Annotated in this window: 58 protein-coding genes and 2 tRNA genes (1 of these 60 cut by a window edge); 31 read left to right on the forward strand and 29 right to left on the reverse strand. The window is 71.0% G+C overall.

Going from position 1 to position 53245, the window contains the following annotated elements; translation table 11 throughout:
* The coding region (locus HNQ09_RS08920) for an ATP-dependent metallopeptidase FtsH/Yme1/Tma family protein (protein WP_184028137.1) at positions 1 to 706 on the reverse strand (706 nt) is incomplete at its 3' end.
* A gap of 255 nt (positions 707 to 961) precedes the next feature.
* Here HNQ09_RS08920 and dnaK point away from each other — a divergent pair.
* From dnaK to HNQ09_RS08935, 3 genes are all read left to right on the forward strand, one after another.
* A complete protein-coding gene (dnaK, locus tag HNQ09_RS08925; RefSeq protein ID WP_184028139.1) occupies positions 962 to 2851 on the forward strand; it encodes a molecular chaperone DnaK in 1890 nt (629 codons plus the stop codon).
* A gap of 116 nt (positions 2852 to 2967) precedes the next feature.
* Positions 2968 to 3645 carry a nucleotide exchange factor GrpE gene (locus HNQ09_RS08930; RefSeq protein WP_184028677.1) on the forward strand — a complete coding sequence of 226 codons (678 nt, stop codon included), beginning with the start codon at positions 2968 to 2970 and terminating at the stop codon, positions 3643 to 3645.
* Between the two features lie 38 nt (positions 3646 to 3683).
* Positions 3684 to 4607 carry a DnaJ C-terminal domain-containing protein gene (locus HNQ09_RS08935; protein WP_184028679.1) on the forward strand — a complete coding sequence of 308 codons (924 nt, stop codon included), beginning with the start codon at positions 3684 to 3686 and terminating at the stop codon, positions 4605 to 4607.
* Positions 4608 to 4669: 62 nt separating this feature from the next.
* Here HNQ09_RS08935 and HNQ09_RS08940 read toward each other — a convergent pair whose 3' ends face one another.
* The 4 genes from HNQ09_RS08940 to fba form a co-directional block, all read right to left on the reverse strand.
* Positions 4670 to 5095 carry a CBS domain-containing protein gene (locus HNQ09_RS08940; protein ID WP_184028141.1) on the reverse strand — a complete coding sequence of 142 codons (426 nt, stop codon included), beginning with the start codon at positions 5093 to 5095 and terminating at the stop codon, positions 4670 to 4672.
* Between the two features lie 116 nt (positions 5096 to 5211).
* A complete protein-coding gene (locus HNQ09_RS08945) occupies positions 5212 to 7722 on the reverse strand; it encodes a S8 family peptidase (protein ID WP_184028143.1) in 2511 nt (836 codons plus the stop codon).
* A 112-nt stretch (positions 7723 to 7834) separates the two neighbouring features.
* The gene (locus tag HNQ09_RS08950; RefSeq protein WP_184028145.1) at positions 7835 to 8560 is read right to left on the reverse strand and encodes a hypothetical protein; all 726 of its coding nucleotides are present in this window, start codon (positions 8558 to 8560) and stop codon (positions 7835 to 7837) included.
* 164 nt (positions 8561 to 8724) lie between these two features.
* Positions 8725 to 9642: a class II fructose-1,6-bisphosphate aldolase gene (fba, locus tag HNQ09_RS08955; RefSeq protein ID WP_184028147.1), complete on the reverse strand. Its 918-nt coding sequence runs from the start codon at positions 9640 to 9642 to the stop codon at positions 8725 to 8727.
* A 129-nt stretch (positions 9643 to 9771) separates the two neighbouring features.
* On the opposite strand from fba, the gene HNQ09_RS08960 reads away from it, so the two are divergent.
* The 4 genes from HNQ09_RS08960 (at position 9772) to HNQ09_RS08975 (ending at position 13090) form a co-directional block, all read left to right on the forward strand.
* Complete coding sequence (locus tag HNQ09_RS08960; protein ID WP_184028149.1) at positions 9772 to 10998, forward strand: aminotransferase-like domain-containing protein; 1227 nt, start codon at positions 9772 to 9774, stop codon at positions 10996 to 10998.
* Positions 10999 to 11085: 87 nt separating this feature from the next.
* Positions 11086 to 11916 (forward strand): glutamate racemase, encoded by an 831-nt coding sequence (murI, locus tag HNQ09_RS08965; protein WP_184028151.1) that lies wholly within the window; start codon positions 11086 to 11088, stop codon positions 11914 to 11916.
* Entirely contained in the window at positions 11913 to 12647 is a 735-nt protein-coding gene (gene rph / locus HNQ09_RS08970; RefSeq protein WP_184028153.1) for a ribonuclease PH, read from the forward strand. Before murI ends, rph begins: the two co-directional genes overlap by 4 nt.
* Positions 12648 to 12730: 83 nt before the next feature.
* Complete coding sequence (locus HNQ09_RS08975) at positions 12731 to 13090, forward strand: DoxX family protein (protein WP_184028155.1); 360 nt, start codon at positions 12731 to 12733, stop codon at positions 13088 to 13090.
* A 91-nt stretch (positions 13091 to 13181) separates the two neighbouring features.
* Here the strand turns inward: HNQ09_RS08975 and HNQ09_RS08980 are convergent, their stop codons facing one another.
* On the reverse strand, positions 13182 to 14126 hold the full coding sequence (locus HNQ09_RS08980; RefSeq protein WP_343057697.1) for a methyltransferase: 945 nt from the start codon (positions 14124 to 14126) through the stop codon (positions 13182 to 13184).
* A gap of 169 nt (positions 14127 to 14295) precedes the next feature.
* Entirely contained in the window at positions 14296 to 14592 is a 297-nt protein-coding gene (locus tag HNQ09_RS08985; RefSeq protein WP_184028157.1) for a hypothetical protein, read from the reverse strand.
* A 148-nt stretch (positions 14593 to 14740) separates the two neighbouring features.
* Between HNQ09_RS08985 and HNQ09_RS08990 the strand changes: the two genes are divergently transcribed.
* On the forward strand, positions 14741 to 15157 hold the full coding sequence (locus HNQ09_RS08990) for an SCP2 sterol-binding domain-containing protein (protein WP_184028160.1): 417 nt from the start codon (positions 14741 to 14743) through the stop codon (positions 15155 to 15157).
* A gap of 44 nt (positions 15158 to 15201) precedes the next feature.
* Here HNQ09_RS08990 and trmB read toward each other — a convergent pair whose 3' ends face one another.
* Together trmB and HNQ09_RS09000 are read right to left on the reverse strand one after the other, a co-directional pair.
* Positions 15202 to 16197, reverse strand: a complete 996-nt coding sequence (gene trmB, locus HNQ09_RS08995) for a tRNA (guanine(46)-N(7))-methyltransferase TrmB (protein WP_184028163.1) — start codon at positions 16195 to 16197, stop codon at positions 15202 to 15204.
* A complete protein-coding gene (locus tag HNQ09_RS09000) occupies positions 16194 to 16985 on the reverse strand; it encodes an FAD-dependent oxidoreductase (protein ID WP_184028166.1) in 792 nt (263 codons plus the stop codon). Before HNQ09_RS09000 ends, trmB begins: the two co-directional genes overlap by 4 nt.
* 133 nt (positions 16986 to 17118) lie before the next feature.
* On the opposite strand from HNQ09_RS09000, the gene HNQ09_RS09005 reads away from it, so the two are divergent.
* Positions 17119 to 17628, forward strand: a complete 510-nt coding sequence (locus HNQ09_RS09005) for an Ohr family peroxiredoxin (RefSeq protein ID WP_184028169.1) — start codon at positions 17119 to 17121, stop codon at positions 17626 to 17628.
* Here the strand turns inward: HNQ09_RS09005 and HNQ09_RS09010 are convergent.
* Both HNQ09_RS09010 and HNQ09_RS09015 read right to left on the reverse strand, forming a co-directional pair.
* On the reverse strand, positions 17612 to 18637 hold the full coding sequence (locus HNQ09_RS09010; protein ID WP_184028172.1) for an MBL fold metallo-hydrolase: 1026 nt from the start codon (positions 18635 to 18637) through the stop codon (positions 17612 to 17614). The two genes, HNQ09_RS09005 and HNQ09_RS09010, sit on opposite strands and share 17 nt — an antisense overlap.
* Entirely contained in the window at positions 18634 to 18918 is a 285-nt protein-coding gene (locus tag HNQ09_RS09015) for a DUF3006 domain-containing protein (RefSeq protein WP_343057698.1), read from the reverse strand. Before HNQ09_RS09015 ends, HNQ09_RS09010 begins: the two co-directional genes overlap by 4 nt.
* A gap of 53 nt (positions 18919 to 18971) precedes the next feature.
* Here HNQ09_RS09015 and HNQ09_RS09020 point away from each other — a divergent pair, with 53 nt between their 5' ends.
* The 11 genes from HNQ09_RS09020 (at position 18972) to der (ending at position 29513) form a co-directional block, all read left to right on the forward strand.
* Positions 18972 to 19523, forward strand: a complete 552-nt coding sequence (locus HNQ09_RS09020; protein WP_184028173.1) for a GNAT family N-acetyltransferase — start codon at positions 18972 to 18974, stop codon at positions 19521 to 19523.
* A gap of 124 nt (positions 19524 to 19647) precedes the next feature.
* Entirely contained in the window at positions 19648 to 21042 is a 1395-nt protein-coding gene (locus HNQ09_RS09025) for a TldD/PmbA family protein (RefSeq protein ID WP_184028175.1), read from the forward strand.
* Positions 21039 to 22397, forward strand: a complete 1359-nt coding sequence (locus HNQ09_RS09030; protein WP_184028177.1) for a TldD/PmbA family protein — start codon at positions 21039 to 21041, stop codon at positions 22395 to 22397. The genes HNQ09_RS09025 and HNQ09_RS09030 overlap by 4 nt, the downstream gene beginning before the upstream one ends.
* Positions 22398 to 22518: 121 nt before the next feature.
* Entirely contained in the window at positions 22519 to 23649 is a 1131-nt protein-coding gene (gene mqnE / locus HNQ09_RS09035; protein ID WP_184028179.1) for an aminofutalosine synthase MqnE, read from the forward strand.
* A gap of 4 nt (positions 23650 to 23653) precedes the next feature.
* Positions 23654 to 24019 carry a nuclear transport factor 2 family protein gene (locus HNQ09_RS09040; RefSeq protein WP_343057699.1) on the forward strand — a complete coding sequence of 122 codons (366 nt, stop codon included), beginning with the start codon at positions 23654 to 23656 and terminating at the stop codon, positions 24017 to 24019.
* A gap of 8 nt (positions 24020 to 24027) precedes the next feature.
* Positions 24028 to 24213, forward strand: a complete 186-nt coding sequence (locus HNQ09_RS09045) for a hypothetical protein (protein ID WP_184028181.1) — start codon at positions 24028 to 24030, stop codon at positions 24211 to 24213.
* Positions 24210 to 25085: a menaquinone biosynthetic enzyme MqnA/MqnD family protein gene (locus HNQ09_RS09050; RefSeq protein ID WP_184028183.1), complete on the forward strand. Its 876-nt coding sequence runs from the start codon at positions 24210 to 24212 to the stop codon at positions 25083 to 25085. Before HNQ09_RS09045 ends, HNQ09_RS09050 begins: the two co-directional genes overlap by 4 nt.
* Positions 25086 to 25137: 52 nt before the next feature.
* The gene (locus tag HNQ09_RS09055; protein WP_184028186.1) at positions 25138 to 26373 is read left to right on the forward strand and encodes a NupC/NupG family nucleoside CNT transporter; all 1236 of its coding nucleotides are present in this window, start codon (positions 25138 to 25140) and stop codon (positions 26371 to 26373) included.
* A gap of 100 nt (positions 26374 to 26473) precedes the next feature.
* On the forward strand, positions 26474 to 26875 hold the full coding sequence (locus HNQ09_RS09060) for an MGMT family protein (RefSeq protein WP_343057700.1): 402 nt from the start codon (positions 26474 to 26476) through the stop codon (positions 26873 to 26875).
* Positions 26876 to 26972: 97 nt separating this feature from the next.
* Entirely contained in the window at positions 26973 to 27818 is an 846-nt protein-coding gene (locus HNQ09_RS09065) for a c-type cytochrome (RefSeq protein ID WP_184028189.1), read from the forward strand.
* A gap of 369 nt (positions 27819 to 28187) precedes the next feature.
* The gene (gene der, locus HNQ09_RS09070; protein ID WP_184028192.1) at positions 28188 to 29513 is read left to right on the forward strand and encodes a ribosome biogenesis GTPase Der; all 1326 of its coding nucleotides are present in this window, start codon (positions 28188 to 28190) and stop codon (positions 29511 to 29513) included.
* Positions 29514 to 29588: 75 nt separating this feature from the next.
* Here the strand turns inward: der and HNQ09_RS09075 are convergent, their stop codons facing one another.
* Together HNQ09_RS09075 and HNQ09_RS09080 are read right to left on the reverse strand one after the other, a co-directional pair.
* Positions 29589 to 30044 carry a hypothetical protein gene (locus tag HNQ09_RS09075; protein ID WP_184028195.1) on the reverse strand — a complete coding sequence of 152 codons (456 nt, stop codon included), beginning with the start codon at positions 30042 to 30044 and terminating at the stop codon, positions 29589 to 29591.
* Positions 30041 to 30391, reverse strand: coding sequence for a hypothetical protein (locus tag HNQ09_RS09080; RefSeq protein WP_184028197.1), 351 nt, complete (start codon positions 30389 to 30391; stop codon positions 30041 to 30043). The genes HNQ09_RS09075 and HNQ09_RS09080 overlap by 4 nt, the downstream gene beginning before the upstream one ends.
* Before the next feature lie 80 nt (positions 30392 to 30471).
* Here HNQ09_RS09080 and HNQ09_RS09085 point away from each other — a divergent pair, with 80 nt between their 5' ends.
* From HNQ09_RS09085 to HNQ09_RS09095, 3 genes are all read left to right on the forward strand, one after another.
* Positions 30472 to 30612 carry a hypothetical protein gene (locus HNQ09_RS09085; RefSeq protein WP_184028199.1) on the forward strand — a complete coding sequence of 47 codons (141 nt, stop codon included), beginning with the start codon at positions 30472 to 30474 and terminating at the stop codon, positions 30610 to 30612.
* A 192-nt stretch (positions 30613 to 30804) separates the two neighbouring features.
* Positions 30805 to 32199, forward strand: a complete 1395-nt coding sequence (locus HNQ09_RS09090; protein WP_184028201.1) for a S8 family peptidase — start codon at positions 30805 to 30807, stop codon at positions 32197 to 32199.
* 134 nt (positions 32200 to 32333) lie between these two features.
* Positions 32334 to 33467, forward strand: coding sequence for a PQQ-dependent sugar dehydrogenase (locus HNQ09_RS09095; RefSeq protein ID WP_184028203.1), 1134 nt, complete (start codon positions 32334 to 32336; stop codon positions 33465 to 33467).
* Here HNQ09_RS09095 and HNQ09_RS09100 read toward each other — a convergent pair.
* Entirely contained in the window at positions 33451 to 33930 is a 480-nt protein-coding gene (locus tag HNQ09_RS09100) for a GreA/GreB family elongation factor (protein WP_184028206.1), read from the reverse strand. The two genes, HNQ09_RS09095 and HNQ09_RS09100, sit on opposite strands and share 17 nt — an antisense overlap.
* Before the next feature lie 119 nt (positions 33931 to 34049).
* Here HNQ09_RS09100 and HNQ09_RS09105 point away from each other — a divergent pair, with 119 nt between their 5' ends.
* On the forward strand, positions 34050 to 34529 hold the full coding sequence (locus HNQ09_RS09105; protein WP_184028208.1) for a hypothetical protein: 480 nt from the start codon (positions 34050 to 34052) through the stop codon (positions 34527 to 34529).
* Positions 34530 to 34932: 403 nt separating this feature from the next.
* Here the strand turns inward: HNQ09_RS09105 and HNQ09_RS09110 are convergent, their stop codons facing one another.
* The 4 genes from HNQ09_RS09110 to nth form a co-directional block, all read right to left on the reverse strand.
* Positions 34933 to 37983 (reverse strand): adenosylcobalamin-dependent ribonucleoside-diphosphate reductase, encoded by a 3051-nt coding sequence (locus tag HNQ09_RS09110; RefSeq protein ID WP_184028210.1) that lies wholly within the window; start codon positions 37981 to 37983, stop codon positions 34933 to 34935.
* 223 nt (positions 37984 to 38206) lie between these two features.
* Complete coding sequence (locus HNQ09_RS09115; RefSeq protein ID WP_184028212.1) at positions 38207 to 38923, reverse strand: zinc ribbon domain-containing protein; 717 nt, start codon at positions 38921 to 38923, stop codon at positions 38207 to 38209.
* A 56-nt stretch (positions 38924 to 38979) separates the two neighbouring features.
* A complete protein-coding gene (locus HNQ09_RS09120; RefSeq protein ID WP_184028214.1) occupies positions 38980 to 40224 on the reverse strand; it encodes an MFS transporter in 1245 nt (414 codons plus the stop codon).
* A gap of 136 nt (positions 40225 to 40360) precedes the next feature.
* The gene (gene nth, locus HNQ09_RS09125) at positions 40361 to 41023 is read right to left on the reverse strand and encodes an endonuclease III (RefSeq protein ID WP_184028216.1); all 663 of its coding nucleotides are present in this window, start codon (positions 41021 to 41023) and stop codon (positions 40361 to 40363) included.
* Positions 41024 to 41230: 207 nt separating this feature from the next.
* Here nth and HNQ09_RS09130 point away from each other — a divergent pair.
* Positions 41231 to 41306 (forward strand) — tRNA-Trp (locus HNQ09_RS09130).
* Between the two features lie 56 nt (positions 41307 to 41362).
* On the opposite strand, the gene HNQ09_RS09135 is transcribed toward HNQ09_RS09130, so the two are convergent.
* A complete protein-coding gene (locus HNQ09_RS09135) occupies positions 41363 to 42202 on the reverse strand; it encodes a ribonuclease H family protein (RefSeq protein WP_184028219.1) in 840 nt (279 codons plus the stop codon).
* The gene (locus HNQ09_RS19155) at positions 42195 to 42329 is read right to left on the reverse strand and encodes a hypothetical protein (protein WP_281378309.1); all 135 of its coding nucleotides are present in this window, start codon (positions 42327 to 42329) and stop codon (positions 42195 to 42197) included. Before HNQ09_RS19155 ends, HNQ09_RS09135 begins: the two co-directional genes overlap by 8 nt.
* 80 nt (positions 42330 to 42409) lie before the next feature.
* On the opposite strand from HNQ09_RS19155, the gene HNQ09_RS09140 reads away from it, so the two are divergent.
* A complete protein-coding gene (locus HNQ09_RS09140) occupies positions 42410 to 43729 on the forward strand; it encodes an MFS transporter (RefSeq protein ID WP_184028221.1) in 1320 nt (439 codons plus the stop codon).
* 23 nt (positions 43730 to 43752) lie between these two features.
* Here HNQ09_RS09140 and HNQ09_RS09145 read toward each other — a convergent pair whose 3' ends face one another.
* The 4 genes from HNQ09_RS09145 to HNQ09_RS09160 all read right to left on the reverse strand — a co-directional run bounded on the left by HNQ09_RS09145 (position 43753) and on the right by HNQ09_RS09160 (position 46834).
* The gene (locus HNQ09_RS09145; protein WP_184028223.1) at positions 43753 to 44865 is read right to left on the reverse strand and encodes a M42 family metallopeptidase; all 1113 of its coding nucleotides are present in this window, start codon (positions 44863 to 44865) and stop codon (positions 43753 to 43755) included.
* Between the two features lie 99 nt (positions 44866 to 44964).
* A complete protein-coding gene (locus tag HNQ09_RS09150; protein ID WP_184028224.1) occupies positions 44965 to 45984 on the reverse strand; it encodes an aldo/keto reductase in 1020 nt (339 codons plus the stop codon).
* A gap of 42 nt (positions 45985 to 46026) precedes the next feature.
* Positions 46027 to 46347 (reverse strand): divalent-cation tolerance protein CutA, encoded by a 321-nt coding sequence (gene cutA, locus HNQ09_RS09155; protein ID WP_184028226.1) that lies wholly within the window; start codon positions 46345 to 46347, stop codon positions 46027 to 46029.
* A 97-nt stretch (positions 46348 to 46444) separates the two neighbouring features.
* Complete coding sequence (locus HNQ09_RS09160) at positions 46445 to 46834, reverse strand: cell division protein FtsB (RefSeq protein ID WP_246363262.1); 390 nt, start codon at positions 46832 to 46834, stop codon at positions 46445 to 46447.
* Positions 46835 to 46923: 89 nt separating this feature from the next.
* On the opposite strand from HNQ09_RS09160, the gene HNQ09_RS09165 reads away from it, so the two are divergent.
* The 4 genes from HNQ09_RS09165 to HNQ09_RS09180 all read left to right on the forward strand — a co-directional run bounded on the left by HNQ09_RS09165 (position 46924) and on the right by HNQ09_RS09180 (position 49141).
* Positions 46924 to 47409 (forward strand): acyl-CoA thioesterase, encoded by a 486-nt coding sequence (locus tag HNQ09_RS09165; protein ID WP_380002856.1) that lies wholly within the window; start codon positions 46924 to 46926, stop codon positions 47407 to 47409.
* The gene (locus HNQ09_RS09170; RefSeq protein ID WP_184028232.1) at positions 47406 to 47696 is read left to right on the forward strand and encodes a hypothetical protein; all 291 of its coding nucleotides are present in this window, start codon (positions 47406 to 47408) and stop codon (positions 47694 to 47696) included. The genes HNQ09_RS09165 and HNQ09_RS09170 overlap by 4 nt, the downstream gene beginning before the upstream one ends.
* Before the next feature lie 120 nt (positions 47697 to 47816).
* On the forward strand, positions 47817 to 48746 hold the full coding sequence (locus HNQ09_RS09175; RefSeq protein ID WP_343057704.1) for an ROK family protein: 930 nt from the start codon (positions 47817 to 47819) through the stop codon (positions 48744 to 48746).
* The gene (locus HNQ09_RS09180; protein WP_343057705.1) at positions 48743 to 49141 is read left to right on the forward strand and encodes a methylglyoxal synthase; all 399 of its coding nucleotides are present in this window, start codon (positions 48743 to 48745) and stop codon (positions 49139 to 49141) included. The genes HNQ09_RS09175 and HNQ09_RS09180 overlap by 4 nt, the downstream gene beginning before the upstream one ends.
* Positions 49142 to 49212: 71 nt before the next feature.
* Here HNQ09_RS09180 and HNQ09_RS09185 read toward each other — a convergent pair whose 3' ends face one another.
* Positions 49213 to 50466, reverse strand: coding sequence for an aminopeptidase (locus HNQ09_RS09185; protein WP_184028234.1), 1254 nt, complete (start codon positions 50464 to 50466; stop codon positions 49213 to 49215).
* Between the two features lie 63 nt (positions 50467 to 50529).
* Here HNQ09_RS09185 and HNQ09_RS09190 point away from each other — a divergent pair.
* Positions 50530 to 50606 (forward strand) — tRNA-Pro (locus tag HNQ09_RS09190).
* A gap of 105 nt (positions 50607 to 50711) precedes the next feature.
* Here the strand turns inward: HNQ09_RS09190 and HNQ09_RS09195 are convergent.
* The 4 genes in view from HNQ09_RS09195 to HNQ09_RS09210 are tightly spaced (at most 13 nt apart) and all read right to left on the reverse strand, a layout consistent with a single transcriptional unit that may run on beyond the window.
* Complete coding sequence (locus HNQ09_RS09195; RefSeq protein WP_184028236.1) at positions 50712 to 51920, reverse strand: tyrosine-type recombinase/integrase; 1209 nt, start codon at positions 51918 to 51920, stop codon at positions 50712 to 50714.
* 2 nt (positions 51921 to 51922) lie between these two features.
* Positions 51923 to 52528 (reverse strand): hypothetical protein, encoded by a 606-nt coding sequence (locus HNQ09_RS09200; protein WP_184028238.1) that lies wholly within the window; start codon positions 52526 to 52528, stop codon positions 51923 to 51925.
* A complete protein-coding gene (locus HNQ09_RS09205; RefSeq protein ID WP_184028240.1) occupies positions 52528 to 52989 on the reverse strand; it encodes a S24 family peptidase in 462 nt (153 codons plus the stop codon). The genes HNQ09_RS09200 and HNQ09_RS09205 overlap by 1 nt, the downstream gene beginning before the upstream one ends.
* A 13-nt stretch (positions 52990 to 53002) precedes the next feature.
* Positions 53003 to 53245 carry the 3' end of a S24 family peptidase gene (locus HNQ09_RS09210; RefSeq protein ID WP_184028242.1) on the reverse strand. It continues 447 nt past the right edge of the window, so only the last 243 of its 690 coding nucleotides appear in the window; its start codon lies off the right edge, out of view; the stop codon is at positions 53003 to 53005.

Consider the following 53245-nt stretch of genomic DNA (forward strand, 5'->3'; position numbering starts at 1 on the left):
CGCCCACGAACATCTCGACGAAGTCGCTGCCACTGATGGAGAAGTAGGGCACCTTGGCCTCTCCAGCGACGGCTTTGGCGAGCAGGGTTTTGCCGCTGCCGGGGGGGCCGACGAGGAGGACACCGTGGGGGATGCGGGCGCCGAGGAGGTGGTAGCGCTCGGGGTGGCGCAGGAAGTCGACGACTTCCTGCAAGTCTGCCTTGGCCTCGTCGCAGCCGGCCACGTCCTGAAAGGTCAGCTTGATCTGCCCCTCCGAGACCACCGCCGCCTTCGACTTCCCGAACTGCCCGGCGGCGTCACCTCCCCCGCCGCCCCGGTTGCGAAACAGCAGCAGCAGCAAGCCGACGATCAAGAGGCCGGTGAGCAGGCCGCTGAACAGCGCCAGCAGGCTCAGGCGCGAGGTGGGCGCGTAGGTGACCTCGACCCCGGCCTGTTGCAGGCGCGAGAGGGTGATCGCCGGATCGTTCGCCAGGGTGCGGGTGCGGTACGGGGTGCCGCCGGGCCGACCGTCTTCGAGGAGCACGGTCAGCAGCGCGGTGTTGCCCTGGTACTGAATCTGCGCGCTTTGCACCTGCCCGGCCCGCAGCGCCGCCGTGAAATCGGTCAGGCTGAGTTCGTCCGCGCGGCTGCGTGGACTCAGGGTCACGACCAGCAGCAGCACGGCCACGACCGCCGCCAGCCCCCAGCCCCAGGCCCCGCGCTTCATCGGCGGCTCCCCAGTGGCCCCGACACGGCCAGCTCCCGCACTCCAGGCGTCATGCCCCAGTGTAGGCCGCCCCCGGCGGGAAACTTTGGAAGAAGAGTCGGCATGTGACGGACCAAGCGCGGCCTTGAGTCTCCCTTCAACCTGAGTGCATGGCGCTCAAGTCTATTGACTGTTGAGAACTGTAGGCTTATGCTGTCAGGAGTTCAGAACTGCTGTCCTCCGGGCGGCAGAATCCCATGCATTCTAGGAGTCAACATGCCCAAAGCCGTCGGAATCGACCTCGGAACCACCAACAGCGTCATCGCCGTGATGGAAGGCGGACGTCCGGAAGTCATCGTGAACGCCGAAGGCGCGCGCACCACCCCCTCGGTCGTGGCCTTTAAGGGCGACGAGCGCCTGGTCGGGCAGATCGCCCGCCGTCAGGCCGCGCTCAACCCGCAGGCCACCCTCTTCGAGGTCAAGCGCTTTATCGGCCGCCGCTGGGACGAGGTCAAGGAGGAAGCCGCCCGCAGCCCCTTCCACGTCAAGGAAGGCCCCGGCGGCTCGGTGCGCCTGGAGGTGAACGGCAAGGACCTCGCCCCCGAGCAGGTCAGCGCCGAGGTGCTGCGCAAGCTGGTCAACGACGCCTCGGCCAAGCTGGGCGAGAAGATCCGCGACGTGGTGGTCACCGTGCCCGCGTACTTCGACAACTCGCAGCGCGAGGCCACCAAGCAGGCGGGCGAGATCGCGGGCCTGAACGTGCTGCGCGTGATCAACGAGCCGACTGCCGCTGCGCTGGCCTACGGCCTGGAGCGCAAAGGCAACGAGACCGTGCTGGTCTTCGACCTGGGCGGCGGCACCTTCGACGTGACCATCCTGGAGCTGGGGGACGGCGTCTTTGAGGTCAAGTCCACCTCCGGCGACACCCACCTGGGCGGCGCGGACTTCGACCAGCGCATCGTGGACTGGCTGGCGGCCGAGTTTGAGCGGGAAAGCAACTTCGACCTCCGCAAGGACAAGCAGGCCCTCCAGCGACTCATCGAGGCGGCCGAAAAGGCCAAGATCGAGCTGTCCAATGCGTCGGAGACCACGATCAGCCTGCCCTTCATCACCTTCGACCCGGACACCCGCACCCCCATGCACCTCGAGCGCACGCTGACCCGCGCCAAGTTCGAGGAGCTGACGGCCGACCTGCTGCGGCGGGTCCGGCACCCCATCGAGCAGGCCCTGGCGGACGCCAAGCTGAGCGCGTCGGGTATCGACGAGGTGATCCTGGTGGGCGGCTCGACCCGCATCCCGGCGGTCAAGCGCATCGTCAAGGAGCTGACCGGCAAGGAACCCAACGAGTCGGTCAACCCCGACGAGGCCGTGGCGCTGGGCGCCGCCGTGCAGGCAGGCATCATCCAGGGCGACTCGTCCCTCGGCGACATCGTGCTGGTCGACGTGACCCCGCTGACGATGGGCGTGGAGGTCAAGGGCGGCATGATCGCCCCGATGATCACCCGCAACACCACCGTGCCCGCCAAGAAGACCGAGATCTACACCACCGCCGAGAACAACCAGCCCGGCGTGGAGATCAACGTGCTGCAAGGCGAGCGCCCCATGGCCGCCGACAACAAGAGCCTGGGCCGCTTCAAGCTCGAGGGCATCCCGCCCATGCCCGCCGGTCGCCCGCAGATCGAAGTGACCTTCGACATCGACGCCAACGGCATCCTGCACGTCACCGCCAAGGAAAAGACCAGCGGCAAGGAAGCCAGCATCCGCATCGAGAACACCACGACCCTCGACAAGAGCGACGTGGAGAAGATGGTGCGCGAGGCCGAGCAGAACGCCGAGGCCGACCGCCAGCGCCGCGAACGGGTCGAAAAGCGCAACAACCTCGATTCGCTGCGGGTGCAGGCCCTGGCCCAGATCGAGGAGAACGCGGGGGCCAGCCAGGACGCCAAGGACAAGCTCAAGGCCGCCGCCGACGAGGCCGAGGAAGCCGTGCGCCTCGACGACGACGCCCGCATCGAGAGCGCCCAGAAGCGGCTGGAAGAGGAACTGCGCACCTTCATGACCGCCGCGCAGCAGGGCGGCCAGGGGGGCGGACAAGGCGGCCCCGAGGGCGGCGCGCCGAAGCAGGACGACGACGTGATCGACGCCGACTTCAAGCCCGCCGGGTAAGGCTGGCCGTGCGGTAAAGCATCTTCCGGGGGAGAGGACGGCTCGCGTGGCCCCCTCTCCCCCCCTCTTCTCCACACCCCTATCCTCAAGACATGTTCAGAAGGCGAGGCCCCCCCATGACCCACGACAACGACCTGAAAAACGAGACGACCCCCCAGACCCCCGACGCGGCCACCCCCAGCGCTGGCCCGCGCGCCGAGAAAAAGACCATCGACGCGGAAAGCGGCCTGGACCTGCCCGACGCTGAGACCGACAACATGGACGAGGACGCCGAGCTGGAAGCCGGTCTGGAGGGCTTCCCGGGCATGGACGAGGGCATGTTCGCCCAGGTCCAGGAGATGATGGGCAAGCTGGGCCGGGCCGACGAGCTGGAAAAGGAGAACGCCGACCTCAAGGGCCGCCTGGGCCGCCTGGCCGCCGACTTCGAGAGCTACCGCCGCCGGATGCAGGACGAGGTCGCGGAAGCCGAGAGCCGGGGCGTGGCAAAGGCCGCCGGGGAACTGATGCCCGTCTACGACGACCTCGACCGCGCGGTGACGATGGGCAGCGCCGACCCGGCGGGGCTGATCCCCGGCGTGCAGGCCGTGCAGGCGACCGTGCTGCGCGTCTTTGCCGGGCTGGGCCTGGAACCCACCGGCCGGGAGGGCGAGGCGTTCGATCCGCAGTGGCACGAGGCGCTTCAGGTCGTGCCCGGCGACGAGGACGACCAGATCGTGCAGGTCTACCAGCTGGGCTTCCGTCAGGGAGGGCGCCTGGTGCGGCCCGCCCGGGTGGTGGTCAGCAAGAAGGGGTAGGGGTTCGCGGCCCAGCGGCCTGGAGAGGAGGTGTGATGGTGGCCTACAAGGATTATTACGACGTGCTGGGCGTGCCCCGCAGCGCTTCCGACGGCGACGTCAAAAGCGCGTACCGCAAGCTCGCCAAAACCTATCACCCCGACAAGAACGCGGGAGACGAGAAGGCGTCCGAGCGCTTCAAGGAGATCGGAGAGGCCTACGCGGTGCTTTCCGACCCCGAGAAACGCAAGCTGTACGACCAGTTCGGCCACACCGGGCAGGTGCCGCCGGGCGCGTACCCGGGCGGGGCCGGGGGCGGCGGTTTTCAGGGCGACTTCGCGGGCTTCGACCCCAGCCAGTTCAGCGACTTTTTCCAGGGCCTCTTCGGCATGGGGGGGCGCCGGGGGGGAGCGCCGGGCGCGTACGGAGGCGGCGCGGGCGGGCAGGTCAACATCGAGGACCTGCTGTCGGGCATGGGCGGCTCCCAGGGACGGCGCTTCGTGCAGAACGTGGAGGGTGAACTCCAGGTGACCTTGCAGGAAGCCTTCGCCGGGTCCGACGAGGTCATCAACGTGGACGGCAAGCGCCTGAGCCTGCGCGTTCCGGCCGGCACCCGCGACGGCTCCCGCCTGCGCCTCGCCGGGCAGGGACCGGGCGGCGGGGACGTGCTGCTCACCATCCGGGTACTGGAAGACACGCGCTTTGACCTGAGCGGCGACGACGTGACGACTACGGTGGACGTGCCCGCCCCGGTCGCGGCGCTGGGCGGGGACGTGGCGGTGCAGACGCTGAGCGGCACCGGCCACCTCAATATTCCGCCCGGCAGCAGCGGGGGCCGCCGGATGCGGCTGCGCGGGCAGGGCTGGCCCCGCCGGGACGGCACGCGCGGCGACCTCTACGTGCGGTTGAACCTGACGGTCCCCAAGCAGCCCAGCGACGAGGAAAAGGAACTGTACCGCCGGCTGCGCGAGTTGCAGAAGTAAGCACGCTCAGCACGGGGCCGCCGGTTTGACTCGGCGGCCCCTTTTTCGCTGCTCCCGGAGGCTTACTGGGGGTCGGCGCTGGGCTGGCTGACCCCTTGCAGGGCCGTCTCGTCGGCGCTTCCACCCGTGCGCACGGCGAGGTCGCCCAGGCTGACCATGCCCACGACCCGGCCGCCCTCGGTGACGGGCAAGCGGCGCAGCTGGCGGTCGGCCATCTCGCGGGCGGCCTGCTGCACGTCGGTGTCGGCCTCCATGGTAAAGACGCTGCCGGTCGTGTAGTCGGTCACGGCGGTGCCGTAGTCGTGCCCGTAGGCCACCGCCCGGACCACGATGTCGCGGTCGGTGATGATCCCGCTGGGGTGCTCCCCGTCCATCACCAGCACGGCGCCGATGTCCTGTTCCAGCATCAGGGTGGCGACTTCCTTGAGGGTGGCCTGGGGGTCCACGGTCACGAGGCCGGGGGTCATGATGTCGCGAAGGGTCGGCATGCGGTGACGTTACTCCGCCGCGCCGCCGCCCTCGGTGGGAGGCAGCTAAAGAAGGCGGGGGAAAAGGAGGCGCGCTGGCCCCCTCTCCCCCCCCCTCCCCCAAAGCTGCTGAACGCTCAGCGCATCAGCCAGTCGAAGCTGGTCTTGATCAGCACGTTGCGGCTCTGCGGGGTCAGGCCTTCAAGTCCGAAGCCCATGTTGACCGTGCGGTAGCGGCCCGCGTCGTTGATCACGATGGCCCCGGCATTCTCGCCCGCGTTCTGCGCCGTGACGCGCGGCCGCTGGGTCTGCGGCTGACCGCCGAACACCTGGTTCAGGATCGAGCCGATCACGCCCGCCGCGAGGCGCTCGACCAGACCGCGCGGGTCTTGCACCTTCTGCTGAGCGCGGTTCCTGTTCTGGTCCACCCGGATGCTCTGGGCGCTGATGGTGCCTGCCGTGGCGTTGGCGCTGCCCCAGGAGGCGGCGACCTGCGAGCCGCCGAGGTCCGCGATCACGTCGGGGTAGTACTGGTTTTTCGCGCTGCCGTCGGCATTGAGGGTAAAGGCCGTGTTGCCAAAGGCGCCGCGCGTGACGAACTTGGCGTTGCCCGAGCTGTCGGCCACGAAGCGGGTCTTGAGGGTGCCGGTGTAAAAGCTGCTGCCGCCGATGTCATACCCGATGTCCTGCCCAGCCACCAGCAGCCTGCCCCCACCGTTGAGGTACTGGGTCAGGGTGTTCTGATCGGCCGCCGTGAGGGTGTTCTGGTACTGCTCGCCCGTCGCCCAGACCACGATGTCGGCCTTTTGCAGCTCGCTCAGCGGCACCGCGCCCTGGCTCTGCACGTTCCAGACGAAGGCCCCGCCGGAAGCCGCGTTGGCCTTGAGGGCGTCGCGCAGCGCGTTCGTCACGTCGGCGCCCTGACCCATGTCGTCATCGACCAGCAGGACGCGGGGTTTGGCCCCACTGGTGGGGGGCTGGGGGGCAGGCGCGGGCGCCGGGGCCGGAGCAGGCGCCGGGGCGGACCCGCTCTTGATGAAGCAGCCCTTGCGGACGCCCACGTAGGGATCCTGGCCCCACTCGGCCACCGTGCAGTTGAAGCTGTCGTCGGTGCTGGTGCCCAGCACGTAGCGCCCGTCGGTGCCGAAGGCCACCTGCTTGTTCAGTGCGCCCGTGCATTTGCCGCCCTCGACCGCGCAGAGGGTATATCCGGCCGGCCCGGTGGGCTGGGCGGCGGGAGGAGCGGGCGTGGGAGCAGGGGCGGGTGCTGGGGCCGGAGCGGGCGCCGGGGCTGGGGCCGGAGCGGGTGCCGGAGCCGGCTGGCTGCCGCCCGCGTTCACACCCAGCTTGCCCAGGGCGCCGGGCACGCTGATCAGGCCGTAGCCCACGTTGTTGTTCTTGCTGCCCGCGTTGCTGGCGCTGGTGTACAGGGCGTTCTTGACCGCGTCCACGCTGGTCCCGGGTTTGGCACTCAGCATCAGGGCCACCGCGCCCGCCGCGATGGGGCTGGCCTGACTGCTGCCGCTCAGGGCACCGAACTGCCCGTTCGGAAAGGAACTGGTGATCGCCACGCCGGGCGCCGCGATATCGGGCTTGACGAAGACGCCGTTGATCTGCCCCTGCCACGCGACCGGACCGCGGCTGCTGAACGACGCCACCTGCCCGTTCTGATCCACCGCGCCCACGCCGACCGCGTCGGGCAGGTTGCCGGGGCTGCCGGTGCTGCCCGCCGCCGGGCCGAAGTTGCCGATGGCGAACACCGGGACCACCCCGGCCTTGAGCATGTTCTGCACCGGGGTGATGAACTCGTCGTAGGTGCCGGGAATGCCCAGGCTCATGTTCACCACGTCGGCGCCGTCGTCGGTGTCCGCGTTGTTGTCGGGGTCCAGCACGTACTGCATCCCGGCAATCACCTGCGCGAAGGTGCCCTCGTTGTTGGGCAAGACCAGCGCGCTGATGAGCTTCGCCTCGGGCGCCACGCCCACCGTCTTGCCGACCAGCAGGCCCGCCGTGTGGGTGCCGTGGTTGGTGGTGTCGCGCGCCGCGCCGTTCGTGCGGTCGCCCTCGGCGTTGAACTCGGCAAAGGCCGCGATCCGGCCCGCGTACTCGGGGTGATTCGGGTCCAGGCCGCTGTCGAGGTGCCCGATGCGGATGTTCTGCCCCCGGAAGCCCGCCGCCCAGGCCTGGGGGGCGCCGATCTTCTGGAGGTGCCACGGGGTGCCCGTGGGCGCCGAGGCCGCGCTGAGGGCCGCCGCGCGGGGAATCTGCACCCGGAAGTTCTCGAAGACCGCGTCCACGAAGGGCAGCGCCGCCAGCGCCCGCGCCTGCACCGGGGTCATGGGCAGGTAGATGCTCTGGTCGAGCCACAGCTGGGTCGCGCGGCCCGAGTTCAGCGCCTGACCGATAAAGCCCGCGCTGGGGCCAAGCTGGGCCAGCCGCCCGGAGAGCTGCTGGCGGGCGGTCTTGAACAGCGCCCGCCCGCGCGAGGTGTTGGTGAACTTGAAGCGCACGATCACGCCGACGTTGGTCTGGTCCCCACGTTTGGCGCGCTCGAGCAGCGTCGGCGAGATGGATCCCGCGCCCGCCGTGGAAACGCCCCCCAGCGTGAGCGCCGCGCCGAGCAGCAAGGTGGCCCTGGTCTTGATCATGAGGCCCACCCTAGCGGCCCGCCCGTGACGCCCCCTGAAGCCCAGGTGAGGACGCCTTGAGCTGAGGTCAGGGCCGCGTCAGCCTGATGGGGGGGGGCGCAGGCGGGTGCCGTCAGCGGGTGTACTGCAAGATCACGCGGCCCTGGCTGGTCGCGCCGCGCAACATGCTGAAGCGGTCGTAGTCCAGCACGAACTGTCCGCTGGCCAGGTGCAGCAGGCGCAGGGTGGCCTTCACGCCGTTCTGGGTGTAGGGATTGTTGCCCCGGATGTTCCATTCCAGGCCACTGCGCACAGCCAGGCGGCGCTCCTGATCGGTCAGGGGAGTAAAGGGCTGCGGGCGACCGCCGAAGCCCTCGGGCGTGCGCAGTTCGCCGGTCGTCAGGTCGAGGACCAGGCCGCGCAGCACGCCGCCCAGCCCGGAGGCGTCCCCGAACTTCAGCCGGTTGCCCTCACGGGTCAGCGGCAGCTTGAGCCGCTTGCCGACTGGCGCCAGCGACGACTGGAACACCAGGTAGCTGTCGAATTCCGCCCGGCTGATGCCCAGCCGCTGGTCGTACTCGGGCAGCTCGCCGCGCGCGACTTTGGTGAGCGCCGCGCGCAGGGCCTCGCGGTCGCCCCCGAGTTGCGCCACCCGCTGCGGCAGCTCCACGGTCAGGCCGCTGGAGCGCCATTCCATCGGCTGCACGCTCTGACCCGGCTGCGGCAGCATCGCGGCCATGCGCGAGGGCCACCCGGCGGGCAGGGCAGGAATGCTGGGCGCCGCCCGCACGCTGGCCGACATCAGCGCCGCCCCACTGAGGGCAGCCACGGTCAGGAGAGAAAAACGGACGGCCCACATGCCGAGCGGAGCATACGGCGGCCCGGTGAGAATTCCGCCCGCCTCTGGCCTCACCTGCCCTGAGGCGGGCGTCAGGGACCCGTCATCTGTGAGGGGGGGTCGCGGGGGGGCAGAGGCGGGGGAGCTGGGCTGCTGGCAGAGGTTGGCCCTGGGACGCGCCGCGCTCAGGCCTTGCCGACGCTCCCGAGCACGCCCAGCTTGTGCTCGACGATGGTGCTCATGACCTCGCGGGCGGGGCCGAAGAGCTTGCGGGGGTCGAACTCCTTGGGGCTGGCCTTGAGGACCTCGCGCACGCCGACCGTCATGGCGAGGCGCAGGTCGGTGTCCACGTTGACCTTGGCGATGCCGTGCTGGCAGGCGAGTTGCAGGTCCTCGTCCGCGATCCCGGCGGCCTCCCCGATCTCGCCGCCGGACTCCCGGAAGCGCAGGATAATGTCGGCGGGCACGCCGGAGGAGCCGTGCGCGACCAGCGGGATGGAGGTCAGCTCCCCGATCTTCTGGATGCGCGCCTGGTCGATGAAGGGGCGGCCCTTGCCCTTGTAGGCGCCGTGACTGGTCCCGATGGCGATGGCGAGGTAATCGGTGCCGGTCTGCTCGATAAACTGCACCGCTTCTTCGGGGTCGGTCAGGAAGGCGTCTTTCTCGTCCACGACGATGTGCTCCTCGATACCGCCCAGGCGCCCGAGTTCGGCCTCCACGGAGATGCCCATCGCGTGCGCGGCCTCGACCACCCGGCGGGTTTCGCGGACGTTGTCCTCGAAGCCGTGGTGCGAGGCGTCGATCATGACCGAGGTAAAGCCCATCCGGATCGCCCTGAGCGCCGACTCGTAGGACGAGCCGTGGTCCAGGTGCAGCGCGACGGGCACGGTGGCCCGGGTGGCGAGGTCGATGACGATGTTGGCGAGGTCCTGCCCGCCGTACTTGATCGCGCCCTCACTCATCTGCACCATCACGGGCGAACGCAGACGCTCGGCGGTGTGGATGATCGCCTGGGTGATCTCCATGTTGTTGGTGTTGAACGAGCCGACACCGTACTTGCCTGCGCGGGCGGGAACCAGAATGTCATTGCCGGTCACGAGCATGGGGGGGGCCTCCTTTGGCGGGCTTCACTCTAACGGGATTGCCCCGTGTCCTGCCTGCGCGCGGCTATGCGGGACGCGGCCCGCCCGCCCGGACCCGCCGCCGTCAGAAGGGGGAGGTAGGATAACCCCATGACCACGACCACTCCCACGCTGCCCCCCGTGGACTTCGCGGCGCGGCTCTCGGGCCGGGCGCAGCGCATGACCGTGAGCGCGATTCGCGAACTGCTCAAGCTGACCCAGCGCCCCGACATCATCTCCTTTGCGGGGGGCCTGCCCGCGCCCGAGCTGTTCCCGCTGGCGGACATCCGCACGGCGGCAAATGCGGTGCTCGACCGCTACGGCCCGGCGGCGGTGCAGTACGGCACCACCGAGGGGCACCTGCCGCTGCGCGAGTGGATCGCCGCCCGCACCCCCGGCCTGACGCCCGCGCACGTGCAGATCGTGACGGGCAGCCAGCAGGGGCTGGACCTGCTGGGCAAGATCTTGATCGACGAGGGCGACGTGGTGCTGGTGGAGGCGCCGACCTACCTGGGCGCGCTGCAATCCTTCCAGCCCTACGGCCCACGCTACGTGGACCTGCCCACCGACGAGCACGGCATCGACGTGGACGCGCTGGAAACCGTGCTGAAGGCCACGCCCGCCAAGCTGCTGTACGCCATTCCCAACTTCCAGAACCCCACCGGGCGCACCCTGAGCCTGGAGCGCCGCCGCCGCCTGGTCGAGCTGACCGCCCAGTACGGCGTGCTGGTGCTCGAAGACGACCCCTACGGCAAGCTGAGGTTCCGGGGCGAGGACCTGCCCAGCCTCTACGAGATCGCGCTGGAGCTGGCCGGGGGCGATCCCGAGGGCAGCCACGTGATCTACTCGGGGTCCTTTTCCAAGACGCTGGTGCCGGGCCTGCGCGACGCCTGGGTGCAGGCGGCCCACCCGGTCATCGAGAAGCTGGTGCAGGCCAAGCAGGGCGCCGACCTGCACACGCCGATTTTCAACCAGATGATCATCACCGAGCTGGTGGGCGAGGTGCTGCCCCGGCAGGTCGAACTGGTGAAGAAGGCCTACGGCGAGCGCGCCCGCGACATGGTCGCCCGCATCGAGCAGCACTTTCCGGCGGGTGTGGACTTCACCACCCCGGAAGGCGGCATGTTCCTGTGGGTCACGCTGCCGGAAGGCCTGGACACCACCGAACTCTTTCCGCGTGCGCTGGAGCGCGGCGTGGCCTACGTGCCGGGGCGCCCCTTCTACGCGCGGGGCGGCGGGGCCAACACCATGCGCCTGAGCTACTCCAACGCCACGCCCGCGCAGATCGACTCCGGCATCCGGGCGCTGGGCGAGACCATCCGGGGCGCGCTGGACTGAGGGAAGCGCGAGACGGGCCAGCGGGACGCGGGAGAGGGCCTGGTCTCTCCCGCGTCCCGCTGGCCCCGCGTACTATCATCGGCCCCGATGACTGCCTCCTCGCCGCTGGCCGAAGCTCCGCTGGGCGTGTTCGACTCGGGCGTGGGCGGCCTGAGCGTCCTGGCCGAGCTGCGCCGGGCGATGCCGCAGGAGGACTTCCTGTACCTGGCGGACACCGCGCACGTGCCTATCGGCGGGCGGCCCGACGCGGAGATCCGCGACCTGACCGCGCGGGCGGTGGCGGCGCTGCACGCGCGGGGGGCCAAGGGCGTGGTCGTGGCCTGCAACACGGCCTCGGCCTTCAGCCTGTCGCACCTGCGCGAGCGCTACGGCCCGGCCTTTCCGGTGATCGGGCTGGTGCCTGCGGTCAAGCCCGCCGTGGCGGCCACCCGCTCGGGCGTGGTGGGCGTGCTGGCGACGCCCGGCACCCTGCGCGGCACCCTGCTGCGCGACGTGATCGAGCAGTTCGCCGTCCCCGCCGGGGTGCGGGTCCTGACGGCCGTGAGCGCCGAACTGGTGCCGCTGGTGGAGGCCGGGCAGGCTGGGAGCGAGCGGGCGCGGAGGGTGCTGCGCGAGGTCTTGACACCGCTGGCGCAGGCGGGCGCCGATCAGCTGGTGCTGGGCTGCACCCACTACCCCTTTTTGGCTGAGAGCATCCGCGCGGAGTTCGGGGACACCTTCGCGCTGGTGGACAGCGGCGCGGCGGTCGCGCGGCATACCCGGGGCGTGCTGTGCGGGGCCGGGCTATGCCGGGAAGGCGGGGAAAGGGGGGGGGTCCGCTACCTCGTGACCGGGAACCCGGCGGCGGCGCGGCCCGTGATCGAGACATTGGTGGGCCGGGGCAGGCACAATGTCACGGTGCAGCAGGTGACCACTTGACTTCCCTCCCCCCCCGCCCGGGTCTTCCCCTCCGCGAGGGCCGCGACCTTCTGACGCCCCGGCCCCTCTTCGTGGAGCGCGGCATCAACCCGCACGCCCCCGGCAGCGCCCACCTGAAGCTGGGCCGCACCGAGATCCTGGCGACCGTCAGCATCGAGGACAAGCCCGCGCCCCACATGCGCGGCAAGAAAGAAGGCTGGCTGACCGCCGAATACGCCATGCTGCCGCGCGCCACCACCGACCGCCAGGCCCGCGACCGCAACCTGCAAAACGGCCGCCGCCACGAGATCCAGCGTCTGCTGGGGCGCGCGCTGCGCTCCTGCATCGACCTGCGCCACTTCCGCAACCAGACCCTGTACGTGGACTGCGACGTGCTGGTCGCCGACGGCGGCACCCGGGTCGCCAGCGTGCTGGCCGGGTACGCGGCGCTGCACGACCTCTCCGACCGCCTGATCCACGCGGGCACCCTGACCGAGTGGCCGCTGATTCACGCGGTCGGCGCCGCCAGCATCGGCCTGATCGGGGACGAACTGCGGGTGGACCTCGACTACGCCGAGGACAAGGTCGCGCGCGCCGACCTGAACGTGGTCGCCACCGCCGACGGCCTCCTGATCGAGGCCCAGGGCGGCGCCGAGGAAGGCCCCATCACCCAGGCCGAGTACGTGCGCCTGCTCACGGCAGGCGTGGAAGCGGTCGGCGGGCTGCTGAAAGACGTTCAGCGGCAACTGTGAGCAGGCCCGGCCGGGCGCCGCAGCGGCTTTTCCGGCTCCCGCGCCCCCCGTATACTTGCCGCATTCACCAGGAGGCACCAAGCATGAGCGTGACGGGATTTATCGGGCGGGCGCTGCTCGCGAGCATCTTTATCAAAAACGGCCTCGACCACCTGCGGCAGCCGGAACCGATCGTGCGGGCCGCGCGCGGAGCCGAGATTCCCGAACCCGAACTCGCCGTCAAGGCCAACAGCGCCGTGATGCTGGGCGCCGGGGCGATGCTGGCGCTGGGGGTCGCGCCCCGGACGGCCAGTGCGGCGCTGGCCGTGAGCCTGATTCCGACCACCGTGATCGGCCACCCTTTCTGGGACCGCGAGGGCCGCGAGCGCCAGCAGCAGCAGACCCAGTTCATGAAGAACCTGGCGCTGTTCGGGGCGCTGCTGGCGGTGGGCAGCCGCCGCTGAGCGGCTTCCGGCGGTTCAGCCTGGGCCGCCGGAACACCGGGCCGAGCTGAGGCGGCCCGCCCCGGCTGGCCTCACGGTCTGGAGCCACGTCTCACAGTTCCAGCCTGCCGGGCGTGCGTGCCCCCGCCGGAATCGCGGTGACCAGCACCTCGGACTTGCCCGTCACGAAGACCTTGAAGCCGCGTTTCTGGAGGCCGCGCCGCGCGTCGGTCACGTCCGCCGCGAGCAGGCTGAGGTCGGGGCGGGCGAAGTTGCGCACCCTCGCGCCGTAGCTGAGCGTCCCGTCGCGGTAGCGCGCGTTGGGGTACCCCAGAATCAGGCCGCCCGTGGGCGTCAGGTGCTGGCGGCACACGGCGGCCAGCAGCACGTCCTGCCGGATACTGGGGCTGTGCAGCAGGCTCAGCGCCAGCACCAGGTCGAACCTGCCCAGCTGCGGCGCGGGCAGCGTGGTCACGTCGAAGGCCCGGAAGGTCGCGGCGGGGTGCTGGGCGCGGGCCGCCGCGAGCGCCGTCTCGTCGAGGTCGAGGCCCAGCACCTCCAGCTCACGCTTCCCGAAGGCGAGGGCCAGCGCGTCCAGCTCCCGGCCCCGGTTGACGCCCAGCGCCAGCACGCGCCCGCCCGCCGGGGGGTCCACCCGCCGCAGCGCCTCGACCAGCGTGAAGAGGAAGACCGGGTCTTCGAGCTTGTCCACCCGCCCCCACTCGCCCCCGGCGCCGTAGCCCGCCGCGTCGGGGTCAGGCACGTCCGCCCAGGCGCGCAGGCGCAGGCGCACGCGGCCTCCCTCTAGCCGGTCCGGCGTGAGCAGGTGCGCCCCCAGCAGGTCGGCCAGGTCGGTCCAGACCGGCCAGGGCCGGTGCAGGCCGTGGGCCGCCGCCTCACCGGCGTACAGCCCCAGGCCCAGGTCGGGGTCGGGCACGCTGAACGCGACCTCGCCCGCCGAGGCCAGCGCGGCGCGCAGGGCAGGCAGGATCACGCCCAGGGGTTCGTGGGTGAAGTCGAGGGCGGGAGGGGGAGGAGGTGGGGAGGGCGCCGTCACGTCGCGCCCAGCGTAGCGTCACGCAGGCCCCGGCCCGCAGCGCCTGCACACGCCCCGGACCACGCGGCGTGGAGCGGGGGCGCCCTTCCCCAGACCGTCCTGAGAGGAAAAAGCGCCCCCGTGGGGAGCCGCCAGACCAGGATGACCCGGCCCGGCCGCTGAGAGAGTCTCAGCCGCGCAGCAGGTCCGCGAGCTGGCGCAGGCCGTCCTGGTCGGCGGCGGGCGCCTGCGACGCGAGGCGCTCGGTCTCGCTGGACAGGCCGGGAAGCAGGGCGGCGGCGCCGTCGAGGTCGCCGCCTTCCAGGGCCGCCTTGAGCTGGGCGAGGTGGTCGACCAGCGTCTCGGCGCCGGGCACCCCGCTGAGGGTCTGGTGCCAGCTGGTAACGTTGCTCGCCGCCGCCCCGCCGTCGAGGTTGGTGACGCCGCCCTGAAGTGCCTGAATGGTCTGCTTAAGCTGTTCGTTCATGCCCTGCCTCCTTTGAAAGTGATGCCCCGACATCTCACGCCCGCCCCGCCCCCAAAGCTGTAAGGGTTGATGCAGGGCCGGTTCATCTGGCATGAGGAAAGGGCGCGTGCCCACAAAAAGTGGGGGGCGCGGGGGCTTTGCTGGGGACATGTCCAGCCTCTCTCCGGACCCGGCCCAGCTCACCGCGCGTCTGCTGCGGGTCTTCGGCGCGGCCCACGCCGACCCCGACGCCGACCTGCTGCTGCGGCGCCGGGCGGCGCTGACCTTCTTGTTCACGCAGCCGGACGCCGCCTTGCGGCTGGACGGGCGGGGAGGGCAGGCGGTCACCCTGACCGTGGGCGAGGAGGCGCGGTCGGCGCCCAGCGACCTGACCTTCCGGATGACCGCCCGGGCCGCGCACGCCCTGTGGCTGGGCGAGCTGAATCCGGTCACGGCGATGCTGGCCGGGCAGCTCTCGGTCCAGGGACCGCTGCCGCTGGCGCTGGCGCTCTCGCCCAGCCTGAAGGTGATGCAGGCGGCCTACCGAGCGGAGATCGCCCGGGAAGGCGCGGGCGCCGGGCACTGAGGCGCAGGGAGGAAGGGGCCGGGCGCGCCGTCCCCGCCCGCTGCTCAATACCCCCGGTGCCGCACCTGCGCGCCCTGGGTCTCCAGCCAGTCGGTCAGCACGCCCACCGCCGCCTTCACGCCCGGCGTGATGACGGGGCCGCCGAAGCGGGCGAGGCGCACCAGATGGGTGCCGTCCTCCCGCGCGGTAATGCCGATCAGGACTTCCTGGGTCAGCTCGCCCTCGACGACGTGGGCCAGGGCCGTCCAGCCGGTCTTGCCCAGGGTGCGGTACAGGTCGAGCAGCACGGCCGTCCAGCCTGCCGGGTCCTCCGGGGTCTGGCCGCCACGGGCGGTGTGCTTGGCAAAACTCTGGGGGGCGAAGGTCTCGGGCAGGGTCAGGATGGCGTGGGGCACGGCGGGGTCTTCCTCCGAGTCGGGGTAGCGGGTCAGGGCACCGTGGGGCACGGCGGGGTGCGCCAGCGGCGTGAAGCGGGCGTGCCGGGCGCCCAGGCCCAGGTCGCGCCACTTCAGGGCGTACTTGGTTTCCAGCGCGGCGGGGGGCGGCTCCGTGAACTCCACCGCCATGACGCCGCTCGCGGCCGCCTCGGCGCAGGCGAACTCGAAATATTCCTCGTGGTCGGTGGTCAGCAGCACGGCGCCGCCGGGCTTCAGGCGGCTGGCCGCCAGCTGGAAAAAGGGCGCGCGCAGCAGGCGGTGCCCGGTGTGCCCGGCCTTGGGCCAGGGGTCGGGAAAGTTCACCACGACCGCGTCCAGCGCCCCCTGCGGCACGACCTCGCGGATCAGGGGCGCGGCGGGCAGCTTGGTCAGCACCGCGTTGTCCAGGCCCGCCGCCCGCAACCGACGCCCGGCCTTGAGCAGCGACGTGCCGCTGATCTCGACCCCCAGGTAGTTCGGCGCCTCAGGAAAGGTCGCGGCGTGATGCGGCCAGAAGCGCCCGTCTCCGAAGCCGACCTCCAGCACCCAGGGGCGCCCAGGCGTGTGCGGATACAGCCGCGCGGCCGCGTCGGGAAAGTGAAAATCCGAGAAGCGGAAGATCATGCCTGCCTCCCCTGCGGGGCAGCCCCCGACAGCTCGGCGGCGAGGCGGGCGGCGTCTTCCAGCACGGAGGCGTAGGTGTGCTCGCCCGGCGTGCAGCGGCCCAGGGCATAGACCCCCGAGAAACGCTCCAGCCGGAAACCGTCCAGTTCGCCGGGGGCCGGGGTCAGGAAGCGCACGTCGTAGGGGGGCGCGCCCTCCACCCCCGCCGCCCTCTGCTCCGCGCCGACCAGCCACACCCCCGAGCGGGCGAGGTCGTCGGCCAGAAAGTCGTAGGCGACCTCGCTGAGGCGCCCGGCCTCCTCCAGCGTGTCCCCGATCAACAGGCGGCCTTTCAGGAAGGCGCCGACCGCCAGCACCGCCCGGCGGGCGCGCAGCTCCGGCCCCTCCCAGGTGGCGAGCGTCACCACGTCTCCCGCCTCCCCCTCCAGCGGCCCCTCGTCCAGCCCGGTCACGGTGCTTTGCAGCAGGTGGATGCCCGGCGTGGCCTCGATCTCGGCCTTGAGGTGGCGGTGAAAGGTCCAGCCGTCGGTCTGGGGAAAGAGGCGGGCGGCGACCCCTGCAAAGAGGCTGTCCGCCGGAAAGACCGCGCCCTCCACGGTGGGCTGGTAGAGGTTGCCGAGGTGGTCGAGCGCCTGCGTGGCGAGCAGCACGTCCCTGCCCGCGCGGGCGAGGCGCCAGGCGAGGTCGGTGCCGGCCAGGCCCGCGCCGACCACCGCCACGTCGTAAAGATGCCCCGGCTGCGGCTGGCTGCGGGGCGGCGAGGAGGCAAAGAAGGGAGGTCCCGACATCGAACCCCGAGTCTAGAGCAGTTGCCGCGCGGGTGCCCGGCGCCCGGCCCCCCCATGGGGCCTTCAGACGGTAGCGCCCATGACCGTCTGCGGCGGGGCCGGGCGCCTAGGGTGGCGTTTCAGGAGGCGCCCCATGAGCGACACAACCACGACCCCGCAGACCCCCTCTTCCAGCTCCCCGGCCAGGGTGCTCACCCGCAGCGAGGCGACCGCCCACGGGGGGCGCAACGGCTACATCGAGACGCCCGACCACCACCTCGCCGCCAAGCTGAGCGTGCCGCAGGAGATCGGCGGCGACGGCGGCGTGGGCACCAACCCCGAGCAGCTGTTCGCCGCCGCCTACGCCTCGTCCTTTCAGAGCGCCGTCGGCATGGTCGCCCGGCGCGACGGGGTGAGCTTCGGGACCTCGCAGGTGACGGCGGTGGTGGGCCTGCGGCGCGAGAACCAGGAAGACCCCAGCTACCACCTCGACCTCGAACTGCGGGTGCGGCTGCCGGGCCTGAGCCGCGAGCAGGCCGAGGGAATGGTGCAAGAAGCCCACCGGCTGTGCCCCTACAGCCGCGCGCTGGGAGACCGCGCGGGCGTGCGCCTGACCGTGGTGGACGAGGCGGAGGCCGCCGGGGAGGTCAGCGGTCGGTCGTGACCGTGTAGGTGCCGTCCGCGCTCGCCGTGAAGGTCACCGTGCCCTGGCGGTCGGTGCGGTAGACGCGGACACCGTTGTCCTTGTAGAGGGCGAGGGCCGAGGCGGTGGGGTGGCCGTAGTTGTTCTCGCCCACGCCGATCACCACGTTCTCGGGGCGCACGGCGGCCAGCCAGGCGGGGTGGTCGCCGTTGGCCGCCCCGTGGTGGATGCTCTTGTACAGCTGAAAGGGTCCCTGAATCTCGGGGCGGCCCGCCGCGAGCCAGGCTTCGGTTTCCGGCTTCTCGCTGTCGCCGGTCAGCAGCGCGCGGAAGTCCCCGAACTCGATGCGGACGCCCACACTGTTCTCGTTCTGGTCGTCGCCCATGCCGGGGGGCGGGGCGATCACCCGGACCTTCACGCTGCCCAGGTTGATGACCTGCGTGTTCGCCTTCTGGAAGGTGGTGCCCGCCTCCTCCAGCGCGGCGACCAGGCGGCCCCAGGTCTGGGTGGTTCCGGCGATCCCGTTGTTGATGAACAGCCGCGGCTTGGCCCGCTCGGCGGCGGGCACCAGCCCCGCGATGTGGTCGGCGTCGGCGTGGCTGGCGACCATCAGGTCGAGGGCGTCCACCCCGTAGGTTTCGAGGTGCGCCCGCATCCGCTCGGCGCTGCGGCCCCCGTCGTAGAGCAGGGTCTTGCCCTCGGGGCTGCGGACCAGTACCGCGTCGCCCTGCCCCACATCCAGAAACCGCACGGTGAGCTGTCCGGCAGGCTGCTCGGTCGCCTGCCCGCCCTCCTCCTCCCCGCCGCCGAAGAGGCCGCCCCCCGCGCACGCCGCGAGGCTGACCGTCAGGCCCAGGACCAGCAGACCCAGCAGGTCCGACGGGCTGGGACCACCCCGGCGACCCCTCCCCTTTTTGCCCTTCGCGGGGGCGCGGCGGGGCGCGGGCGCGGCCGGGCGGGCGGGCGCCTGGGCCTTGCGGGCGGCGGCGGGTTTGCCCGCAGGCTTGCGGGTGGGTTTTTTCTCGCTCACAGGGTGATCTCCCCTTCCGTGTCCGGCGCGGCTCCGTTCAGGGCGTCGAGTTCGCGCTGCGCGGCCACCCGCCTCGCGTGGGTCTCGGCGGGCAACAGGTGCAGGGTCACGCCGTCAGGGCCTTCCTGCACGGCCAGCAGGTCCCCCTCGCGCGTGCCGGGCGGCAGGACCGAGAGCGGCACGTCGAAGGTCAGGCCGTCCCCGCGCTCCACCCGCGCCAGGCGTCCCTGCGGGCCGTCCTCGATGCCGTCCACCGTCCAGCGTTCCTGCCCGTCTCTCACGCCCCTCAGCGTAGCGCGTGGCGGCCCGCCGGGGCGCGTGCCAGACTGCCCCCATGCGCCACGCCCTGACCCTGCGAGACGGTGACCTGCGGCTGCGGCCCCTGACGGAAGCCGACCTTGCGGCCCTGTGCGCGCTGGCCCTGAGCTGCGCAGGAGAACTGCGGCTGATGGGGTCGCCGCCCACCTCGCCGGCGTACTACCGCGCGGCGCTGGAGGCCCCCGACGCCCTGCCCTTCGTGGTGGAGGTCGGCGGCGAGCTGGCCGGAAGCACCCGCCTGGGCGACATCCGGGCCGCGCATGCGGGAGCAGAGATCGGCTGGACCTGGCTGCACCCGCGCCATTACGGCAGCGGGGTCAACCGCCGCATGAAGCGCCTGCTGCTGGAGCACGCCTTTGGCGCCATGGGCATGGAGCGCGTGCAGCTCAAGACCGACCTGCTGAACGTGCGCAGCCAGCGGGCCATCGAGGGGCTGGGCGCCGTGCGCGAGGGCGTGCTGCGCGCCCACCTGCGCCGCCCTGACGGCTCCATGCGCGACACGGTGATGTACTCGGTCACGCGGGCGGAGTGGCCGGGGGTGCGGGCGCGGCTGAGCGAAATGGCCTAACGCGGCGAACAGCGGTGGCGAGGAGCGCCGGGCGCGGGGCAAGATGGAGAGGCAACCTCAGCCGCTCTGCCCCTTTCCTCTCGATCCGGGCCGCCCCCGCGCGGCTCCCAGGAGGCTTTCTGTCATGCTCGACGAAACGCTGGCCGCCGAAGTCCTGACCCTCGCCCGCGCGGGCGGCGCCGACTTCGCTGAACTGTTCGTGGAAGACACCGTGTCCACCTCGCTGCGGCTGCACCAGGGCGAGGTCAAGGACGCCGGGGGCGGCAACCTCTTCGGCGCCGGGCTGCGGCTGCTGTACGGCACGCGCGTGGTGTACGCCTACACCAACGACGTGACCGACGCGGGCCTGCGCGACCTCGCCGGGCAGGTGGCGCGCGCACGCGGCGGCAGCGGCGAAACAGACCGCAGCGGCGCGGGCGGCCTGGACTTCCGGCGGGTGGACGCCCCGCCCCTTTACGTGGCCCGCCAGCACCCGCTGCACGCGGGAGGCCGCGACAAGCTCGCGCTGATGCGCCGAGCGCACGGCGGGGCGGCGGGCGTCGGCTTCGTGCGGACGGTGGACGTGATCTACCTCGACCGGGTGCAGCGGGTGCTGATCGCCAACAGTGAAGGGCTGTGGGCCGAAGACGAGCGGGTCTGGACCCGGCTGGTGGTCTCGGCCATCGCCCAGGACGGCACCCTGCGCGAGACCGGCTTTTGCGGTCCCGGCGCCGGACAGGGCCTGGAATTCTTCGACGACGTGGCGCCCGAGGCCACCGGCGCCGAGGCCGCCCGCATCGCCAACGCCATGCTGCACGCGGGGTACGCGCCCGCCGGAAAACTGCCCGTGGTGATCGGCAACGAGTTCGGCGGCGTGATCTTCCACGAGGCCTGCGGGCACATCCTGGAAACGACGGCGGTGGAGAAGAATGCCAGCGTCTTTGCGGACAAGCTGGGCGAGAGGATTGCCCACGAGTCCGTCTCGGCCGTCGACGACGGCACCCTTCCCGGTTCGTGGGGCATGGTCACCGTGGACGACGAGGGCATGAGGGGCGAGCGCACGGTCCTGATCGAGAACGGGGTCCTGAAGTCCTTCCTGGTGGACCGGGTGGGGAGCATGAAGACCGGCCATGCCCGCACCGGCAGCGGGCGGCGCCAGAACTACACCTTCGCGCCCGCCAGCCGGATGCGCTCGACCTTTATCGATCGGGGCCAGGAGACGCCGGAAAGCCTGATCGCGGGCGTCCCCCTGGGCATCTATGCCCGCAAGATGGGCGGCGGCAGCGTGACCCCCGGCACCGGGGACTACAACTTCGCGGTGCAGGAGGCCTACATGATCCGGAACGGGGAGATCGCCGAGCCGCTGCGCGGGGCTTCTCTCGTCGGCAACGGGGCGCAGGACCTGAAAAACATCGTGGGCGTGGCGGGCGACCTCGCGCTGGGCCAGGGTATGTGCGGCAGCGTGTCCGGCTCGCTGCCGACCGACGTGGGCCAGCCGCACATCCTGATCTCCGAAATCACCGTGGGGGGGCGCGCATGACCGCAACGACCGAACCGCAACTGACTCTCGAAGAGGCCCGCGCCTACCTGCTGGAACGTGCCCGGGAAGGCGGGATATCCCTGGAAGTCTACGGCGAACGCAGCAGCTCCACCGAGGTCGAGGCCTTTGCGGGCGAGGTCAGCCAGTTCAAGCTCTCGGCGCGGCAGGGCGTGGCGCTGCGGGCGCTGGTGCGCGGCGCGTGGGGCCACAGCTTCAGCGAGAACCTCTCAAAGCCCGCCCTCGACCGGGCGCTGAGCAGCGCGGTGGACAACGCCAGCCTCGTGGCCCCCGAACCCGGCGCCGGGCTGGTCGCCTGGCCGAGGCCGCCCGCGCTCGACCTCCACGGCGAGGGCCTCAGCGGCGTCACGGTGGAGCAGAAGGTGAACGTGGCCCTGGCCCTCGACCGCACGGCGCGGGAAGCCGACGCCCGGGTGGTCAGCGTGCCCTACGGCGGCTACTCGGACAGTGACCGCCTGCGCGTGGTGGGCAACACCGAGGGCCTGGGCCGCGAGGCGCGCGAGCTGTACGCCCTGCACTACACCTACCCGCTGGTGTCGGAAGGCGGCCAGAACAAGATGCAGGGCGACTGGCAGTTCACCCGCGAATTCACCGAACTCGACCCCACCAAGACGGCCCTCTCGGCGGTGGAGAAGTCGCTGGCGCTGCTGGGGGCCAAACCCGCGCCCAGCGGCACCTTTCCGGCGGTGATCAGCGGCGAGTGTCTGGCCGAGCTGCTGGCGCTGTATGCGGGCATGTTCAGCGGCAAGATGGTCGAGGAGGGCAAGAGTCCGCTGGCGGGCCGCCTGGGCGAACTGGTCGCCTCACCCCTGGTCACCCTGACCGACGACCCCACCCTGCCGCGCGGTCTGAACTCGCGCGCTTTCGATGCCGAGGGCTGCCCGAGTGCGCCGCTGACGCTAATTGAGGCCGGACGGCTCTCGGCGTTCATGCACAACGCCCAGACCGCCGCCCGCGCGGGCACGGTCAGTACCGGGCACGCCGCGCGGCAGGGCATCCAGGGCACCGTCGGCGTCTCGCCCAGCAACCTGCGGCTGGAAGCGGGCGGCACGGACGCGGCGGCCCTGCCCCAGGGCCTGACGGGCCTGCGCCTGACCGGGGTGTCGGGCGGGCACGCGGGCGCCAACCCGGTGACCGGCGACTTCTCGCTGGAAGCCGAGGGATTCTGGCTGGAGGCGGGAACGGTCGCGCATCCGCTGGAAGTCTTCACGGTCGCCGGGAATATCCTCGAGCTGCTCGCCGGAATCGAGGCGGTCGGCGACAGGCTGCGCGAGACCCTGGACGCGGTCTCTGCGCCCGACGTGCGGGTCTCGGCGCTGGCGGTGGGGGGAGCGTAGGGGGCTGAGGCGGCCTGCCCTCCCCCTGGCTCTTTTGCGGCGGCGCCTCCCCGCCTGAAGAGGCCGCCGGATTCCCGTCCCGGGGACACTTCCCTCCCCCACCCCGGCGTACACTCCGCTCATGAAGTGGCTGCGCGACCAGGCCCTGGCCCCCATCGTGGAGAAAGTGGAAGCGGGCGAGCGCCTCTCCTTCGACGAAGGCATGCGGCTCTACCACACCCGCGACCTCAATGCCCTGATGCGGCTGGCGAACCGCACCAAGGAGCGGCTGCACGGCGACAAGGTCTATTTCGTGCATTCCATGCGGCTGGAATTCACCAACCTCTGCTACGTGGGTTGCACCTTCTGCGCCTTCGCCGCGCGCAAGGGCGAGGAGCGGGCCTGGGACTACTCCCCCGAGGAGGTGGCCGAGCAGGTCCGGCGCCGCTACCTGCCCGGCATCACCGAGCTGCACATGAGCAGCGGGCACCACCCCAACCACCCCTGGGCGTACTACCCCGAGATGGTGCGGCAGCTGCGGCAGAACTTTCCTGACCTTCAGGTCAAGGCCTTTACCGCCGCCGAGATCGAGCACCTCTCCAAGATCAGCAAGAAGCCTACGCTGGAAGTCCTGCGCGAGCTTCAGGCGGCGGGCCTCGCGGCGATGCCGGGCGGCGGCGCCGAGATTTTCGCCGACCGGGTGCGGCTTCAGGTCGCCAAGAACAAGGTCAAGGCCGACCGGTGGCTGCAAATCCACCGCGAGGCGCACTCGCTGGGGATGCGGACGAACGCGACCATGCTTTACGGCCACATCGAGACGCTGGAGGAGCGGCTGGACCATATGGACCGCCTGCGCGACCTTCAGGACGAGACGGGCGGCTTCCACGCCTTCATCCCGCTGGCCTTTCAGCCGCTGGGCAACAGCCTCGCGCAGAACCTGGGCAAGACCGACTTCACGACCGGCCTCGACGACCTGCGCAACCTCGCGGTGGCCCGCGTGTACCTCGACAACTTTCCGCACATCAAGGGCTACTGGGTGATGATCGGCTCGGAGCTGACGCAGGTCAGCCTGGACTGGGGCGTCAGCGACATCGACGGCACCATTCAGGAGGAACACATCGCGCACGCGGCGGGCGCGACCTCCCCGATGGCGCTCTCGCAGGCCGGGATGGTGAAGATGATCCAGCACGCCGGGCGCGTGCCGGTGCTGCGCGACGCCTACTACCACGAGCTGGAGGTCTTCCGGGGGGCGGGCGCGGAGGCGGCGGACTAGTGTGGTGCTCGACCTCTCCTCCCCGCCCTCCCCGGAGAGCGACCTCGACGCGGTGCTGGCCCTCGACGACGCCTGGAACGCGGCCTACCACCACCGCGACCCGGAGCGGATGGCGCCCTTGATCGCCCAGGACTGGATGGCTTTTTTTCCCGACGGCCGGGTGGTCTTCCGGGCCGAGCTGCTGGAAGGCATGCGCCGCAATCCCCCCGCCGCCCTGATGTACGAGCGCCACGCGGCCCGGGTGTTCGGCGACGCGGCGATCACGCGCGGCACCCTGTACGCGAACGGGAAAAGGATGCAGAGCTTTCTGCGGGTCTACGCGCGGCGGGGGGGCGGGTGGCAGGCGGTCAGCGTGCAGGTGGTGCCGTGAAGAGGGCCTTGTTGGGGCTTGGTGCGCTGCTGCTGGTCTTGCCACCGCTCGCCGGAATCGCCCTGGGCATGATTCCCTTCGACGGACAGATCACGACCGATTTCTATGTTGTGGAGCGCTTTCCTTCTCCTGTCCTGTGGATGGTGCTGGGCAGTTTGCTGGTGCTGCTCGGTCTGCGCTGGAAGCGCCCATGACCTACCGCGCAGGCTGGATCCACTACACCAACGTCGCGCCCATCCTCGACGCGCTCGTGCTGCCGCCGGGCGTGACGGCGGTGACGGGCGTGCCCACCGAGATGAACGCCGCGCTGCTGGGGGGGCGGGTGGACATCGCCAACATCAGCGCGGTGGAGTTTATCCGGCACGCCGACCGGCTGGAGGCCTTGCCGGATTTCAGCGTGGCGGTGCTGGGGCCGGTGTACTCGGTGAACCTCTTTCATACGGTGCCGCTGGAGCGGTTGCGCCGGGTGGCCCTGACCCGCCAGAGCGCGATGAGCGTGGCGCTGCTGCGGGTGCTGCTGCGGGAGCGCGGCCTGACCCCCACGCTGGAGGCTGCCGAGGGCGAGGCCGAGACGCTGCTGGCCCAGGGCTACGACGGGGTGCTGCGCATCGGGGACAGCGCCCTGCGCGAGTGGTACCGGCTGGTCGGCCCGCTGACGCCCGAGACCACCATGACCGCCCTGCCGCACGTGGGGCGCGGGGTCACGGTGACCGATCTGGCCGAAGAATGGTTCCGGCTGACCGGGCACCCCTTCACCTTCGCGGTGTGGGCCTACCGGCGCGAGAACCCGCCGCCGCCCGAGCTGGTGCGGGCCATGCGGGAAGCGCGGCGCGAGGGGCTGGGCCATCTGGCGGGGGTGGCCGCCCGGCACGGCCAGAAGCTCGACCTGCCCGCGCGGGTGGTGCAGCACTACCTCTGGAACTTCCGCTACCACCTGGAAGCGCCCGACCGGCTGGGGCTGAGCGAGTTCGCGGCGCTCGCGGAGCCGGGGCACGCGCCGCTGCGCTTCGGGCCGCAGCCGGGGGCGGGGCGCGGCACGCTGGCCCCTTCCGGGGCCGGGCCTTAACGGAACGGCGCAGGGCCGGGCGGCGCTCACTCCTGTCCCGTACCGTGGAGCCATGACCGACATCCTGTGGGGACTGGGCGGCGTGGCCGTGCTGCTGGGGCTGGGGCTGCTGCTCAGCGTGGACCGCCGGGCGGTGAACTGGCGCACGGTGCTGGGGGCCTTTGCCCTGCAACTCGCCTTCGCGTTGATCGTGCTGCGCTGGCCGCTGGGGCGCCGGGCGCTCGACGCGGTGTCGGGCGCGGTGCAGGGCGTGGTGAACAACGCGCAGCAGGGGATCAACTTCGTGTTCGGCAACCTCACGAACGGAGCGCTGGAGGGCGTGGGCTTCATCTTCGCCTTCAACGTGCTGCCGATCATCGTCTTTTTCAGTGGGCTGATCGCGGTGCTCTATCACCTGGGCGTGATGCAGGCGGTCGTGCGGGTGCTGGGCGGCGGCCTGAGCAAGCTGCTGGGCACCAGCCGGGGCGAGAGCCTGTCGGCCACCGCCAACATCTTCGTGGGGCAGACCGAGGCGCCGCTGGTCGTGCGGCCCTATATCGGGGCCATGACCCGCTCGGAGCTGTTCGCGGTGATGGTGGGCGGCCTCGCCAGCGTGGCGGGCAGCGTGCTGGTGGGGTACTCGCTGCTGGGCGTGCGGCTCGACTACCTGATCGCGGCGTCCTTTATGGCGGCGCCCGCAGGCCTGCTGATGGCGAAGCTGATCCTGCCCGAGCGCGACACCCCCCAGAACTACAAAGGAGAGATGCCGGAAGACCCCGAGGGCCGGCCCGTCAACGTGATCGACGCAGCGGCGCGTGGGGCTGGCGACGGGCTGCGGCTGGCGCTGAACGTGGGCGCGATGCTGATCGCCTTTATCGGCCTGATCGCCCTGGTCAACGCGCTGCTGGGCGCCCTGGGCGGCCTGTTCGGAGTGGGCGGGCTGAGCCTGCAAGGCCTGCTGGGCTGGGTGTTCGCGCCGCTCGCCTTCGTGATGGGCGTGCCGTGGGAGAACGCGGTCACGGCCGGAAGCTTTATCGGGCAGAAGCTGGTGACCAACGAGTTCGTCGCCTTTGTCGAGTTCGCCCAGGTGCTGCGCGAAGGCGGCCTCTCGCCCAAGGTCGAGGCGATCATCACCTTCGCGCTGTGCGGGTTTGCTAACCTCAGCAGCCTCGCCATCCTGCTGGGCGGTCTGGGCGGCATCGCGCCCACCCGGCGCGGCGACATCGCGCAGCTGGGCTTGCGGGCGGTCGCGGCAGGCACCCTGGCAAACCTGCTCAGCGGCACGCTGGCGGGCATGCTGGTCGGGTGAGGGGGAGAGCGGTCAGCCATCAGCGATCAGCAGGTAGGCTGGGGCATGACGGGCGAGATGCAGGCGGGACGGGCGCAGGGCGTGCTGAAGGAGCCGACGCGTGGCGGGTGAGCTGGGGACGGGGGAGGCGCCGAGCGACGCCACCTTTCACCAGCGGGTGCTGGCCCTGGTCGCGCGTATTCCGCCGGGCCGGGTGATGACCTACGGGCAACTCGCGCTGCTCTCGGGCCGCCCCGGGCCGGGGGGCGCGCGGCTGGCGGGCTTCGTGCTGGGGAGCCTGGCCGGCAAAGCCCAGGGGGGCCAGACCGACCTGCCCTGGCAGCGGGTCATCAACGCCCAGGGCAAGGTGAGCACCCACAAGCTGGGCTTCGGGGACGTGCAGGAGCGGTTGCTGGAGGCTGAGGGCGTGACCTTTGACCCCGCAGGCCGCTGCGACCTCGCCCGCCTCCAGTGGTGGCCGGAGGAAGAGGACCGGGCCGCCCCGCCCACGGCCCTGCTGTGAGCGGCCCTCCCCCGGCTCCGGCGCGGTCGGCGGGGCGGGGCGGGCAAAAAGGAAGCGTGAGCAGAACGTCCCGCAGGCGGCGGCGTATTCTGCGGACATGAAGCGGACGAGCAAGAACCGTTGGGTGGCGGGCGACGTGATGTCGTGGGTGCTGGGCGTGACGCTCGGCGTGATTCTGGGCGTGGCCCTCCTGATCGTCGCGCCGCGTCTGGGCGGCGCGCAGGGCGACGCGGCCCCCAGCGCCGAGGGCACCATCGCGGCGAGCGACGAGCGGGCCGGGAACGGAAGCGCCGGGGAAGGGCAGGCGGCGGCGGGTGAGGCGGCCGGAGGTCAGGCGGGCGGGGCCGCCCAGCCGGGAGAGGGAAGCGACGAGGGCACCGGCCGCAGCACCGAGGCGGCCACCACCGACGAGCCGACGGCCGGAAGCGAAACCGCCCAGGCCACCGGGAGCGCGGGCGGCGTGCAGGCGGGCGGCGAGGGCGCGGCCGACAGCGACCCGACCGGCACCGACTCGACCTCCGAGGTGGACCAGACCGGCGCCGAGGCCACCGTGGCTCCCGACGGCAACACCTCGGCCGACCGCGAGCGCGCCCAGGGCGAGGTGGGCACCGCCCAGGCCCAGAACACCGGCGAGGGCGACACCGCCCAGGAAGCCGTGACCGGCCAGCCGACGACGGCTGCGGGCGACGCCGGAGCCGGGCAGGCCATCTACGTCAGCAACTGCCAGGGCTGCCACGGCGAGCAGGGCCAGGGCGTGGTCGGCCCCAGCCTGGTGCAGGCCGACGGCCCGAAGAGCTGGACCCTGGCCCAGTTCACCACCACCCTGCGCGAGGGCCGCACCCCCGAGCGCCAGCTGAGCGCCGCCATGCCCCGCTACTCCGAGCAGCAGATCAGCGACGCGCAGGTGGCCGACCTGCACGCCTACATCAAGACGCTGAACTGAGGTTCAGGAGGCGAGCGCCGCCCCGGACAAATGGGGCGGCGCTCGCCTTTTGCCCTCCTCAACTGGGAGGGCGGTCGGGCCGCCGTCTGGCCGCCTGGAGAGACAAAAAAAGCCGCCTCTTCGGGCGGTGATAGAAGAAGTATAGCGCGGTATGCAGGATTCGTCAATAGGAACCGGGGGAATTCGGCGGATGCGGGGGCAGGGTTGGGGCGCCGTGCGGAGGAAGGGGGGTGCCCCGGGCCACCTTCCCCTCACTTCCCCCTGCTAGACTTTCTGGCCTCTGGCCCCATTCGCCCCAGCGCGGGCGGCGGGCACGGCGCATCCCCCCTCTGACGCCTGGGCGGAAGCGACACCGAAAGGAGCGTCCACATGCATAAGGTAGCCATCGTGGGCCGACCCAACGTCGGCAAGTCCAGCCTGTTCAACCGCCTGGTGGGGCGGCGCGAGGCCGTCGTGGCCGATTTTCCCGGCGTGACGCGCGACGCCAAGGAAGGGCTGATGCTCTACCACAACCACCGCATCACCCTGATCGACACCGGCGGCCTGTGGAGCGGCGACGAGTGGGAACAGGCCATCCGCCAGAAGGCCGAGTGGGCGATGGAGGGCGCGCAGGCCGTGATCTTCGTCCTGGACCCGCGCGAGGGCCTCTCGGCCGCCGACTACGAGGTGGCCGAATGGCTGCGCCGGGTGGGCAAGCCGGTGATCGTGGTCGCCAACAAGATCGACAGCCCCAAGCACGACGTGTACCTGGCCGAGCTGTGGGGTCTGGGCTTCGGCGAGCCGCTGCCGGTCAGCGCCGAGCACGCGCGCGGCCTCGACGACCTGATGGACCGGGTGCTGGAGCACCTGCCCGCCGACGACGAGGACGTGCCGGAGGTCGCCCCCATCCGCATCTCCCTGATCGGGCGGCCCAACGTGGGCAAGTCCAGCCTCCTGAACGCGATCACCCACACCGAGCGCGCCATCGTGGCCGACCAGCCGGGCACCACCCGCGACTCGCTGGACGTGGAGTGGGACTACGGCGGGCAGCGTTTCGTGCTGGTGGACACGGCGGGCATCCGCAAGAAGCCCGACACCGCCATCGAGGACTACGCGATCCAGCGCAGCGAGGCGGCCATCGAACGGTCTGATTTGATCTGGCTGGTCGTCAACGCGACCGATCTGGGCGACCACGAACTCAAGCTCGCCAACCTCGCCTACGAGAGCGGCAAACCCGTGATCGTGGTCGTGAACAAGTGGGACCTCGTGCCCGACGAGGATCTCAAGAGCACCGAAAAGGAACTGAACCAGAAGCTCCACCACATCTCCTACGCGCCGCGCGTGTATACCTCGGCAATCAACGACTACGGCATCCACGACATGCTCGCGGAGGCCATGAAGCTCTACGAGAAGTGGCAAAGCCGCATCCCGACCGCCGAACTCAACCGCTGGCTGGAGGTCTGGCAGATGCGCCAGGCCGTGCCGAACTTCCACGGCAAGAAGCTGAAGATGTACTTCATGACCCAGGTCGAGACGGCCCCGCCGACCTTCGCCATCTTCTGTAACCGCGCCGACTTCGTGACGCGCGCCTACGAGGGCTTCCTGCAAAACCGCATCCGCGAGGACCTGCAACTCGCCGGGATTCCGGTGCGCCTGAAGTGGAAGGAAAAGGGGCCGTACAAGCGCGGCAAGAAGGGCGAGGAAGCCGAGGCCTAGAGGTCTCGGGGGCAAGGAGGCTTCAGGGCCGTGGGACCGGGGGGGAGAGAGCCTCCGGTCCCTTCTTGCCGCGGGTCAGCGGCGGCGCAGCGCGGTCACCAGCCACATCGCCGCGCCCACGCCGCCGATGCAGGCGAAGAACGTCCCCACCACCCCCGGCGGAGCAGCGCTGGAGGTGGCGAGCATGCTCAGCAGCACCCCGGCGAGGAGCAGGGTGCAAAAGAACTTCAGCCCCGCCGAGGCTTCACGCGCCGCCGCCCGGTTGCGCTCGGGCGAGCCGAGGTCGGGCATGTTGATGACGCCGATTTTCTCGGTGTACGTGAAGGTCAAGAACACCAGCCCCATCAGCGGAGGCAGGAACAGCAGCCGCGCCTTGCTGCCCAGGGTCGGCGGCGAGCTGAGATTCATCCGCAGCGGGAGCACGTCCGGAATCGCGGCCCACAGGACCGCCAGCCACAGCAACGTGCCCAGCAGCACCGCCAGCGCCGCCCCGTTCGTGACGCGGCGAAAACGCGAGACCTCCGCCGTCAAGCCTCCCCCTCCTCCGCCTCCCGCAGCGCCTGCCAGTCCTCCCAGGCCAGCGCGGGCAGCAGCGCGAAGGAGCCGACGAAGAGGGAAGCGAGGGCGGCGGGCACCCGCACCGCCGTCTTGCCGTTCAGCACCAGATACAGCGCGCCCAGGGTACTCAGGGCGCCGATGTCCATGAACATCACCCGGGCAAAGGAACTGCGCCGCAGCGTTTCCAGGGTGCCCAGGTCGCCGGGGCGGCGGCGCCCCAGGACCGTGCTGAGGACCAGCAGCCCGAACAGGGCGGCGTAAAGCTGGAGGCGGGCGGGTCCGGCGGTGCGGTAGCGGCTCAGCGGATTCGGGGGGGTCATGGCCCAGCGTACCCGCTGAGGCAGGCCCACCCTGAACATGCTCACACGCGGCGCTCGCCCGCGTCTCCTAAGCTCGGAGCATGAACACCTTTCTGCGGTGGCTGCTCGGTGGCGTACTCGTCTTCAGCCTCGCGGCGTGCGCGCCCGGCGGCGGCGACGACGACAGGGAAGACAGCGGGACCGTGACCGAGCAGAGCGAGGGCGAGAACGACGACGATTGACGCCCGCTTCTCCCGAGTATCCCCACCTCCCCCGGCCAGGCTGCCGGGGGAGGTTCCCGTGTGACGGGCCGCGCGCGCCCGCTCCATCACGGCCCGCACACACCTGGGCACCTAGACTCGCGCCCACACCACAACCCAGCCCCTCTTCCCGGCCCCAGCTGGAGCCGCCGCCTTTGACCCCCCGGAGGACCCATGAAGCGTACCCCCCTGCTCGGCCTGCTCACCCTCGGCGTTTTGCTCGGTTCCTGCGGCAGCGGCCCCAGCGCGACGGCGCCCACCCCTTCGGCAGAGGCGGCGGCGCCCAGCAGCCCGGTGACGAGCGCCCCGGTGACGGCCGCAGGGCAGTACGTTCCCGGTGAGGTGATCGTGCAGCTTTCGGGCAGCCTGGGGGCGCAGACCCTGGGCGCGCTGGAAACGCGGCTGGGCGTGCAGTCGCTCGAGCAGCTCGCGGTCGTGAACGGAGCGGCGCTGCTGCACACCCGGATCACCGACGGCAAGAGTGTGGAGGCCAAGATCGCCGAGCTGAAGGCCAGCGGCGCCGTGCGCTTCGCGGAACCGAACTGGACCTACCAGCATCAGGCGACCGCCAGCGACGCGCAGTTCACGAACGGGACCCTCTGGGGGATGTACGGGGACGCCAGCACGCCCGCCAACGCCTTCGGCTCGCAGGCCGCCGAGGCCTGGGCGCGCGGCTCGGTGGGCAGCGACAGCGTGTACGTGGGCATCATCGACGAGGGCTACCAGTTCGACCACCCCGACCTGAGGGGCAACGCCTGGCTCAACCCCTTTGACCCGGTGGACGGCCGCGACAACGACGGCAACGGCTACATCGACGACACGCGCGGCTGGGACTTCGCCAACGGCGACAACAGCGTCTACGACGGCGGCACGCGCGGCAGCCTGGACGCGCACGGCACCCACGTCGGCGGGACCATCGGCGCCACCGCCAACGACGGCGGCGTGGTCGGCGTGAACCACAACGTCACCCTGATCAGCGGCAAGTTCCTGGGGCGCCGGGGCGGCGACACCGCCAACGCGATCAAGGCGGTGGACTACTTCACCGACCTCAAGACCCGCCACGGCCTGAACATCGTCGCCACCAACAACTCGTGGGGCGGCGGCGGCTACTCTCAGGCGCTGTACGAGGCGGTCGTGCGCGGGGCCAAGGCGAACATCCTCTTTGTCGCGGCGGCGGGCAACTCGGGCACCGACAACGACGTGGCGGCCTCCTACCCCAGCAACTACGACACGACTTCCGCCGCCGGGTACGACGCGGTGATCGCGGTCGCGGCCATCGACAAGGCGGGGGCGCTCGCCAGCTTCAGCCAGTACGGCCGCACCCAGGTGGACCTCGGCGCCCCTGGCGTGGCGATCACCAGCAGCGTGCCCTACAACAGCTACGCGAGCTACAACGGCACCTCCATGGCGACTCCCCACGTGACCGGCGCCGCCGCCCTGTACGCCAGCACCCACGCGGGCGCCAGCGCCAAGACCATCCGCGACGCCCTGCTGGGCAGCGTGGTCGCCACGCCCAGCCTCAGCGGCAAGACCGTGACGGGCGGGCGCCTGAACGTCAGCGGGTTCTGAGGGACGCCCTCAGCCGCAGGGAGGGGGGAGCGGGAGCCTGCGGGCGGGCCGCTCTCCCCTCCTCTCCTGGCCTCCTCCCCTGGCGGCCGGGCCGGATTACAGTCGCTCCACACGTTGGGCGGGCAGACTGAACCATGTCCCTGCCACCCGTTCGCGCGGCGCTCGCCCTGGGGGCCGCTCTGCTCGTCGCCCCGGCCGAGGCCCAGACCTCGCAGGCCCCACAGGTCCGGTTCACGCCCTATGTCAGCGGGTTGCGGCAGGTCACCACCCTGACGCACGCGGGCGACGGTTCGGGGCGGCTGTACGCCACCCTTCAGGCCGGGCAGGTGCGCGTGATCCAGGGCGGGCAACTGCGCGCCCAGCCTTTCCTCGACCTCAGCAACCTGACCCGCGCGGGCGGCGAGCGCGGGCTGCTGGGGCTGGCCTTTGATCCCAACTACAAGCAAAACCGCCGCCTGTATGTCCACTACACCGACCGCAACGGCGACACGGTGCTGGCGCGCTACGCGGCGACCCCCGATTTCAGCCGCGCCGACCCGCAGAGCGCGCGGACCCTCTTTACCGCCGAGCAGCCCTACCCCAACCACAACGGCGGGCAGCTCGCCTTCGGCCCCGACGGCTTCCTGTACCTGGGGCTGGGCGACGGCGGCAGCGCGGGCGATCCGCAGAACAACGGCCAGAAGCTGGGCACGCCGCTGGGCAAGCTGCTGCGCTTCGACGTGAGCGGCGCGGACGCGAAACCCGCCGCCGGGAACCCCTTCCTGAACCGCGCAGGCGCCAACCCCAACATCTGGGCGTATGGCCTGCGCAACCCCTGGCGCTTTTCCTTCGACCGCGTCAGTGGCGACCTGATCATCGCGGACGTGGGCCAGAACGAGTTCGAGGAACTCAACCGCCAGCCGCGCGCGAGCCGGGGCGGCGAGAACTACGGCTGGGACGTGCGCGAGGGCCGCAGCTGCTTCGAGCCGCCCAGCGGCTGCCGCACCCAGGGCCTGACCGAACCCGTGCTGGTGTACGGCCGGAACGAGGGCCAGAGCATCACGGGCGGGTACGTGTACCGGGGCAACGCCGTGCCCAGCCTGAAGGGGCAGTACGTGTTCGCGGACTTCGGCAGCGGCACCGTCTGGGCGGCGCGCCCCAGCGGGAACAGCTGGAACAAGGTGCAGCTGGGCCGCGTCGAGAACCCCTCGACCTTCGGGGAGGACGAGACGGGCGAGCTGTACGTGGCCGAGTACGGGAGCGGGCGGGTGCTCAAGCTCGGTCGCTGACCCCCAGCACCTGATAGCTCGCCTGCCGCCGCCCCAGGTCCACCGTGAAGGTGTCGCCGGGGCGGCGGCCCAGCACGGCCCGGCCCACCGGACTCTGGGTGCTGACGCGCGGCAGCGCGCCCGCTGTGGCCGACGCCTCCAGCGGGTTGACGAGTTGCAGCCGCAGCTCGCGCCCGGTCCCGGTGTCGAGCAGCGTGACCACCGCGCCCAGGCTGGCGCCCTGCTCCAGCGCCGCCCGCTCGATCACCACCGCCCGCGCGAGGCTGTCTTCCAGCTCCGCGATGCGGTCCTCGGTCGCCAGCAGGAGGCGCTGGGCCTCGGCCAGCCCCAGGCTTTCTTGCTCGTTGGCCTCCATCTGCTCCTGCACTACCCGGCGGGCCTCCTCCAGCCGGGCGTACTCCTGCGTCAGCGTCTGCTGGAGGCGGCTCAGCCCCCCGGAGGTCAGTTCGATCTTCTGCGTCATGGGCACCTCGTTTTGGGGGGAAAGTGCGGGCATTGTGCCACGCGCCGCCCCGCCTATCCCCAGGCCCCATGAACCCGCGCTTCATCTGTGCAGGCGGCCCGCGCCACAGACTTGGCCCCATGCGCCGTCACCGTTCCGCCCTGATGCTCAGCACGGCCCTGCTGGTCGCTGCGCCCGCCCAGCAGGCCCAGGCCACCGCCTTCGAGAAGGCCAAGTTTGTCTTTCACCTTGGCGTGGCGTATTACGCCTTCAACACCTGGGTCTGGCGGCCCTACCGCGAGTACAGGTTCCAGACGGGTGCCCCCGGCCAGCGGGCCAACATCGTCAAGGCGGGCGTGGCCCTGGCCTTCGCCGCCTATCAGGTCAACTCGGCGATCAAGATGACCCGCAACACGCAGGACCCCTTCCTGCAAAAGATCGGCTCGCTGCTGCCGGGCTACCAGAAGTCGCTGACGCAGGTGGGCAACAGCCTGAAAAACGGCCGCTTCGACGAGCGCGGTATTCAGAACCTCAACCGCTCGACCACCCGCCTGCTCGAGAGCGCGCAGAGCCAGGGGCAAGTCATCCGCCCGGTGGCGGTGCCGATTCCGGGGTTGTGACGACAACAGCATGAGGTTTGGCGCGGCCTAATCCGAGTACCACTTCCCAGCTTAAATTGGGGCATGGACCGTTACGATGAAGCAGTTCACGAAGAAGTCTGGCGACGGATAGAGGTCCACGTAGGGCAGAAATTTCGGCAGAAAACGGGTGGGGAGTTTTCCTACTTGCTGACCGGCCGAACTCTTCTTCTTTCTAGCACCAACCAAAGCTTAGGCCCTTCCCAAATAGATGCGGCTTTGGAACTGATGCCCTTGGACAGAGTGAAAGATTTGCAGCACCTACGAGCGCCCTCGTATATCTACGCCATTCTCATGGACGAGAGAATTAGACGCGGTTTGTATTAATTAGGAGAGGTCGCAGGTGTAAAGATCTGCGACCTCCTCACTCATAAGTTGAGCGATTTCAACCGCACTTGCTATATCCACACGCCTGGCACTTCAAGCACCCTTCTTCCCGGATCACGGCCTTCTCCTCGCACACCGGGCAGCGCTCGCGGGTCACGGGGTCCATGCCCTCGACGCTGACGCCACCCAGAGCGGCGGCGGGGGCCGGGGCGGGCAGGTCCACGCTGGCTCCGGCCAGGGGGGGCAGGCTGGCGGCGTCCATGTCCTTGGCGAAGGTGTCGAGCGCGACGGCGATCAGGTCGGCCTTGGACCCCACGAGGCGGCCGTTGTAGGAGCCGTACAGCCCGCCGTTGATGCCCCGCAGCGTCTTGATGATCGCCTGCGCGGGCACGCCGTGTTGCAGGGCGATGGAGACGACGCGGCCCAGCGCCTCGGAGTCGGCGTTCGCCTCGTCTCCGGCGCGGCCCGAGATCACCATGACCTCCACGGGCTTGCCGTTCAGGTGGTTGACCGTGACGAGGAAAGAGCGGCGGTGCCCGCTGGTGGGGTCGGTGAGTTTGACCATGTCGGTGATCCCGCTCAGACGGGTGGGGCGCTCGTACACGGGCGCCGGGGCCGAAGCCGCAGGCCGGGAGGTGGGCGCGGGAACGGGCGCAGCGGGTGCGGGGGCAGCTTCCGGCTGGGGGGCGGCCGGGGCAGGCCGGGCGCTTTCCCCCATCACCTCGGCGGCGGCCTGGGCCGCAGGCTCGGCCTTTTTCTCCTTTTTCTTGCTGGTGGACAGCACCTGGAACTGCCGCGAGCCGTCGCGGTACACGGTGATGCCCTTGCAGCCCGTCTTGTACGCCTCGGCGTAGGCCGTCTGCACGTCCATCACCGTGGCCGAGTTGGGCAGGTTGATGGTCTTGGAGAGGCTGTTGGCCGCGTGCTGCCCGCCGTCGTCAAAGGCCTTTTGCACCGTGCCCTGCATCCTCACGTGGTCCACCGGCTTGATGTCGTGGGCGCACACGAACACCTGCTGGAGGGCTTCGGGGATAAAGGTCAGGCCCACCACCGAGCCGTGGTTCTCGGAGACGGCTTCTGTCACCTTGTCCCAGTCCCAGCCGCCGTCCTTCTCGAGGCCCGAGGGAGCGGGGTACTGGCCCAGCAGCTCCACGAAGAGGGGCGCGAGCAGCGCGCGGTACTCCGAGCCGATCTTGCGCCAGATGAAGGGCGAGAAGACGGGTTCGATGCCGCTGGACACGCCCATCAACATGGAGGTCGTGCCGGTCGGCGCGACGGTCAGCACGGCGACGTTGCGCCGGGCCGGGTGGGGAATCTTCTTGGCGTTGCGGGTGTAGACCGGGTACACGCCGCGCTCCTGGCCCAGCCGCTCGCTCTCGGCCACCGCCTCCTCGCGCAGGGTGCTCATGATCTGGTAGATCGTCTCGCGGCCCGCTTCCGAGTCGTAGCGCAGGCCCAGCTTGATCAGGGCGTCGGCCAGCCCCATCACGCCCAGGCCCAGGCGGCGCAGGTCCTGGCTGGCCACCCGGTTGTCCTCCAGCGCGAACACGTTTACGTCCAGCACGTCGTCGAGAAAGCGCACGCAGGTTCGCACGTCGGCGCGGAACGTCGCGTAGTCGAAGGAGCTGCCCTGCACGTAGGCCGCGAGGTTGATCGCCCCGAGGTCGCAGGGTTCGCCGACGGTGAGGGGGATCTCGCCGCAGGGGTTCGTGCTGCGAATCTCGTAGCGTTTGCCCAGGTTTTTCAGCGCGCTGAATTCGTTCACGCGGTCCACGAAGATCAGTCCCGGCTCGCCCGTGCTCCAGGCGTGCTCGGCGATCTGGTCCCACAGCCACCTCGCCGGAATGCCGGGGCGTTTGTCGGCAGGGTTGTAGCGGCCCTGCGGCGCGCTGCGGTAGAGCGGCACGCCGCGCGCCCCATCCTCGGCGCGGTCGGGGAGGGCGGGCAGGCGGCCGTCGTACATGCCGGGTTCGGGCGAGAGGTAGTACTTGCCGGGCACCTCCTGCACGTCCACGTGCCACAGGCCGTCACGCTCCAGCGTCTGCCAGAACTTCTCGGTGACCAGAATGGAGATGTTGAAGGTCGAGATGTCGCCCTCCGCCGCCTCGCGGTCGAGGTCCTTGGCGGTCAGGAAGTCCAGCACGTCGGGGTGCTCGATGGAGATGGTCGCCATCCCGGCCCCCCGGCGCGTGCCGCCCTGCCGAACCACCCGCAGCACCGGCGCGTACACGAAGCGCAGCGTGTTGATCGGCCCGCTCGACTCGCCGCCCCGGTTGGCCCACTCCAGGAAGTTGTCGAAAATCTCCATCAGAAAGGACACCGGGCCGCTGGAGGTGCCGCCCGACCCCTTGATCGGCGCGCCCTCGGGCCGCATCTGCGACAGGTCGATGCGCGGCTCGACGCCCACCCGGGCGCTCTCGGCCACCGCGCGGGCCGCGTCGACGATGCCGCCCATGTCGTCGGCCACCGCCTGCACCCCGCCCGGCAGCGCCCGGACGATCTGCACGCCGTTTCGCCGCGCCAGGGCGACCAGCTCGGCGGAGATCGCCTCGCCGTACACCACCCGGGTCCAGTTGCGCACCGCCACAGGCTGCTTCTCCCCGTCGGGCTGGGTGGGGGGCCGCATCAGGCCTTCCACGAAATCGGTCACGTCGGGGTGCGCCGCCGCCATGTAGACCCAGCCGCGCACGCCCGCGTCGGGGCGGCTGCTCACGGCGCGGGGCGTGTACACGTCGAGGTTCACGCCGTTGCCGCCGCCCACCTTGGTGACCAGCGCGAGCTTGCGGGCGACCTCCATCACGCCGTCGAAGCTCTCGGGCGCCGAGGCGGTCGCCCCCTGCACGAAGCAGTTCAGGACGTTGCCGTGCTGCGTGCCTGCCCCCGCCAGCACCCGCCCGCCGGGGCAGAACTTCTTCTCGGCCATCAGGTCGTAGTACTTCTGCGCCCAGTGTTCCCGCGCCTCCCCGGCCTCCGCGCCCGCCACCCAGGCTGCGATGCGGCGGAACATCCCCGCGATATCGCCGTCGCCGGGTTGGAGGTATTGCCGCTTGGCAATGTGCTGGGCGTTGTCGTCGAAGTGGCGCAGGGTGGGGTCGGGCGTGGTGGTCATGGCGGCTCCTTGAGGCTGAGGCGGCAACAAAAAACCCTCACCGCCCGCTGGGGGCAGTGTGGAAACGGACGGGCGGAGACCCGCGCTGGGGGGTTCCTCTACGGTGACTGACTTTACCATCCGCCCCGGACTCATACAATGACTTGTACTGTCACCCCAAAAGGGGTACAAGATACGGCCCCCGACCGCAAAGTGGGTCAGGGGCCGCGCAAGAGAACGCCCCTCAGTTCAGCCGGGCCAAGAAACGCCCGCACGACGGGCACTTGACGGGGGGCAGCTTGCCCTGGGCGGCTTTTTGCTGCACGTTGACTGGGAGCATCACGTTGCAGCCGGTGCAGCGGCCCCCCCGGATCTCGACCAGGCCCAGGCCCTTTTTGGCCTTGCGGATCAGGTCGTACTCCTTGACAGTGCGGCTGTCGATGCCGGAGACGAGCGAGGCGCGTTCCTGGCGGGCACCTTCACCCTGGTCGCGCAGGCCCTGCACGCGGGCCTCGTCCTGGGTCTCCAGCTCGGTCAGGGTGGGGCGCAGGGCGCGGTGCTCGGCGCGCAGGTCGGCCGCCTTCCCGGCCAGCTCACGCTGGCGCCCACGCAGGGGCGCGAGGTCTTCTTCCATCTCCTCGGCGCGTTCCGAGAGCATCTGGATGCGGCTGCCGTACTGGGACTGGGCGCGGGCGTCGAAGGCGTTCTTGTCCTGCTCCTCCTGGGCGCGCTGCACCTGCTCGCGGGTGCCTGCCAGGTCCTGCTCAAGCTGGCGAATCTGCTTTTCCACGCCCTCGAGGGTGATCTCGGTGTCCTCCAGGGCGTTGTTGAGGCGTTCTTGCTGGGCGCGGGCGTCTTTCAGGGCGTCCGGGATGCTGGCTTCCTCTGCGCGCAGGCGGTCGAGGTCCAGGTCGAGTTCCTGCACGCGGTACAGGCTCTGAAGGGGTCCGGTGTCGCTCATCGGGACCCAGTCTACCCCTGCCCGGCGGGGCGGAGGCGCGGAGCCTCCAGCCGGGGTCAGCTCTGTTCGGGAAGGGGCGCCGTCGCCCGCGCCGCCGGATGCCCGCTGCGCCGCGCCGGGCGGTAGAGGCCCAGGTAGATCGCCAGCACGCTGCCGGCGTACATCAGCAGGGTCCAGCCGAACAGCAGGTTAAAGGCGAGACCGAAAGGCAGCGCCCCGCGCACCACGCCCGACAGGATGCTGCTGGCCGCCCAGCCCAGGTCCCAGGCGATCACGTTGACGGCCGAGTACATCGGGCGGTCCTCGTCGGGCAGCGCGGTCATCGCGTAGGCGGTGTACACCGGCCCGGCGGCGTTCATCAGCGCTCCCCGGGTGAACAGCGCCGCCGCGACCATCCACAGCTGCGGCGCGAAGCCCAGCACCGCCAGAAAAGGCAGGCTGGCCGCCTGCACCGCGAGCACGGCGGTGAGCTGTCCCAACCGCCGCACCAGCAGGGGTTGCAGCAGCGCCGTGGCGGCGGTCGCCAGACTCGTCCAGGCAAAGAGGGTGCCCAGGCTGGCGTAGTCCACCCGGAACTTGCCCTCGATAAAGACGTTCAGAAAAGGGATGGTCGCCCCCGCCCCCAGCCCGACGAGAACGTTGGGCGCGACCAGCCGGCCCATCGTGAGTTTGTCGCGGATGGCAAAGGAGCGGCCCTCCGGGCGCGGCTTGCCGGAGGGCCGCAAGAACAGCACCGGCACCAGCCCCGCAAGCTGAAACCCCGCCGACACCAGCAGCGCGGCCCGCAGCGCCCCCAGCCCGTCCGGCTCGGTGGCGGTCGCCGCCGCGTACAGCTCGGGCACCCGTCCGCCGAAGAGGTTGCCCAGAAAGCCCGCCCCGGTCATCAGGGCGCTCTGGACGCTGAAGAGGGTCACGCGGCTTTTCTCGTCGCTGTGGTTTGCCATGAAGGGCGACCCGGCGACCATCAGCATGGCGGCGCCTGCGCCTTGCACCAGCGCCCCCGCGATGGCCCCGGCCGGCCCGCCCGCCGTCGCCAGGACCAGCGCCCCGGCCACGCTCAGGACGCTGCCCAGCTGGATGGTCCGCGCGTTGGAGATGCGGCGTGCCAGGGCCACCGCCGGCAGGCTCAGGCCCGCCAACGTCAGTGCCGGAAGCGCGTTGAGCAGCCCCTGCCACTCGGCCCCCAGACCCAGCGCCCGCAGGTAGAAGTTCAGGAACAGGGCCGCGAACGCCTGCGACAGCCCGAAGGTAAAGGCCGAGGCGAGGTAGAGCCAGACCTGTCGGGAGAATTTCCAGGTCATGGGCGGCTCCGCTTCGCGGCTCTGCGGGTCCGCCGGGGAGTGGGCAGTAGGAAGTGGGAAGTGGGACAGGCGCAGCGAGAGCGCAGAGCGCCAGCCGAAGCCCCCACCAACAACGGACCGCTCCCCACTGACCCCCTCACACCCCCACCTTCGGGCAGAAGTCCTGCATCGCGCACGCCGGGCACTGCGGCCGGCGCGCCAGGCAGATGCGGCGGCCGTGCAAGATCAGCGCATGGTGGAGGAAGACCCAGCGGTCGCGCGGAAAGAGCCTCCCCAGGTCGGCCTCGACCTTGTCGGGGTGGGTCTGCTCGCTCAGGCCCAGGCGCCGGGCCAGCCGGCCCACGTGGGTATCCACCGCGATGGCCGGATAGCCGTAGGCGTTGCTGAGAACCACGTTCGCGGTCTTGCGCCCGGCGCCGGGCAGGGCGACCACCGCGTCGAAATCGCCCGGCACCTCGCCGCCGTGGCGCTCGACCAGCAGCCGGGCCAGCGCAGCGAGGTTTCTCGCCTTGCCCCGGTACAGCCCGATGGAGCGGATATACGGCTCGATGTCCTCCGGCGCGGCCCTGCCCAGGGCGTGGGCGTCGGGGTAACGCGCGAAGAGGGCGGGCGTGGCGGCGTTCACGCTCACGTCGGTCGCCTGGGCAGAGAGCACCGTGGCGACGAGCAGTTCGAAAGGATTGCGGAACTTCAGCTCGGTGCGGGCATCCGGGTACAGCCCCTCCAGCGCCGACAGCACCAGCGGCGCGCGGGCCTGGGCGCCGCCGGGGAGGGGGGCCGGGGAGGTCGGGCGGGTCACGCGGGGCAGCCTACACCCCGCCTCCCCGGGGTGTCTGTTCCCGGGAGACACTCGGCGCGGCTGGCCCCCGCCTTGCGGCCCGGCGCGCCGCCCACCTGTGGCCCGCTGGCTGACCTCTCCCCTCTTGGCTCTGCCCCCCCCCGGCTTGCACGCGCCGAGGCCCCTTTGCTATCCTGCCCAGGCTTGCGGGCGGCCGTGCCCGCGCACGGGTCCTTAGCTCAGTTGGTAGAGCGGCGGTCTCCAAAACCGTAGGTCGAGGGTTCAAGTCCTTCAGGGCCCGCCAAGTCAGACTCCCCCGCCTCGCGCGGGGGAGTTTTGCCTGTGCCCAGTTGCCCGACCTCAGCCCTCCTCCGCTGGCGGGGCCTCCTCCGGCGGGCCGGCGGGGTCCGGACCCGGGCGCACCTGCACCGCGCCGAGGCTGCCCAGCGCCGCGCGGGCCGTCACCAGCCACGCGGACGGCACCCGCAGTTCCACCAGCGCGCCGCGGGTCAGCAGGGCAAGGGGCCGGGCCAGCGCCACGCGCAACGCTTCCTCACCGCCGCGTCCCTGCCCCTCCACCCGGCCGAGGCCCAGCGTCAGGTTCAGGCGCAGGGGGCGACCGCCTGCGGGAAGGGGCGGCAGGCCCCCCACCTCCAGCACCAGCGGCCTGGTCTGCCCGGCGAGGCGCTCTCCTCCTCCCAGCGGCAGGGCGGCGCCGTCCTCGCCCGCGCGGGCCAGGACCTGCATCTCCAGCGCGGCGCCATGCAGGCCGGCAGCGTCCAGGGCCTCGCCCTCCCGCACCCCGGCCTCCGCGCGGCGGGCGACGTGGTGCATGTCGGCGGGGTGGCGGCCCCGCGAGCGCGCGACCGGCTGCACCCACAGGTCCCGCAGGTGGTCGCGGGCGGCCTCGCCGGCCGGGCCGTGCAAGATCGCCAGCAGCGCCGGCAGGGCGAGGTCGCTGTAAAGCCGCGCCGGGGCGCCCCCCGGCACCAGCCGCAGCCCGGCCAGGATCGCTTCCGTCTCGGCCGCCAGCGAGGTGCCGCCGGGGCCTGCCCCGCTGGCCTGGCGCACTTGCCGGGACCCGGGCTGCACCGCCCGCGCGGCCCAGCCGGAGAAAGTCTGACGCCGCTCGTGGCGGGTGCTTCCGTCGGTATAGACGTGCCAGAGGTCTTCCGGGTCCGGACGGCGGGCCTCAGGCATCGGGCAGGCCGGGAAAGTGGGGCAGGCCCGGCCGCCGCGCCGCGCGCAGGTGGCGCCGCCGGGGCCGCTCGTCGCCGGGGGCGGCCCCGGCGCCGATGTCGCGCCGTTCGCGCAGGGCGGGAAGCATGGGAAGCATCATTCCCGCCCGCTTGGCCCGGGTCAAGACACGGTGGTCCGGGGGCGCAGGGCCTAGGCTGGGGGCCTTCCATGCCCGTGACTGTCCCGCCGCCTGCCGCCCGCCCCGACGCCTCCGCCGCCCTGCGCTTTCCCGAATTCCGCGCGCTGCTGCTCTCCTCGGCGGCCTCGTCGCTGGCGAGCCGGATGCTGGCCGTCGCGGTCGGCTTTCAGGTGTACGAGCTGACGCGCAGCCCGCTGGCGCTGGGCTGGCTGGGGCTGGTCGAGGCGGTTCCGGCGCTGGGGCTGGCCCTGATCGGCGGGCACTACGCCGACCGCCTCGACCGCCGCAGCATCCTGCTGGTGACCCGGCTGGTGTTCGCAGCCTGCGCGGCGGGGCTGGCCTTCGTCTCGTGGGAGGCGGGGCCGCAGACCCCAGTGACGCAGACGCTGGCGCTGCTGTACGGGCTGGTGTTCGTGGCGGGGGTCGCGCGGGGGTTCGGGGACCCGGCCTCGTCGGCGTTCGAGACGCGGATCGTGCCGGCCCCGGCCTTTGTGAACGCCTCCGCGTGGCTGGGCAGTGTGGGGCAGGCGACGGGCATCGTGGGTCCGGCGCTGGGCGGGCTGCTGCTGGCCTCGTGGAGCGCGGGCGGCACCTACGCGCTGGTCGCGGGGCTGACGCTGCTGGCCTGGGCGGGGCTATGGCGCATCTCGCCCAAGCCCCAGCCCGCGCCCCCGGCGCACGAGCGGCGGCGCGACAGCCTCCTGGGAGGCCTCCGGTTCGTGCGGCGCGACCCGGTGATCCTGGGGTCGATGGCGCTCGACCTCTTCGCGGTGCTGTTCGGCGGGGTGGTGGCGCTGCTGCCGGTCTTTGCCCGCGACATCCTGCGGGTGGGGCCGCAGGGCCTGGGGCTGATGCTGGCGGCCCCGGCGGTGGGCGCCCTGCTGGTGATGCTGTGGGCCACCCGTCACCCGCCGCTGCGAAACAGCGGGCGCACGCTGCTGCTGGGGGTGGCAGGCTTCGGGGTCAGCATCATCGTGTTCGCGCTCTCGCGGGATTTTTATCTGTCACTGGTCGCGCTCTTTTTTACGGGTGTCTTCGACGGGGTGAACATGGTGATCCGCAAGGCGATCCTGCGGCTGCGGACGCCCGACCACCTGCGCGGGCGGGTCGCGGCGGTCAGCCTGCTCTTCATCGGGTCGAGCAACGAACTCGGCGCGCTGGAAAGCGGCGTTGCGGCCAGCCTGCTGGGCACGGCGCGCTCGGTATGGGCGGGCGGACTGGTCACGCTGCTGGTCGTCGCGCTGGTGGCGTGGCGGGTGCCGGGGCTGCGCTCGCTGCACCTGGGAGAGGAGGGGCCGGGGGACCGGCCACCCGAGCCGCAGGTGGGGGAAACGGTTTCACGGGCCTGAGCCGCAGGACGCGGTCCCCCCCTCTACTCCCCGTCCAGGTCCACGAAGCGCAGGTCGAGGTCCGGCAGCCCTTCCACGAAGCCGTGCAGCAGCTCCAGCGCGCCCACGAGGTCCGCGAGGTCGAGCACCTCGACCGGGCTGTGGGTGGAGCGGTTGGCGACCGACACCGCGCCGGCCGGAATGCCCCGGCCCGCGTGTTGCAGGGCGCCCGCGTCGGTGCCGATGCCCTTCAGGAGTTCGTGCTGCACCGCCACGCCCCGCGCCCCGGCCGCCGCCTCCAGCCCGCGCCGCACGGCGGGGTGCGCCAGCGTGGAAAAGTCCATCACCTTGATCGCCGGACCCGCGCCCAGGCGGAGGTGTGCGCCCGCCAGTTCGGGCGTGTCGTCGGCGGCCGTCATGTCGAGCGCGAGGGCCACGTCGGCCCCGTTGGCCTGGGCCACCGCCTGGGCGCCGCGCAAGCCCACTTCCTCCTGCACGGTAAAGGCCACGACCAGCGTGACGGGCGGCGGCGTGTCGCGGTAGCGCTCCAGCAGGGCCAGCAGCACCGCGCAGCCCGCCCGGTCGTCGAGGGCGTGCGCCGTGTAGCGTCCGCTGCCCCGGCCCAGCTCGGTTAGCTCGCCCACGAAGCCGACCGGATCGCCCACGCGGACGTCCATCCCGGCGACCTCGTCTGCCGTGCGGGCGCCGATGTCCACGTACAGCTCGGCGTAGGGCACCACCCGGGAGCGGTCCGCGTCGGCCAGCAGGTGCGCGCTCTTGGTGCCGATCACGCCGAGCAGCCGCTCCTGAGACGTGCGAATCCAGACGCGCTGGGCAGGCAGAATGCGGTCGTCGCTGCCGCCCACCTTTTCCAGCCGCAGGAAACCGCCGGGCGTGACCTGCCGCACCCGGAAGCCGATCTCGTCGAGGTGGGCGGCCAGGATCAGGCGCCGCGCCCCGGGGGCTGCCGCCTCGCGCACGGCGACGACGTTGCCGAAGGCGTCCACCTCCACCCGGTCGGCCAGCCCCGAGGCGGCCCGGAACACGGCGCGAATCACGTCTTCCTCCGAGCCGCTGGGGCCGGTCAGGGTGACGAGCAGGCGCAGCTGGGCGAGGATGGCGTCGGCGGAGGCCGCGTCGGTCGGGTGACTGGACATGCGGACAGGATAGAAGGCGCCGGGCGCAGGCGGGGGCTTCAGTGAGCCGCGCAACGCCGTCGGACCACCGAGAAGTCCGGCGGCGTTCTGGGGGCGGGGTTACCTCTCGAGTTCGGTGCGGGCGCGTTCCCAGTCGCTGACCCGGCTGATCTCCGCGAGGTCGTCCGCGCTGAGCTGTACGTCCAGCGTGCCCAGCAACTCGCGCAGCTGCCCCACGCTGTTGGCCCCGATGATGGGCGCCGTGACGCCCGGCTGGGCCAGCAGCCAGGCCAGCGCGACCTGGGCGGGGTGGGCGCCGTGACGGTCCGCGACCGCGACGAGCGTCTCGACCGTGTCGAAGTTCTGCTCGCTGAAGCGCCGCGCGGCGTTCTCGCTCGCCCGCACGCTGCCCGGCAGCGGCTGGCCCCGGCGGTACTTGCCGGTCAGCATCCCGCCGCCCAGCGGACTCCAGGGAATCACGCCCAGCCCGTACTCGGTCGCCACCCGCGCCAGCTCGCGCTCGAAGTTCGCGCGGGTGGGCGAGAGCAGGCTGTATTCGGGCTGGATGCTGACAAAGGCTTCCAGGCCCCGGCGGTCACTCGTCCACAGGGCCTGCATCAGCCGCCACGCGGAGTAGTTCGAGCAGCCGATGTAGCGCACGTACCCGCGCTGCACCAGCTCGGAAAAGGCCGCCAGCGTCTCCTCGATGGGCGTCTGCGAGTCGATCCAGTGCGCCTGATACAGGTCGATGTGGTCCACGCCCAGGCGGCGCAGGCTGTCCTCACAGGCCTGCATGATCCAGCGCCGCGACAGCCCCTCGCGCTGGTGGACGCTGCCCCGGCCCTCGACCCCGCGCTCGCCCATCGGCCCGCGCACCTTGGTGGCGATCACCACGTCGTTCCGGCGGCCCCGCGCCCTGAGCCAGCGGCCGATGACCTCCTCGGACACGCCGCCGGGATTGCCCGGCGTCCAGGTCGTGTAGATGTCGGCGGTGTCGATGAAGTTGCCGCCCGCCGCGTGGTAGACGTCGAGCAGGTCAAAGGCGGTGGCCTCGTCGGCGGTCCAGCCGAACTGCATGGTGCCCAGGCCCAGGGGAAAGAGGTGCAGGCCGCTGCGGCCCAGCTGACGGTAGGGGGTCATGGGGACACGTCCTTTCGGGGAGACGGGAGGCGCCGGAAAGCTTCAGTCCCCGCGCTCGGCGGTCGCCTCACGCAGCCAGGACTGGAACTCGGGCAGGGCGCGGTCGAAAGGCAGGGCGACGATCTCGGGGACCTCGTAGGGATGCATGCCCCGGATGCGGCTTTCGAGGTCCGGGTAGCGCTCGCCGGTCGTCTTGACCAGCAGCAGGGTCTCGGGTTCCTCGGCCACCTCGCCCTCCCAGCGGTAGACGCTGTGGACGCCGGGCAGTACGTTCACGCACCCGGCCAGGCGTTCATGGACCAGCGTCCGGGCCAACTCGTGGGCGCGCCCGGAAGGCACCGTGACCAGCACGACAAGTGACATAGCCTGCCCAGCATAGCCGGGGCGGCGGGGCCGCCATGCCCGGCGATTATTGAGCTTTCTCACGCGGGGGGCGGGGGGTGGGCCGCGCGGCCCGCGCTCAGGGCACCCGCAGGGCCGCGCAGTTCTCGCCGGGCGTCTCGGGGGCACCCTCGGCCACCACGATCTGTTCGTCGCCTCCCACAAAGCCCTGACAGCGGGCCAACACTTCCAGATACCCGGGGTCGAGGGCGCCGCGTTCGGCCTCGCGCAGCACGCGCAGGTCACGCTCCAGCGCCGCGATACGCGCGTTGGTCGCGCGGGTGTCCTGCTGCCAGTTGAGGGTGCGGTAGGTCAGGTTGCCCAGCTGAAAGGTGAGCTGCACGATGCCCAGCCCGGTCAGGGCGCAGGCGAACATCAGGGTCAGGGGCAGGCGCTGCACCTGCCGCCAGCGCGTCCCCAGGCCCCGGGACGGCGGGGGCGGGGGCGGCGGCGGGTCCTGGGCGGTCATGAGCCAGAGCATAGCGCCGCGCGGCGTGAGGGGCAGAGAGGGGCACAGAGCCGCAGCCCGCCGGGGCGGCAGGTGGTCTAATGGCGGCCATGAGCATGAGCGAGACCGGACCGCGCCCCCCGGCGGGGGCCTTGGCAGACCTCGACTGGACGCGCGCCCACCGCAGCGAGATCCAGATGCGCTACGGCGACATCGACGCGATGGGGCACCTGAACAACGCCGTGTACGTCCAGTACCTCGAAACGTCGCGGGTGCTGCTGATGCGCGAGCTGGAGGTGCCGGACCGCGAGGACCGCTCGGTGATCGCCCGGCTGGAACTCGACTACCGCCGCGAGGTGCTGTGGGGCCAGCGGGTCGCGGTCGAGTCGCTGGTCGAGCGCCTGGGCCGCAGCAGTTGGACGGTGGTCTCGCGCCTGACCGCCGACGGCCTGCCCTGCGCCTACGCCCGCACGGTGCAGGTGCGGGTCGACGCCGCCCACCGCCCCGAGGTCCTGCCCCCCGCCCTGCGCGCCCGGCTGGAGACGCTGCTCGCCGCGCCTCTTCAGGCCGGGGTGGCCCCCCCCCGCACCCCATGAGCGGCTCCCCGCACTTCGACGACCGCGTGCTGTACCAGGGCGACGTGTGGGTGCGCCTCGACACCCTGCCCCGGCTGCTGGCGGAAGGCTGGCGGCGCACGCTGGCCCAGGGCGGCGTGGTCACGGTGGTCCGCACGCCCTTTCAGTGGGCGATGGCCAGCCCGGTCATCGAGATCGAGACCGGCGGCTACCTGGGCGACGTGGGCCTCTACGTGCCCGAGGTGCAGCTTGCGGAGGCCCTGGCGCTGCTGCGGGCCGACGATCCCGGCGAGCTGCCCGGCGCCTAGAGGCCAGCGCCCAGGCGCCGGGGGGCTACACTCTTTCCCGCTGGAAACGCTTCCGGCCATCCGGCCACCCGTGACGCCCCAGACCGAACACCCGACCCGCGCCAGACGGAGGTTTTTCCCGTGACCCAGGCTTCTTCCGACCCCACCGCGCCTTTCCCTGCTCCGGCCATCGGCATCGACGTGGGCGGCACCAAGATCGCCAGCGGCGTGTTGATCGGCGGCGAGTTGCGCGGCCGCCACGTCCAGCCCACGCCCGAGACCGGCTGGCCCGCCGTGCTGGACGCCATCGCCGCGCAGGTGCAGGGGCTTCAGGCGCAGTTTCCGGACGCCGCCCGGGTTGGGGTCGGCGTGCCCGGCCCCCTCTCGCTGGACCGCCGCCGGGTGAAGTTCGCGCCCAACATCTACGGCTTTACCGACGTGCCGCTGGTCGAGGGCCTCGAAGAGCGGCTGGGACTGAGGGTGGTGCTGGAAAACGACGCCAAGGCCGCCGCGCTGGCCGAAGCCCACCTGGGCGCGGCGCGCGGCACCGGGAGCAGCGTGTACGTGACGGTCAGCACCGGCATCGGCGCGGGCATCGTGCTGGGCGGCCGGATCTGGCGCGGGCGGCACGGGATCGCGGGGGAACTTGGGCACGTCACCGTGATGCCGGGCGGGCCGGTCAGCGGCGCGGGGCTGGACGGCGCGCTGGAGGCCATCGCCAGCGGCACCGCCATCGCCCGCGACGCGAGTTACGCCCTGAACCGCGACGTGAGCACCGCCGAGGCCTTTACGCTGGCGGCGGGCGGGCACCCGGCGGCGCGGCGGGTGGTGGACCAGGCGCTGCGGCACATCGGGGTGGCCTTATCGGACCTGCAAAAGCTGCTCGACCCGGAAGTCTTCGTGATCGGCGGCGGGGTGGCGAGCGTCGGGGACGCCTTTTTCGAGGGTGTGCAGGCCGCCGCCGACGAGTACGCCGGGCCGTTTGCCCCGGTGACCATCCGCCGCGCCCAGCTGGGGGGCGACGCGGGCGTGATCGGGGCGGCGCTCGCCGCAGGGCAGGAGGGGGCGTGAGCGGCCCCCGCCACACCCGGCGCGAGGTGGCCCTGATCGCCCACGACCGCCAGAAGCTCGAACTCGCCCTCTTCGCCCTCGCGCACCGGGAGGTGCTGACCCATTTTCCGCTGGTCGCCACCGGCACGACCGGAGGCATCCTGGCGAGCAAGACCGGCCTCGCGGTCGAACGGGTGCTGTCCGGTCCCCAGGGCGGCGACCAGCAGATCGGGGCGCGCATCGCGGAGGAACGGGTGCTGGCCGTCTTTTTCTTCCGCGACCCCCTCACCGCCCAGCCGCACGAACCCGACGTGTCGGCCCTGGTGCGGCTGTGCGACGTGCACGATGTGCCGCTGGCGACCAACCCCGCCTCGGCGGAGGCGCTGATGCTGTGGCTGCAACAGCGCAGCTCGTAGCCCGCCGCGCGTAGCAAAAGAAGGTGGGCAACGTTGCGCCCGTCGCCCACCTTGCTCTCCCCGCCACCCGCTCAGATCACGAACTCGCCCGCCCGCATCACCGGCTCGCGCCCCCCGCCTTTCGTGACGCCGTCCACGTCCATCTCGCCCGAGCCGATCATCCAGTCCACGTGGGTGAGCGAGTCGTTGCCGCCCTTGGCCGCGAACTGCTCGGTGGTCATCGCCGCGCCGCCCTGCACGTTGTTGCGGTACGCGCTGCCGATGGCGATGTGCGAGGCGGCGTTCTCGTCGTAGAGGGTATTCATGAACAGCAGGCCCGAGCGGCTGATCGGGCTGGAGTGCGGCACCAGCGCGACCTCGCCCAGGCGGTGGCTGCCCTCGTCGGTGGCGATCATCTGCCGCAGGGTGTCCTGGCCCTGGCTGGCCGTGGCCTCCACGACCCGCCCGCCCTCGAAGCGGATGCGGATGCCCTCGATCAGCACGCCGTTGTAGGAGAGCGGCTTGGTGCTCACGACCGTGCCCTCCACCCGCTCGCGGTGGGGAGCGGTCCAGACCTCCTCGGTGGGGATGTTGGCCGTGAAGGTGATGCCCGAGGGGGTATCCGCCGCGCCCCCGCCCCAGACGTGGTCGTCCGCGAGACCCACGGTGAGGTCGGTCTCGCCCCCCCGGAAGTGCAGCGCAGCGTACTGCTTGCCCGTCAGGGTGTCGCGGCGGCGCTTGAGGTCCGCGAGGTGCGCCTGCCACTGCTCCAGCGCGTCAGGCTGATCTGCCCGCGTGGCGGCGAAAATCGCGTCCCACTGCCGCGCCACCGCCTCCTCGCGGGAGACGCCCGGAAACATCAGCTCGGCCCACCCGGGGACCGGCGCCGAGATCAGGTTCCAGTTCAGGCGGTTGGTCATCACCTGGGCGGTGTAGGGCTTGCGGTAGGCCGCCAGGGTGCGCTGGTGGGCGGTGACGCGGGCGGGATCCACCCCCGCGTAGAGGTTGGGGTTGGTCGCCCGGATGGCGATGACGGCGCCGCCCGCCTCGGCGGTCTCGATCTCGGCGTCCACCCGCCACTCGCTGAGCTGCTCGAACGACCCCTCCGGCGCCAGCGAGAAGCGCGCGAGCTGCACGTCGTCGTCGTCCCAGCGCACGTCCACGAAGCCCGCGCCCGCCGCGTAGGCCTCGCGCACGATCAGGCGGGCCAGCGGCGCTGTGTCCACCGGGGCCTGCACCAGCACCCGCTGGCCCTCGCGCACGCCCAGGCCCACGCGCACCGCCAGGCGGGCGTAGTTGCGCAGCTTCTCCTCGAAACTCAGGTTGTTGGTCACGCGGCCCAGCATAACCTCCCGGGCCGCGCCCTTGACGGCGGCGGGGACGGCGTCTATAGTTCTGTGGCTGGCCGTCGAGGCGTAGCGCAGCCTGGTAGCGCACTACCTTGGGGTGGTAGGGGTCGTGAGTTCAAATCTCGCCGCCTCGACCAGCAGAACCCGCTCTGAGAGCGGGTTTTTTCGTTTCTGCACGCTAAGCAGGAACGGCCACTCCTGCACCCAGCAGCAACCGGTGCAGCAACTGGAATCCTGAGACCTCAGCTGGGGAGTGTCGGTGCCCCCCTCGTCTGTCGGCCTTGCAGCAGATCGTTCAGGCTCAGGGCGGCCCGGTCCCGCTGCTCCTCGAACACATGACCGTACACGTCCAGGGTCATGCTGGCGTGCGCGTGCCCCAGCCGGTCGGCCAGCGCCTTCGGGTCCAGGCCCTGATAGATCGCCAGGCTGGCGTAGGTGTGCCGGATGTCGTGAATCCGGATGGGCCGGATCTTCGCTTCGGCCAGCAGGGTGTACCAGTCCCGCAGCAGATTGCGCGGATGGTAGATGGTGCCGATGGGGGTCGGGAAAACCAGGTCCTGCTCTCGCCACTCATCGCCAGCCGCCAGGCGCTCCCGGGCCTGCCGCTCGCGGTGGAGCGCCAGCGCTTCGAGCGTATCGGCGGGCAGGGGGACGCGGCGCCGACTCTTCTCGCTCTTGGGCGTCTGGAGATGAGGGGTATTGCCTACGAGCACGCAGTTCTGACGGACGTGCAAGACGCCCTTCTGAATGTCCTGCCGGCGCAGGCCGCAAAGCTCGCCGCGCCGCAGGCCGGTGGTGATTGCGAGGTACACCAGGCCGTACAGGCGGCTGTTCTGAATGGCCAGGATCAGGCGGTGAATCTCGCTCGGCTCCCAAACCTGCATGTCGCGCTTGGCAGGCTTGACGCGCTTGACCGCCTCGACCGGATTGCGGGTGATCAGCCCCAGCTGGAGCGCGTGGCGCATGGCGCTGCCCAGCAGACTCAGCGCGCCGTGCACGGTGGTCGTGCCGAGGGGGGGCAACGTTTCCCCTTCTGGCAGCTTCTGGCCCTTGCCAGGCTTGCGGGGCGTGGTGAGCAGGGTCGTCTGGAGGCGCTGCACGTCGAGCGGCGTGAGCTTCTGGAGGTGATATCGACCGATATGCGGGGTGACGTACAGCTTGATGATGTACTCGCGCTTCTCGATGGTCGTGGGCTTGAGGCTCCCCTTCGTGTCGCGCATCCACTCGTCGAGGTATTCCGCGACCGTCATGCGGCTGGGGTCCACCAGGGCGTTTTCCTCTTTGAGACGCAGCAGGTGTCGGATCTTCTCACGCACCTCTTTCTGCGTCTTCCCGCTGACGTACTTCCGTTTGGGGCGGCCGAGGCCGTCGATCTGAACGGTGATGCTGCCGCGCCAGGTTCTATCGGGCAGCTGATAGACGCTGCCCTCGCCATTGGCCCGCTTCGCCACCGCTACTCGGCCTCCCCTTCCAGGGTTCTCCAACGGTCCAGGGGATCGACCGGCGTAATCTCCACGAAAATGGGGGCTTCCTCTGTGCCCGTCGCTTCCAGGGCTTCATAGACCCGGTCCCGGAAGGATGGGCTCTGGAACATGTATTGGTTCATCGTGAGCGAGATGCGCGTTATCCGCCGACCGTCCTCGTCACTGATCCGGATTTGGGGATCGCCCACGCTCCGCTTGACCGTCAGCGCGGTCAAGACCCTACGCGTGGCTTCCGGCAGCAAGGTCAGGTCTGGCCAATCATCCAGGCGACTGCCTACACCCTCGTTCCAGATCCGCACCAGCGTGCCATGGTCCAGCGGGTGCGGTTTCATGCGGTAAGGGGGTTCGATCACGCCGGTGACCAGCTTGATCTGGGTGTGAATGGACTCGGCGAACGGTTCGACCCGTTCCTGAATGGCCCTGAGCGGAAGGTCGGTATCCACCCAGGTCGCGCAGAAGATGGTCTCGTCCGCTCCATGCCGACTGAACTCCACAGGAACCTCGTCGAATGTGAACAACCGACGCATGGAATAACCATCGGTGCTGCCGAGGATTTCCAGCACGTGGTAGGGCATCAGTGGTCCCATCCCCGGTACTTCGTGTGTTCCCAGTGCAGACCGTCCAGGCTTGTGGCGTACACCCGACCCATATTCCGCATGCTGCTGTCGAGCAGCGTAGGCCCGTGCGCCGGGTTGTCGCTGTACATGGCAGGCCGCCCCGCCCGCAGGCGCAGGCGTTTGACCACCATGGAGCCGTCTGGCATCCGGAACGCGAACACGTGTCCGTACTGGGTCAGTACGTCGCGTCTGTCGACGAGGGCATAACAACCGTGCGGCAGGCCCCCGCCGTCAGGCAAGCTCATGCTGTCGCCGTCGACCTGCAAAGCGAACATCCCGAATCGCCGGAAGCCCAGCGGAATCGGGAAGGTCACACGGCGTTGAAAGGGGCTGGGATCGAGTGCCAATCCGGCACTGATGAAACCGACGAGTGGGGCTTTGCTTGGAACGTAACGACGAGGAAGGAAGTATGACGGCATGTCGTGGGGTCTCCTAGTTCAGTTGGTGAGGTTCGCGGTCGCTGGTGACCGTGTTGACGACGCCGACGACACGGGCCTCACTTGCGGGAATGTCTTCGTGGCTGCGGTTCTCGGCGCGAAACACGGGGCCGAGACGGGTCTGGGTGTACATGCGAACGTGGACGCCGTCCTCGTCAGTCACGACGTAGACGCGTCCTTCGGCAGGAGTGGTGTCAGCCCGGTCCACGTGCAGGAACTCTCCTGGCCGAATGCTGGC

The sequence above is a fragment of the Deinococcus budaensis genome (genome assembly GCF_014201885.1).
In the GTDB taxonomy this organism is placed as follows: Bacteria; Deinococcota; Deinococci; order Deinococcales; family Deinococcaceae; genus Deinococcus; species Deinococcus budaensis.

Bases quoted from the DNA above. Each gene is read 5' to 3' on its own strand.
- dnaK (WP_184028139.1), top strand. From the start codon at position 962: ATGCCCAAAGCCGTCGGAATCGACCTCGGAACCACCAACAGCGTCATC.
- HNQ09_RS08930 (WP_184028677.1), top strand. From the start codon at position 2,968: ATGACCCACGACAACGACCTGAAAAACGAGACGACCCCCCAGACCCCC.
- HNQ09_RS08940 (WP_184028141.1), bottom strand. From the start codon at position 5,095: ATGCCGACCCTTCGCGACATCATGACCCCCGGCCTCGTGACCGTGGAC.
- HNQ09_RS08945 (WP_184028143.1), bottom strand. From the start codon at position 7,722: ATGATCAAGACCAGGGCCACCTTGCTGCTCGGCGCGGCGCTCACGCTG.
- HNQ09_RS08950 (WP_184028145.1), bottom strand. From the start codon at position 8,560: ATGTGGGCCGTCCGTTTTTCTCTCCTGACCGTGGCTGCCCTCAGTGGG.
- fba (WP_184028147.1), bottom strand. From the start codon at position 9,642: ATGCTCGTGACCGGCAATGACATTCTGGTTCCCGCCCGCGCAGGCAAG.
- HNQ09_RS08960 (WP_184028149.1), top strand. From the start codon at position 9,772: ATGACCACGACCACTCCCACGCTGCCCCCCGTGGACTTCGCGGCGCGG.
- murI (WP_184028151.1), top strand. From the start codon at position 11,086: ATGACTGCCTCCTCGCCGCTGGCCGAAGCTCCGCTGGGCGTGTTCGAC.
- HNQ09_RS08975 (WP_184028155.1), top strand. From the start codon at position 12,731: ATGAGCGTGACGGGATTTATCGGGCGGGCGCTGCTCGCGAGCATCTTT.
- HNQ09_RS08985 (WP_184028157.1), bottom strand. From the start codon at position 14,592: ATGAACGAACAGCTTAAGCAGACCATTCAGGCACTTCAGGGCGGCGTC.
- HNQ09_RS08990 (WP_184028160.1), top strand. From the start codon at position 14,741: ATGTCCAGCCTCTCTCCGGACCCGGCCCAGCTCACCGCGCGTCTGCTG.
- trmB (WP_184028163.1), bottom strand. From the start codon at position 16,197: ATGATCTTCCGCTTCTCGGATTTTCACTTTCCCGACGCGGCCGCGCGG.
- HNQ09_RS09000 (WP_184028166.1), bottom strand. From the start codon at position 16,985: ATGTCGGGACCTCCCTTCTTTGCCTCCTCGCCGCCCCGCAGCCAGCCG.
- HNQ09_RS09005 (WP_184028169.1), top strand. From the start codon at position 17,119: ATGAGCGACACAACCACGACCCCGCAGACCCCCTCTTCCAGCTCCCCG.
- HNQ09_RS09020 (WP_184028173.1), top strand. From the start codon at position 18,972: ATGCGCCACGCCCTGACCCTGCGAGACGGTGACCTGCGGCTGCGGCCC.
- HNQ09_RS09025 (WP_184028175.1), top strand. From the start codon at position 19,648: ATGCTCGACGAAACGCTGGCCGCCGAAGTCCTGACCCTCGCCCGCGCG.
- HNQ09_RS09030 (WP_184028177.1), top strand. From the start codon at position 21,039: ATGACCGCAACGACCGAACCGCAACTGACTCTCGAAGAGGCCCGCGCC.
- mqnE (WP_184028179.1), top strand. From the start codon at position 22,519: ATGAAGTGGCTGCGCGACCAGGCCCTGGCCCCCATCGTGGAGAAAGTG.
- HNQ09_RS09050 (WP_184028183.1), top strand. From the start codon at position 24,210: ATGACCTACCGCGCAGGCTGGATCCACTACACCAACGTCGCGCCCATC.
- HNQ09_RS09055 (WP_184028186.1), top strand. From the start codon at position 25,138: ATGACCGACATCCTGTGGGGACTGGGCGGCGTGGCCGTGCTGCTGGGG.
- HNQ09_RS09065 (WP_184028189.1), top strand. From the start codon at position 26,973: ATGAAGCGGACGAGCAAGAACCGTTGGGTGGCGGGCGACGTGATGTCG.
- der (WP_184028192.1), top strand. From the start codon at position 28,188: ATGCATAAGGTAGCCATCGTGGGCCGACCCAACGTCGGCAAGTCCAGC.
- HNQ09_RS09080 (WP_184028197.1), bottom strand. From the start codon at position 30,391: ATGACCCCCCCGAATCCGCTGAGCCGCTACCGCACCGCCGGACCCGCC.
- HNQ09_RS09085 (WP_184028199.1), top strand. From the start codon at position 30,472: ATGAACACCTTTCTGCGGTGGCTGCTCGGTGGCGTACTCGTCTTCAGC.
- HNQ09_RS09090 (WP_184028201.1), top strand. From the start codon at position 30,805: ATGAAGCGTACCCCCCTGCTCGGCCTGCTCACCCTCGGCGTTTTGCTC.
- HNQ09_RS09095 (WP_184028203.1), top strand. From the start codon at position 32,334: ATGTCCCTGCCACCCGTTCGCGCGGCGCTCGCCCTGGGGGCCGCTCTG.
- HNQ09_RS09100 (WP_184028206.1), bottom strand. From the start codon at position 33,930: ATGACGCAGAAGATCGAACTGACCTCCGGGGGGCTGAGCCGCCTCCAG.
- HNQ09_RS09105 (WP_184028208.1), top strand. From the start codon at position 34,050: ATGCGCCGTCACCGTTCCGCCCTGATGCTCAGCACGGCCCTGCTGGTC.
- HNQ09_RS09110 (WP_184028210.1), bottom strand. From the start codon at position 37,983: ATGACCACCACGCCCGACCCCACCCTGCGCCACTTCGACGACAACGCC.
- HNQ09_RS09115 (WP_184028212.1), bottom strand. From the start codon at position 38,923: ATGAGCGACACCGGACCCCTTCAGAGCCTGTACCGCGTGCAGGAACTC.
- HNQ09_RS09120 (WP_184028214.1), bottom strand. From the start codon at position 40,224: ATGACCTGGAAATTCTCCCGACAGGTCTGGCTCTACCTCGCCTCGGCC.
- HNQ09_RS09135 (WP_184028219.1), bottom strand. From the start codon at position 42,202: ATGCCTGAGGCCCGCCGTCCGGACCCGGAAGACCTCTGGCACGTCTAT.
- HNQ09_RS19155 (WP_281378309.1), bottom strand. From the start codon at position 42,329: ATGCTTCCCGCCCTGCGCGAACGGCGCGACATCGGCGCCGGGGCCGCC.
- HNQ09_RS09140 (WP_184028221.1), top strand. From the start codon at position 42,410: ATGCCCGTGACTGTCCCGCCGCCTGCCGCCCGCCCCGACGCCTCCGCC.
- HNQ09_RS09145 (WP_184028223.1), bottom strand. From the start codon at position 44,865: ATGTCCAGTCACCCGACCGACGCGGCCTCCGCCGACGCCATCCTCGCC.
- HNQ09_RS09150 (WP_184028224.1), bottom strand. From the start codon at position 45,984: ATGACCCCCTACCGTCAGCTGGGCCGCAGCGGCCTGCACCTCTTTCCC.
- cutA (WP_184028226.1), bottom strand. From the start codon at position 46,347: ATGTCACTTGTCGTGCTGGTCACGGTGCCTTCCGGGCGCGCCCACGAG.
- HNQ09_RS09160 (WP_246363262.1), bottom strand. From the start codon at position 46,834: ATGACCGCCCAGGACCCGCCGCCGCCCCCGCCCCCGCCGTCCCGGGGC.
- HNQ09_RS09165 (WP_380002856.1), top strand. From the start codon at position 46,924: ATGAGCATGAGCGAGACCGGACCGCGCCCCCCGGCGGGGGCCTTGGCA.
- HNQ09_RS09170 (WP_184028232.1), top strand. From the start codon at position 47,406: ATGAGCGGCTCCCCGCACTTCGACGACCGCGTGCTGTACCAGGGCGAC.
- HNQ09_RS09185 (WP_184028234.1), bottom strand. From the start codon at position 50,466: ATGCTGGGCCGCGTGACCAACAACCTGAGTTTCGAGGAGAAGCTGCGC.
- HNQ09_RS09200 (WP_184028238.1), bottom strand. From the start codon at position 52,528: ATGCCCTACCACGTGCTGGAAATCCTCGGCAGCACCGATGGTTATTCC.
- HNQ09_RS09205 (WP_184028240.1), bottom strand. From the start codon at position 52,989: ATGCCGTCATACTTCCTTCCTCGTCGTTACGTTCCAAGCAAAGCCCCA.